A 57,671-nucleotide genomic window follows, 5' to 3' on the forward strand; every position below is an offset into this window, starting at 1 on the left:
TTCAGCTCGGCCAGGTGGACGCGGTGATCACCGACAACGCGCTGGCGGCCGGCCAGGCGGCCCAGGACCCCTCCGTCAAGCTGGTCGGCTCGCGATTCACCGATGAGTTCTACGGCGTGGCGATGAACAAGGACGACGACGACCTGGTACGCCGGGTCAACAAGGTTCTGGAGAACTACCGCCAGGGCGGGGCGGGCAGCCCTTGGATGCAGGCCTACCAGAAGTGGCTCGCCAAGGACTTCAGCACGACGCAGGAGAACCCGACGCCGCCCACCCCCGAATACAAGGACTAGCGCGGACAAGGACCAGCAAGGACGAGGGCCGGCGCGCACGAGCACGACGGACCCGGACACATCGGGCAAGAGCAAGGATCACGGACCGGCAAGGATTAGCACCCGCCCCACACGCGTAGGGATGACGCAGCAGACAGATCACATAACGGTTACGGACATGGAGAGGTGATCGATGGGGGTCCCGGGACCCTTCCCCAGTTTCGCGGGGGCACCCGACGGCCCGGTCATGGGCCGGGAGGAGGTGGACCGCGCACTGGCGAAGCTCGCCGCCGAACACGAGGCGATCGAGTCCTCGCTGCTCGCCCTCCAGGACCACGCGGGCAGAAGGCTTCTCGAGGGCGCCGAGCTCACGGGCGTCACCAAGGACCGCTGGTCCACCACCGAGCAGGCCATCTCTCTCCTGTGGAGCTACTTCGACGCGTACACCGAGGCCCTCACCCGGGCCCGTGAGGTGCGCTCCCGTCACCGCTGGCCGACACAGGACGAGTTGACCGAGCTCACCGAGCTGCTGTGCGGCACCGCGATCACCCTGCCCAGCAGCGCCACCCTCGGCGGTTCCCCGCTGCTCAGCGAGGAGTTGGGTCTTGACCGGCTGGTCGACCGGATGAACCGCTGGTACGCGGAGGCCCTCGACGTCATCGTCAGCGCCGACGCCGTATGGTCCGCGCTGCCCGCCCGGATCGACATGCTCTCCGCCGAGCTGCACCGCACCCGTTCGCTGGCCCACTCGGTGGGGGTGCGTCCCGGTGAGCACCCCTCGGGGGACGATCTGGAGCAGATCACCGCCGAGCTGACCGCGCTGCGCGCCGAAGTGGTCTCCGACCCGCTGGCCTTCTGGAAGCATGCCAGCGGCAGCTCGGCGCCCGGCGGCGGCAGCCCCGACACCGAGCGCTATGACCGCGCCGCCCGCGCCCTGGAGGATGTGCGCCGGGAGATCGAGGCGGTCCTGGATGTGCGGCAGGACGCCGAGCGGCGGCTGATGCGGCTGCGGGATGTGCTCTCCCGCGCCGATCGCACCCTGGCGGAGGCGCGTCAGGCGCGCGGTGAGGTGCTCGCGAAGATCGCGGCATCGGAGGTTCCGGCCGTCAGCGGCCCGCCGACCGCGCTGCACGAGCAGCTGGTCGCCGCCGCCGACTACCGCAGGCGTTCGCAGTGGCACCGGCTCTCACCGCTGCTGGAGAGCCTGGAGCAGCGCGCCGACGACGAGCTGCTGCGGGCCCGCGAGTCGTTGACCGCGGTCACCGCGCCGCTCGCCGTCCGCGCCGAGCTGCGCGGCCGGCTCGACGCGTACAAGGCGAAGGTCGCCCGCCATGGCATGGCGGAGGACCCGTTCCTGGTGGAGCGGTATGACGTGGCCCGCCGGATGCTGTGGAGCGCCCCGTGCGATCTGCGGGCGGCCGAGCAGGCCGTGCTGCGCTACCAGCAGGCGGCGGCCGAGGCCCTGGTGCCACGCCAGACGGGCCCGGCCGGGCAAGGCATCGAGGGAGGCACGGAATGAATGCGGCGGTCGTCGCCTGCCAGCGGCGTGACTGCGGCGGGTCCTACGAGGACGTGGGCGGAGGCGAGCTGTACTGCGATGTCTGCGGTATGGCCCCGGTCGTCTCACCGCAGGGGATGGTGGCCTCACCGCCCACCGGGATCACCGGCCAGCCCGGGCCGGGCGGGAGCTCCTCGTCCCGGAGCGAGGGCTCGTCGGCGCGGAGCGGGCATTCCTCGGCGACCGGCCGGGACTCCTCGTCCGGCACCTCGGGCCGGTCGCGTTCGGCTCGCTCCTCCTCGTCCCGGCGCTCGGTGTCCGGGCGGCTGTCCCGCTCCATGTCCGGGCGCACCTCGTCCCGTTCGGTCTCGGTGCGCAGCTCCCGCTCCGCCACCTCGGCCTCCTCGGGGCGGAACGCCCTGGGCGCCGGTCTGGTCAGCGTCCCCGATGTGCCGCGCCCCGATCCCCGGACGGCGGTGCTGGCGGACCCCGAGGTCCCCGAGCGCAAGCGGTTCTGTAGCCGCGGGGACTGCGGTGCCCCGGTGGGCCGCGCCCGCGGCGAACGGCCGGGCCGCACGGAGGGGTTCTGCACCAAGTGCGGCCATCCGTACTCGTTCGTACCGAAGTTGAACCCCGGTGACATCGTCCACGGCCAGTACGAGGTCGCGGGCTGCCTTGCGCACGGCGGGCTCGGCTGGATCTATCTGGCCATCGACCGCGCGGTGTCGGACCGCTGGGTGGTCCTCAAGGGCCTGCTGGACACGGGCGACGAGGAGGCCCTGGCCGCCGCCGTCTCCGAGCGCCGCTTCCTCGCCGAGATCGAGCACTCCAACATCGTCCGGATCTACAACTTCGTCGAACACCTCGACCAGCGCACCGGCAGCCTCGACGGCTACATCGTCATGGAGTACGTGGGCGGCAAGTCCCTCAAGGACATCGCCAACGCCCGCCGCACGAGCGACGGCCGCCGCAATCCGCTGCCGGTGGAGCAGGCGTGCGCCTACGGCATCGAGGCGCTGGAGGCGCTCGGCCATCTGCACAGCCGCAATCTGCTCTACTGCGACTTCAAGGTCGACAACGCCATTCAGCAGCAGGACCAGCTCAAGCTGATCGACATGGGCGCGGTCCGGCGGATGGACGACCACGACAGCCCCATCTACGGCACGGTCGGCTATCAGGCCCCCGAGATCTCCGAGTCCGGCCCGTCGATCTCCTCCGACCTCTACACGGTGGCGCGCACCCTGGCCGTGCTCACCTTCGACTTCCAGGGCTATACGAACGTCTACGTGGACAGCCTGCCGGACCCCGAGCACATCGAGGTCTTCCGGCGTTATGAATCCTTCTACCGGCTGCTGGTGCGGGCCACCGATCCCGACCCGGGGCGCCGCTTCGCCTCCGCGCGGGAGATGGCCGACCAGCTGACCGGGGTGCTGCGGGAGGTCGTGGCGCTACAGACCGGGCGGCCCCGGCCGGCCCTGTCCACGCTCTTCGGACCGGAACCGCGCGTGGTGGACACCGAGTTGTTCGCCGACGACGGAAAGGATCCGTCCCTGCTGGGCGCCCGGTCCGCCGGGGGCGCCACCGCGCCCCTCATCCCCGCGCAGCGCCCGCCGGGCCCGCTGGCCCTGCCGCTGCCCGCCGTCACCACGCTGGACGGACGGGCCACCGCGCTGGCGCTCCCGGTGCCGCTGGTGGACTCCGACGACCCCAACGCGGGGTTCCTGGCCGGTCTGCTGGCCGCCGACCCCGCCGAGGTGAGCGCCGCGCTGCGGACCGCGCCCGTGGACTCGGTCGAGCTGCGGCTGCGCCGGGTGCGCGCCCAACTGGAGCTGGCCCAGGAGCATGACGCGGGCGTCGCGCTCACCGGTCTCGAGGCCGCGTACAGCGACGACTGGCGGATCGTCTGGTACCGGGGGCTGCACGCGCTGGCCAGCGGCGACCGCGAGACGGCCGCGCTCTCCTTCGACGCCGTCTACGACGCGTTCCCCGGTGAGCCCGCGCCGAAGCTGGCGCTCGGCGTCTGCGCCGAGGTGCTCGGCCAGTTGGACAACGCGGCGGAGTACTACCGGCTGGTCTGGGCCTCCGACCCCAGCTTCGTGAGCGCCGCCTTCGGCCTCGCCCGGGTCCTGCTGTGCTCCGGGGACCGCCCGGGCGCGGTGCGGGCTCTGGAGTCGGTGCCGGAGTCCTCGATCCACTACACGGCGGCGCGGGTCGCCGCCGTACGGGCCCGGCTGCGCCAGCGCGCGCCGTACGACGCCCTGCTGAGCGATCTGACGGCCTCGGCGGCCCAGGTCGAGCGGCTGGGCGAGTTCGGTCTGGACGCGGTGCGGCGGGAGCGGCTGCGTACGGAGGTCCTGGGCAGCGCCCTGGATTGGGTACTGTCCGGCAGCAGCGGGGCGCCCCCGGGACACAACCGGCCCGCTCTGCTCGGCAGCAGCCTGGACGAGCGCGGGCTGCGCTTCGGATTGGAGCGCTCGTACCGTGTACTCGCCAGACTCGCCCAGCGAGGCGAGGAGAGGATCGAACTGGTGGAGCGGGCCAACCGCTTCCGCCCCAGGACGTGGGTGTGATCGATGTCGCAGATGCCGCAGCCGCCCCAGCTGTCAGCCTGCCCGGCCTGTGATGAGCCGCCGCAGGCAGGGGACAGATACTGCGATCGGTGCGGTGCCGATCTGACGGTGGCGGCCGCGCTGGCGGCCGAGGCCGCACTGTCGGCGGACGCGATCGCCGGCCGACCGGAGGCGCACGGCGACCTGCCGGAGGCGTACGGCGACCTGCCGGCGCCGCCGCGGGTGAACGGGGCGGCGCGGTCCACCCACCCGGAGCCGGAGCCGGACGACTACGAGCTGGCCGCCCCGACCTCCGGTGAGTACGGCCAGGTGGCCGACCCGCGGGCCGCGGCGGCGCTCGGCGCGCCCGAGGCACCCGTCGAGTCCGTCGAGCCCGGCATCCACCCGGAGACCAACGCGAGTACGTACACCAGCGCGGCGAGCAGCACGGGCAGCGGCACCGGCACCGGGGCGGACCCCCGGCTGCCCGGCGGCGAGCACCGCCCCCGGTGCGCCGCGTGCCAGGAGGGCACCATCGACCAGGACGGCTACTGCGAGCGCTGCGGACACGCCCAGGCACGGACCCGCGACCATATGGAGAGTGAGCTGGAGGGAGTCGCGGCGGCCAGCGACCGCGGGCTGCGCCACCACCGCAACGAGGACGCGTTCTCGGTGTCCACCGCCGCGCTGCCCGACGGCACACCGGCCATGGTCGCCGTGGTGTGCGACGGGGTCTCCTCGGCCACCCGCCCCGACGAAGCCTCGGCGGCCGCGGCCGACTCCGCGAACCAGGCGCTGCGGGCCTCGCTGCCCCGCGGCGCCCACCCCCAGCAGGCCATGAACGAGGCGATCATCGCCGCCGCCGACGCGGTCAACTCCCTGGCCCAGGACACCGGCGCGGCGGCTCCCCCTCATGAGGGGCAGCGCCATCAGAACGCACCGGCGTGCACCATCGTCAGCGCCGTCGTCACCAGCGACATCCTCACCATCGGCTGGGTCGGGGACAGCCGCGCCTACTGGGTCCCCGACGACCGTACGACCCCGCCCGCGCGGCTCACCGAGGACGACTCGTGGGCGGCCCAGATGGTGGCAGCGGGGCTGATGTCGGAGGCGGAGGCGTACGCGGACGAGCGCGCCCACGCCATCACCGGCTGGCTCGGGGCGGACGCCTATGAGCTGGAGCCCCACACCGCCTCGTACAAGCCGGACCGGCCGGGCGTCGTGGTGGTGTGCACCGACGGGCTGTGGAACTACGCCGAATCGGCGGAGCAGATGGCCCGCGCGGTGCCGCCGGACGCCCGTTCCCGGCCGCTCAACAGCGCGCAGGTCCTGGTCGGTTACGCCCTGGACGGCGGGGGCCACGACAACGTAACAGTGGCGGTCGTGCCGTTCCCCGCTGCCCCGGGCCGGGCAGGATCCGCCTGACGGTCGCCAAGGAGCGGATGACATGGCCCACTTCTCCACCCCCGACGCGCCGCGGTTCTCGGTCGAGGTCTACCAGAACGAGTACCTCCCCGAGGGAGGCCGCGAGGTGAACGCGATCATCACCGTCACCTCGACCGGCGGCGGGGCCACGGCAGGGCCGCCGATACCCGCGCCCGCCCATGGCGGGTTCGAGGACGCTCCGGGCGCGTACGACAGCGCGTCCGGCCGGAGCGGCGGCTCCCCCCACGCGGCCCGCGCGGCTGTGGTGATCATGGTGGACTGCTCCGGCTCGATGGACTATCCGCCGACGAAGATGCGCCACGCACGGGACGCGACCGCCGCCGCGATCGACACCGTGCGCGACGGCGTGGCCTTCTCCGTCGTGGCGGGCACCCACAAGGCCGTCGAGATCTTCCCCGGCAACGGGCGGTTGGCCATCGCCGATCCGCTCACCCGCGCCCAGGCCAAGGAGGCGCTGCGGAGCCTGAGTCCGGGCGGCGGTACCGCGATCGGCACCTGGCTGCTCCAGGCCGACCTGCTGTTCGACTCCACCGACGCCGCGATACGGCACGGCATCCTGCTCACCGACGGGCGGAACGAGCACGAGGAGCCGCAGCGGCTGCGGGCCGTGCTCGACGCCTGCGCGGGCCGGTTCACCTGCGACGCCCGCGGGGTGGGCACGGACTGGGAGGTCGAGGAGGTCACCGGGATCGCCGCCGCCCTGCTCGGAACGGCGGACATCGTGGCCGATCCCGCCGGGCTCGCCGCGGACTTCACGCGGATGATGGAGACGGCGATGGGCAAGGAGGTCGCCGACGTCAGCCTCCGGCTGTGGACTCCCAGGGGCGCCGAGGTGGCGTATGTGAAACAGGTCGCACCGACGGTCGAGGATCTGACCGCCCGGCGCGTCGAGGCCGGTCCGCGCGCCGGCGACTACCCCACCGGGTCCTGGGGCGATGAGTCCCGCGACTACCACCTCTGCGTGAGGGTTCCGGCGGCCGAGGTCGGCCAGGAGATGCTGGCGGCCAGGATTTCCCTGGTTCAGCCGGTGCCCGACGGGGTCGGCAGCCCGCCCAGTCCCCTGGCGCAGGGGCTGGTGCGCGCGGTGTGGACCGATGATCTGGTCGTCTCCACCGCGATGAATCCGCAGGTGGCGCACTATACGGGCCAGGCCGAACTGGCACAGGCCATCAAACAGGGCATGAATGCCCGCAAGTCCGGCGATGCCGAACAAGCGACCGCGAAGCTGGGGCGTGCCGTACAGCTGGCGGCCGCATCGGGGAACGAAGACACGGCGAAACTGCTTGCGAAGGTGGTGGACGTGCTCGATGTGGCGGCAGGTACTGTGCGACTGAAGGCGAAGGTCGCGGAAGCGGACGAGATGACACTCGAAACGCGCTCCACCAAGACAGTTCGCGTCAAGAAGTAGCACATAACCAGCACTCACGTAGCTCTTCTCGGCAGAAACGCCAAGAACGCCACAGAGGGGGATCCGACATGCCGACCTGTCCCAACGGCCACCAATCGGCGGCCGAAGACTGGTGCGAGGTGTGTGGCCACCGGATGTCGGGGACACCCATGCCCTCCGGCGCCGTCCCGCCGCCTCCGCCCATGCCCAACGGTCCCGGTGTTCCCGTGCCACCGGGTGGCTACGGGAGTCCGGGGCCGGGCGGCCCACCGCCGCCCGGCGGCGCGGGCGGCTACGGCTATCCGGCACAGCAGCAGGAGCTGTGCCCGCAGTGCCGTACGCCACGCGAGGCGCAGGCCCCGTTCTGTGAGGAGTGCCGCTTCAACTTCCAGACGCACACCCCGTCTCCGTACGGCCCGCCGCAGGGCGGTTACGCGCCGCCGCAGCATCCGGGCCCGCCACAGCCCGGGCCCGGGGGGCCGCAGGGCCCGCATCCGACGCAGGGCGGCGGTCAGCCCTCCGGCTTCGGCGGCGACAGCGACTGGACGCTTCCGCCGCCGCAGGGGGGCGCACCGCACCAGGGCACGCCCCCGCACGGCGCCCCGCAGCAGGGCGCCCCGGGCCACGGCGCGCCCCAGGCCCCGCAGTACGGCTATGGCTACCCCCAGGCCCCGGCGCCCCCGGCCCAGCCGTACGGGAACGAGGGGTACGCCCCGCCGCCCCAGCAGCAGGGGCCGGGGCACCAGCCGCCCCAGCAGCAGCACCCCGGCGCCCCACAGCAGCAGCACCCCGGCGCCGCCCAGTTCGGCCAGGGCGGCGCCCCGGCGCAGGCGCCCGGCAACTGGATAGCCGTCGTCGCCCCGGACCGTGAGTACTTCATGGCGATGATGAACCGCAGCGGCCCGGAGGCCGCCGGGCTGAACCTCCCGGCCTACTCCCCCGAGCAGCAGCTGCCGCTCAACGGCCACCAGATCACCATCGGCCGGCGCCGCCACAGCACCGGTGAGGCGCCCGACATCGACCTCGGGCGGCCGCCCGAGGATCCGGGCGTCTCGCACCAGCACGCGCTCCTCGTCCAGCAGCCCGACGGCGTCTGGGCGGTCGTCGACCAGGACTCGACCAACGGGACCACGATCAACGGCGGCGAGGAGCCGATCCAGCCGTTCGTGCCGGTCCCGCTCCAAGACGGGGACCGCGTCCACGTCGGCGCCTGGACGACGATCACGGTGCGCCGGGGCTGAGACCCTGGAAGGGCCCAAGACGGCCGGGAGGGCCCAGCGGCCAGCCGTAGGCGCCCTCCGGGTCGTCCAGCCAGGCCCATTGGCGCTCGCCGCGCACCGTCACCCCGTAGCGCTCCCGCCCCGGCCTGCCCTCGTGCTCCCACAGCGCGAGGGCCTCGACCGGCTCCAGATGGCCCGCGGCCACGTTCAGCAGGAAGCGGAAGGAGTCGTCCAGCAGCGGCCGGGACGGCAGCCCGTGGGTGGGCACCTGAGGCGGCGGACCGCTGCCGCGCAGCGGGACGAAGTACGCGGGGATGGCCAGGAAGTGCCCCTCGGCATGGCGGGCGTCGGCGACTCTCAGGGCGATCAGCCCGGTCGCGAGCGGCGTCAGGATCAGCGCGTCCGGCCGGCACTGGCCGAGCCATGCGGACGGGATGGACGCCACGGCGCAGGTGGCGATGATCCGGTCGTAGGGAGCGTGCAGCGGGCATCCGCGCGCCCCGTCGCCGGTGACGACCGCGGGGCGGAATCCGGCCGCGGCCAGATGGTTGCGGGCGGCCTCGGTGATCTCCGGGTCGAGATCGAGGGTGGCGACGTGGGCGTCGCCGAGCCGGTGGGCCAGCAGCGCGGCGTTGTAGCCGGTGCCCGCGCCGATCTCCAGCACCCGGTCCCCGTCCCGCACCTGGAGCGCCTGGAGCATCCGCGCCATCAGCGACGGCTGGCTGCTGGAGGTGATCAGCTCACCGTCGCGCACCCGGGTGGCGAGCGGGGCGTCCGCGTAGGCCCCGGCCAGCCAGCGGGCCCGGCGCAGCGGGTGGGGATCGTCGCGCCACAGCCGGGTGTAGCCGACCGTCCCGTGTGCCGTGCCCGCCTCTCCTGCCCGTGTTGTCCTGGTGTCCGGCGGCGCGGCCGCCGCGGCCGCGTCCCCCGCCTCGTAGTAGTAGGGCACGAAGAGATGGCGCGGCACCTCCTCGAAGGCCGCCCGCCAGGCGGGGTCGGTGAGTCCGCCGCCCGCCACGATCTCCCGGACCAGCCCGGTCCGCAGCGCCGCGGCCTCCTCGGCGTACCCGTCGGCCTCCCGGCCGGCAGGCTTCCGCCGCGCCACACGCTCCGCGGCGTCCGGCGCACTGCGTGTGCTCCCGCCCGTGCTGCCCATGCCTCCACTCTCCTGCGCCCGGCCCCCGGCCGCGACCCACGCCCCCTTTTCCAGACGGGGGCGTCTGAGAGCATGGAGGCGTGAAAGAGATTCCGCGAGGCACACTTCAGGAGCAGACCTTCTACGAGCAGGTCGGTGGCGAGCAGACCTTCCGGCGTCTGGTGCACCGCTTCTACCAGGGGGTCGCGGAGGACCCGCTGCTCCGGCCGATGTACCCCGAGGAGGACCTGGGTCCGGCCGAGGAGCGGCTCACACTCTTCCTGATGCAGTACTGGGGCGGCCCCCGCACCTACAGCGACAACCGCGGCCACCCCCGGCTCCGCATGCGCCACGCCCCCTTCACCGTGAACCGCGCCGCCCATGACGCCTGGCTGCGCCATATGCGCGACGCGGTGGACGAGCTGGAGCTGGCCCCGGAGCTCGAGCGCCAGCTGTGGCACTACCTCACCTACGCCGCCGCCTCCATGATCAACACCGAGGGCTGACCCGGCGGATCGACCTGGGGGCTGATCCGCGCCGGATCGACCTGGGCGGGCTGACCCGGCGGGTCGACTTGGGGGTCTGCCCCGGAGGGCTGCCCCGGCAGGCTCAGGCGGGCGTGACGGACAGCCCGGACAGACCGCCGGACAGGCCCTGCGTACGCACCGCGATCGAGCCGTACGGCGTGCGCAGCCGCAGCCAGCCGCCCGCGGCGAGCAGCGCCAGGGGCTCGGGCGCGGCGGTGGCCACGCCGCTCCCGTGGCCGGTGGCGGCCGGTGCCGCCGCCCGGACCGGGCGCAGAAAGCCCAGCGACTGCGCGGCGTGCACGGCGCGCAGTGGAAGCCCGGTGTCGCCGAGCGTGCGGGACCAGATCTCATGGCCGATCCGGTCGCGCTCGGCGCGCGTACGCCGCTCCTCGGGGAGCGCCGCGTCGCGGGCCCGGAACTCCGCGACGGCGGCGGCGACCGCCCCGCGCACCCCGTCCACGCCCGGCAGCCCGTTCACCCGGCGCCAGCCGCCGCGCGGCGGCAGCACCCCGGCCCATGGCGGACCGGTGACGGCCTGCGGCACGGTGACCACCAGGCCCCGGTCGCGGATTTCGGAACCGTCGGTGGTCCGCGCGGCCCGCGCCGTGTCCAGCGCGTCCGCGAACTCACCCGCCGAGACGGTCGTATCCAGGGCGCCAGCCCCGCCCGCCGCCCCGGCCGACGTGTGCGGTGTGTCCGGTGCGGCCTCGGTGCTGACGATCGCCTCGAGCCGCGCCGTACGGATCGCGAGGACCTCGAACGACGGCGGCCGGCCGAAGACGGCGAGCACACCGCCGCCCGCCTGTAGCCGCACCGCCGCCGCCCGGTCGTAGTGGATCAGCCGGGCCAGGAAGGCGGCGAGATCGGCCGCCTCCCCGGCGTCGGCGAAGTGGAGCTCCTGGCTGGGGGCCGTCATACCGAGACGGCCCCCTCCGCCCGCCCGGCGCCATCGGCGGCTCCGGCGGGCTTCGTGGACGCCGCGGACGCCTTCTTGGCGGCGCCCTTCTTCACCGGGTCCGGCTCCAGGTACTCGGTCAGGAACTTCTCCTCTTCCGGGGTGACCCGGCGCGGGCGGCCCTGGTCGAGGTCGTAGGGCACGATGCGGGTGGCGGCACGCACATACAGGGCGTCCTCGTCCTTGATCTCATAGCGCAGGGTGAGGTACGCGGCCTTGATCTCCGTCACCCAGGTCTCGATCGTCACCGGCCGGTGCCGGTGGACCAGGGGCTTCAGATAGTCGATCTCGTGCCGGGCCACGACCACGCCGCCGGTGAACGCGTCACTCCCGTTCCCCGGCGCCAGCCGCCACATGAAGTCGACCCGGGCCTCCTCCAGATAGCGGAGGAAGGTCACGTTGTTGACGTGGCCGAACGCGTCCATGTCGGACCAGCGCAGGGGACAGGGGTAGATATGGCGTGCCATCCACTCAGCCCCGGGTCAGCTTCTTGTAGGTGGCGCGGTGCGGACGGGCCGCGTCCGGGCCGAGCCGCTCGACCTTGTTCTTCTCGTACGACTCGAAGTTGCCCTCGAACCAGAACCACTTGGAGTCGCCCTCGTACGCCAGGATGTGGGTGGCGACGCGGTCGAGGAACCAACGGTCGTGGGAGACGACCACGGCGCAGCCGGGGAAGTCGAGCAGCGCGTTCTCCAGCGAGGAGAGCGTCTCCACGTCGAGGTCGTTGGTGGGCTCGTCCAGGAGCAGCAGATTGCCGCCCTGCTTGAGGGTGAGCGCGAGGTTGAGGCGGTTGCGCTCACCGCCCGAGAGCACCCCGGCCGGCTTCTGCTGGTCCGGGCCCTTGAAGCCGAAGGCGGAGACATAGGCGCGGGAGGGCATCTCGACCTGGCCGACGTTGATGTAGTCGAGCTCGTCGGAGACGACCGCCCACAGCGTCTTCTTGGGGTCGATGTTGGCGCGGCTCTGGTCGACGTAGGAGATCTTGACGGTCTCGCCGACCTTGATGCTGCCCGCGTCGGCGGTCTCCAGGCCCTGGATCATCTTGAAGAGCGTGGTCTTACCGGCGCCGTTGGGGCCGATGACACCGACGATGCCGTTCCGCGGCAGGGTGAAGGAGAGGTCGTCGATCAGGACCTTCTCGCCGAACGCCTTGGAGAGGTTCTCCACCTCGACCACGACATTGCCCAGGCGCGGGCCCGGCGGGATCTGGATCTCCTCGAAGTCCAGCTTCCGGGTCTTCTCGGCCTCGGCGGCCATCTCCTCGTAACGGGTCAGCCGGGCGCGGGACTTGGCCTGGCGGCCCTTGGCGTTGGAGCGGACCCAGTCCAGCTCCTCCTTGAGGCGCTTGGCGCGCTTGGCGTCCTTCTGGCCCTCGACCTTCAGACGGGCCTGCTTCTTCTCCAGGTAGGTGGAGTAGTTGCCCTCGTAGCCGATGGCGCGGCCGCGGTCGAGCTCCAGGATCCATTCGGCGACGTTGTCCAGGAAGTACCGGTCGTGGGTGATGGCCACGACGGTGCCCGCGTACTTGGCGAGGTGCTGCTCCAGCCAGTTGACGGACTCGGCGTCGAGGTGGTTGGTGGGCTCGTCGAGCAGCAGCAGGTCGGGGGCCTCCAGCAGCAGCTTGCAGAGCGCGACGCGGCGCTTCTCACCACCGGAGAGGGTGGTGACCGGCCAGTCGCCGGGCGGGCAGCCGAGGGCGTCCATGGCCTGCTCGAGCTGGGCATCCAGGTCCCAGGCATTGGAGTGGTCCAGGTCCTCCTGGAGCTTGCCCATCTCCTCCAGCAGCTCGTCGCTGTAGTCGGTCGCCATCTGCTCGGCGATCTCGTTGAAGCGGTCCAGCTTGCCCTTGGTGACCGCCACGCCGTCCTGGACGTTCTCCAGCACGGTCTTGGACTCGTCCAGCGGGGGCTCCTGGAGCAGGATGCCCACGCTGTAGCCGGGTGAGAGGAATGCGTCACCATTGGACGGCTGCTCCAGGCCGGCCATGATCTTCAGCACCGTCGACTTACCGGCGCCGTTGGGGCCCACGACGCCGATTTTCGCGCCGGGCAGAAAGCTCAGCGTGACATCGTCGAGGATCACCTTGTCGCCGTGCGCCTTGCGCGTCTTGCGCATGGTGTAGATGAACTCAGCCAAGAGAAACCGTCCGGCAATCTGGTAGGTATCGAGGTGCGGCTCCGCCGCGGGGTCCGTATCCGTGGCGGAGCCGCACCGCGTGAGGGCAGATACAGCCATCTTGCCGTACAGCCCGCCCGAGGCGGAAACCCGTTTGGTCCGGCGTGCGGCATGGGTCCGGCATTCGCCGTCCCCCGGTGACACGAAGGGCCGGAGCCTCCATGAGGCTCCGGCCCTCCATCACCGCGTTCTTCGATGGTCACCACATCCGGTGACCGTCGCTTCACTCAGCGATCACTGCTGCCCTGGCGTCGCCGCCCTGGCGTTCACTCGCCCGCGGTCGCCTTCTTCTTACGGACGAAGAAGATCGCGCCGCCGCCGACCACGACCAGCGCCACGGCGATGCCCGCGATCATCGGGGTGTTGCTGCTGCTACCGGTCTCGGCGAGGTCGCCACCGGAGGTGTCACCACCGGTGCTGCCACCGGCCGACGCGGGGCTCGGCTGCGAGGAGGGGGTGTCGCTGCTGCCGCCGCTGCTGGAGGTCTTGCAGTCGAGAACGCCGGAGAAGGTCTTCGTGAAGCCGTTCGGACCGGAGATGGTGAACTTGTAGCTCTGGTCCTCCTTCACCGGGGCGGTGACGGTCTTCGACTGACCCGCCTCGACGGTGTACTTCTGGCCCAGCAGCTCGAAGGTGAACGCCTCGTCGCCCTTGTTGCTGGCCGTGATGTCCACGCCGCCCTTGGCGCAGTCCTTCTCGGCGGAGACCGCCGGGACCGCGCCCTTCTTCGCCCAGTTCGCGGTGGCGGTGGCGGAGACGGTGCTCTCGCTCGAGCCGGCCAGGATCTGGGTCTGGCTCTTGGTGGCGCTGGCGAACGCGCGGCCCACCGGAACCTTGGTGGCGGCCTGGGCGGTCAGCGTGGCGGAGCCGTCCGCCGCGCCCTCCGGGACGTCGAAGTACACCTCGCCGCCGTCGGCGGCGCTGGTGATGGTCTTGCCGCTCTTGTCGACGAGCTTGACGCCGCCCGCGGACTCGGTGCCCGGGGCCAGGGTGACGCTGTCGGCGTTGGTGTGGACCTTGACCGGGCCGAGCCGCTCACCGGCCTTGCCGGAGACGGCCGGCGGGTCCAGGCTCAGCGACGCCTTGGGCTCCTGGAGGTTCTGGGCGTTCTTCTCCAGGTAGTCGGCCAGCTTCTCGGCCTGCGGGTCGGCCGCGTCCACCTTCGCGTTGTCGGAGAAGCGCCAGATGGCGACCTGCGTCCCCGCGGCGGCGGTCTTCTCGGTGAGGGGACCGGTGCCCGCCGTCTTCGCGAGCGCGCCGAGGTCGTTCACCTGCGGGTAGGAGTTCTGAAGAACCCAGTTGATCTTGCCCGCGTTGGGGTTGTTCGCCAGGGACGTCTCGGCCCAGGACTTCTCCTCGTACTTCGCCTTGCTCTGCGTCGGGTTGTGCAGATCAATGCAGTACGTCTGGATGGAACCGCCATTGTCGACCGACATCTCGAAGAGACCGGCGCCGACCTGCTGGTCCTTGCCGTTGTCGTGGATGATGGCCTTGTCGAACGTCTTGAGACCGCCCAGCGTGGCGGTCGCGCCGCCCTGGCTCGGGGGCGCGTCATCGGCGGCGGCGGTGCCGGCGGTGGCTATCGCACCCGCCGCGACCAGACCGGACGCCAGCACGGCGGCCGCAAGGCGGGCAGCGCCCCGCCTCCTTACAGAAATCATGGTTTCCCCTCCGGGCGAGCGCCAGTCAGTTGGTGCGCCTCGCCAGCGAACTCAAAACTCAGGAACCCCCGTTGGGCACGCAGGGATACTAGGGAGAAAGAAACCGATCGCTCCCCGGGAATACCTAGACCCAACCGATCCGAATCGGAATCGTTACCTAATCGCCAGATCCCGTATGACCTGGGATTATCGACAAATCTCCCGTGATCGCGACCGCTCACGGGGAAGTTGCCCCGGTCGGTGTGTTTAGAAGCGGTTTGGCCTGTGAAACCCGGCGAAATGCGGATGTACCCCGCGTGAGGTCGTGTCCGACCGCCACCGCGTCGATCTCCGCGGTGACCCAGCGCCTGGGCTGATGCGCCCCGCCACCGGAATCCCCACCCGGGGCCGGAGGCGTGGCCGCGCCTCCTCCCCATCCCCCTTCCCCTTCTCCCTGAAGCGGCCGGTCTCCCTGAAGGGGCCGATCCCTCTCCCGCTCTCGCTCCCGGTCCCATTCGCGCTCTCGCACCCGCAACGTCCCATGGACGACGAGGGGTTCACCGAGCGATACCGACCCCGCGACATTCGCGGCCAGCGACCGCCACGTCCAGACCGTGTAGAAACTCGTGTACGCGTCCGCCCACGCGTCCCGCCCCCGGTCCCAGCGCCGCACCGTCGCCGCCAGCCGAAATCGGGCCACCGCGACACCCGCCGCCGTCTCCCAGAAGTCCGGCCGCGTCGCGGCGTTCCCCACCACGGTCACCCAGCTCTCGTTCACCGGCTACGCCTCCCCCATTCACTTCGCGGCTCCGTCGTGCCGCTCGTGAACCATGCTGCCCGGCATCACGAAACCCCGCCGGGGCCTGTGCACGACCCCGGGATTGTGGACAACTCGGCCACCCGGACGAGTGAACGCCCGTCACGCCCCGCCCGCCGCGACCACGTACTGCGCCCGTACCTCCCCGTACCGCGCCAGCTCCGTCTCGACCGGCTCCAGCACCCGTCTGCGTCCGCACTCGGCCGCCGCCTCCCGCAGGCGGCCCTCCACCGACCGGCCGTGGCGCCGGGCGGGCCCCCGCGCGGCCGCCCGGGAGCCCCACGCCAGCGTCGGGCCGACCGCCGCGCCGCCCAGCACCAGCAGCGTGGGCATCCACCACTCCGGCCCGCCGAACACCCCGGCCATGGCCCCCAACAGCCACAGCACCCCGATCACTTGCGCCAGCAGCACGGTCACCTGAGCCGCCGCCACCATCGACCACCACACGGGCCGGACCGGCCGCCGGTGTGTCGTCTCGGCCGCCACCGCCTCGTCGACCGCCTCCGCCAACCCCCTGCCGCCCCACCCCGCCGCCTCCCGGACGGCCTGGGCCCATGGACCGGGCAGCCCGGCCGTCGCCTCGTCGCCGAGCGTGCGTACCGCCTCCTCCACCGCCGGGCGCGCCGTGACCGCCTCCACCGCCACCGTGCGCGCCCGCGCGCCCGGGATCTCCGTCCACTCCGTCCACTCCCCGGCCTCGGATGCTCGCGACCCCCGAGAGCCGCCGCCTCGAGAGCCGCCGCCCCGAGAGCTCCCCGAGGCGTGGCCCTTCCTCCCCCGCAGCCGCCCCCAGGGCGTTCCGCACGCCCACTCCGTGTCCCTCAGCCAGGCGCGCTCGGCCGCCTTCCCGGCCGCGCCCGCGCCCGCCGCCTCGGCCAGCCGGTCCTCGAACTCCGCCCGCGCCCGCTCGGTGAGCCCGACCGGCCCGCTGTCCGCCACATAGTGCGGCCGCAGCCGCGTCATCGTGCCGGCCACGTCCGCCGACAGCCGGCGCTCGGCCGCCCCGCACTCGGCCGTGAGCCGCGCGAGCATCTCCCGGAGCTCCCCGACGCCCTCGCCGGTCAGCGCGGACAGCGCGAGCACGGCGGCCCCCGGCTCCCCGTGCTCCCCGAGAGCGAGCCCGTCCTCGTCCAGCAGCCGCCGCAGATCGTCCAGCACCTGGTCCGCGGCCTCGCCCGGGAGCCGGTCCACCTGGTTGAGCACGACGAAGGTCACCTCGGCGTATCCGGCGAGTGGCCGCAGATAGCGCTCATGGAGGACGGCGTCCGCGTACTTCTCGGGGTCCACCACCCACACCACCGCGTCCACGAGACCCAGCAGCCGGTCCACCCGCTCGCGGTGGCCCGGGGCGGCCGAGTCGTGGTCGGGCAGGTCGAGCAGGACCAGGCCGCGCAGCGCGGGGTCGTACGGATAGCCCGGGTTGCGCCGGTCCACCGCCGGGATGCCGAGGCGGTCCAGCAGGCCGTCGGCGTGGTCGGTCCACGCGCAGGCGAGGGGCGTGGCGGTGGTCGGTCGGCGGACGCCGGTCTCGGAGAGGGGGGCTCCGGCAAGGGCGTTGAACAGTGTCGACTTACCGCTTCCGGTGGCCCCGGCGACGGCGACCACGGTGTGCCCGTAAGGATGCCGTCCCCGCGCGTCCGCCTCGTCGAGCACCCGCGCGGCCCCGGCGAGCGTGCGCCCCTCGAGCCGGGACCGGGACAGCCCGACGAGCTGGCGCAGGGCCTCCAGACGGGGCCGCAGGGTGCCCGTGGCGAAGCTGCGGACGCCGGCCTGGTAGACGGCGTACGGGGGGCCGCCGAAGGACCGCCGACCGGTCTCCTCCCCCGGGAAGTAGTCCGCCACGGCGCCGGGGATGTCCGGCGCGGCCTCCTCCGCCGCCTCCTGGTCCATCGCACGGGCCGGGCGGCCCGCGGCACGCCCGGCGGCCCGGCGGTGCGCCCGCCGGGCGATCAGGCCGTCGTCCCAGGTATGGCGGTCCCCCGCCGCCCGGCCTCCCCCGCCGCTCCCGCCGCCCTCGTTGCCGCCGTTGCCGCCGTTGCCCGCCATGGCCGTCACCTGCGGTCACCTCTCCTTCTGAAGCACGGACAGCGCGGCGATCAGCTCGACCTGGTGTTCCGGGGACATGTCCAGGGCGTCCAGAGGGGCGAGCCTGCGGTCGCGCTCCGCCCGCATGACCCGGGTGACACAGCCGTCGAGCAGCCGTCCGCCGCGGTCGCCCAGGCGCAGTGCCGCATGCGCGCCCAGGGTCTCGGCGAGCTTCTCGCCCGCCTTACGGGCTCGGCGGCCGCCCAGGAGGGACGCGGCGAGCAGGGCGGCGATCTCCTCGGGCACGCAGCTGCCCCCGCATTCGGCGATCCGGGCCCGGGCCTCTTCCTCGGCCAGCTCCTCGGCGCAGCGCCGCCAGTGCCGTACGGCCACGCCGATCCGCTCGGCGGCGCCCCGCGCGTCGCTCGGGGCGAGCCCGGCCCGCGCTGCCGGATCCTGCCTCCCGGCCTCCGCGACCCGTTCGTCGGCCGTGGCGGCCGCGCTGCGCAGCAGGGTGGCCAGGGAGTCGGTGAGAGCCGTAAGGAGCTCATCGGGGGCGCTGGCGTGCGGCAGGCCGTGCCAGTGGGTGAGCGCATCGCCCGCGAGCGGCGCGCCCTGCGCGATCTCGCGCCGCACCCGCTCCCCGGCCTCCCCGTACGCGCCCTCGACCCGCTGGATCAGCCGCATCGCGGCCGCGTGCTGCGCCGCCGCGGCCCCTGCCAGCGCGGGCATCCGGGCGCGCAGCGAGGCGAGGGTCCCGGCGGCCGTACGGGCGGCGGCGACCGTACGGGCGTACGGATCCTGTGCGTGCTGGGTGAGCCAGGTCCGCAGGGCGGCGACGGCGGTGGCCGGGAGCAGCCCGCTGCCGCCGCCCGCGGATTCCGGGAGCTCGGGGATGGTGAAGCGTGGGACATCGCCGAGTCCGGCCGCCGTAAGGAGCCCGGCGTACTGCCGGGAGACCTCGGCGGCCAGCTGGTGCGGCACCCGGTCGAGGACGGTGACGAGGGTGACGTCGTACTCCTTGGCGGTCCGCAGCAGATGCCAGGGGACGGCGTCGCCGTAGCGGGTGGCGGTGGTGACGAGCACCCAGATGTCGGCGGCGCAGATCAGTTCCGCGGCCAGATCGCGGTTCCGCGCGACCAGCGAGTCGATGTCGGGCGCGTCGAGCAGCGCGAGCCCCCGCGCCAGCCCCGGGTCGGTCTCCACCCGCAGCGCCGCCGGCCCCTCCTGCGCCCGCCCCTCCTCGTCGTACGCGCTCTCCGCCCGCTCCCCCTGCGCCGGCACCCAGACCCGGGTGAGCCGCGGCAGCACCCGCTGCCCGGCGAACCAGGGGTGGTCATCGGGGTGGCACACCAGCACCGGCGTACGCGTTGTGGGCCGCAACACACCGGCCTCGGTGACGCGTCGGCCGACCAGCGAATTGACCAGAGTGGACTTGCCCGCTCCCGTCGATCCCCCGATTACCGCCAGCAGGGGCGCTTCGGGGGCGCGCAACCGGGGCACGAGGTAGTCGTCCAGTTGAGCGAGCAGCTCGGCACGGCTACGGCGAGCGCGGTCGGCGCCGGGAAGGGGGAGCGGAAACCGAGCGGCGTCGACACGGTCACGCAGTGAGGTCAGCGCGTCGAGCAGCCGGGGCCGTACGTCCAAGATCGCCACGTGGTGAAGAATGCCCGCTTTTGGTGTCTTTTTGAAGCGTATGCTCACTCGTGCGCGTCAAAGAGACCCACCCGGATCACCCCAAAAGGAGCACGAGGCAGACGTGACGCCAGGGGCGCGGGCATAACGAGTGCACAACACCCGTTCCCTGAGGCGTGAAAAACGATGCGAGTTTCGGACCTGCCTGCGATTATCAGACCGCTTCACCGAACCTCCACAACGTGCCACGGAGGTGAAGCAACCGGGGCGAGGTGCAAGGAGCCCTATCCTTGTCCCGGCAAGGTCACGGTCCGTCGAGCCCGGCCACCCGCACCACGGCCGCCCCGTCGGCCCCGCAGGCACCGGGGGCTCACCCGCTCCATGACCACCACCGGCCCCCGTAGCTCAGTGGATAGAGCAGGCGCCTTCTAAGCGCTTGGCCGCAGGTTCGAGTCCTGCCGGGGGCGCACTGGACCCTCTCCTCTACGCACGTAGCGGAGGGGGTCTTCTCGCTGTTCACAGCGTGTACGGCCCCAAATGCACACTTGGCCGAGGAGGGCGTAGGGGGATGCGGTCCGGAACGCCCAGTACGGCTGGCTACGGGGAGGATGCCGAGGGGCTTGCCCGTCGGCATGAGGGTGTTGCGTTCGACATCGTGCACGAGGAATTCCTGCCGTGGTTGCCGCCGGGTCCGAGCAGGATTGTTGACATCGGGGCCGGCAGTGGCCGCGACGCTGCCGCGCTGGCCGCCCGTGGGCATCAGGTGGTGGCCGTAGAGCCCACGCCGGAGCTGCGGCGGATCGGGCAGCGCCTCCACGCGGATGCGGCGATCGACTGGACCGACGACGCCGTTCCTTCCCTGACCGGTCTCCGCGGACCCTTCGACTTCATGCTGCTCTCCGCGGTGTGGATGCACCTGGACGAGCAGGAGCGCGACGATGCCATGCGGCGGCTGGCCGAGTTGGTGGCCCCGGGAGGATGCGTTGCCCTCTCGCTGCGGCACGGCCCGGTTCCTGCCGGGCGGCGGATGTTCGCGGTGTCCGCGGCCGAGACCGTGGCGCTGGCGGGACGGTTCGGTCTGTCCACGGTGCACCGCAGCGACAAGGGGCCGGACTGTCTCAGCCGGGAAGGCGTGAGCTGGAGCGCCCTGGTCTTCCGCGCGGAGCGGCACGCCGCGCCGGGGGTGAGCCGATGACGGTGGACTTCTTCCGAAGCGAGCCGAACGCCCGTACGTCTTGGCGGCTGGCCGTCTTGATGGGCGCCAACGCCCGAACGTACAAGTTCGCCTTCGGGGCCGCGCTGCTGGAGTACGCCGCGCAGGACAGAGCCGAGGTGACTCTGAACGAGCTCGCCGTGCCCTACGCCATGGGCCTGGTGGCGCACCTCGCCGAAGCACCCCAAGCCCCGTCAGGGCCGCCGGCCGGAGAGTCGGATTTCCTGGCAGTGGCTGAACGTGAGGCCGAGGCGTCCACTGCGCTCGGCCGCCCTACCGACCGGCTTCTGCGTTCCGCGGTGCAGTCGATGCCGAGGATGGTGATGCGGAAGTTCCACAACCTGCGCGGCGACACCCCAGACGGCGCACCGGTTCTACGAACTGACCGGCAGTGGCACAGCGGCAGTTCCCAAGGGCAGTGGCCGCATTTCCTGCGCCAGGTCCAAGCCGCTTGCGGGTAGTTCTCGAATCCTGACGGGACGGGGTGTCTCGTCCCATCAGTCCCGGACGATCGTCCAGGGGCGCATCAGGTCATCGTCTTCGTGTTCGAGGATGTGGCAGTGGTGGACGTACGTCGCCGGGAACTCGGCGCCGCTGCCGGGGATCGACGCGATCGTGGCCGTCGGTGGGGTGAATTCCTGGATGATGATTCTGGTCACCGTCTCCGGATAGGATTTGACCGTGTCCTTGTTGGATCGCGCTTCGTCCGGGTCCGGCGGGATCGGTGGGCCGGTGAGGTAGTTTGCCAGCACCGGGCGGTCTTCCGGTTTGCGGCCGCCGTCGAGCCACTTTTCGTAATCTGCCTGGTAGCCGGCCGCGTCCATGGGTTGTCTGTTCAGCACCTGGAAGTTGACTAGGTGGACATGCATCGGGTGGGCGTCGTGGTTGGGGTTGATGTACTCCCAGATCTCGGTCGAGCCCGCCTTGATGAAGTCCTGGGACGGTTCCATGAATGGCACCGCGTTGAACGTCATGGTGCCGAAGAGCTTGTGCTGGTACAGGATCCATTGGCGCCGACGGGTGTGCGGTTTCGGCTCGATGGGTGCGACCGTCGGTAGCTTGAGACTCTTGGGCGGCGTCGTCTGGTCCGCGTCTCCGGACAGTCGTTTGGTGACCTGGAATTGCATGATTTCCGAGATTTCCGGTCCGCCGCCGCCGGGGAAGTGGACCGGGGCGTTGTAGTTCGTCACTGTGACGTTCGTGCCCATGGGCAGCCCGCTGAAGTCGACGATCAGGTCGTACCGCTCGGCCGGCGCGATCAGGAAGTTCAACATGGGCAGTGGAGTTCGGAGTCCGCCGTCGGTGCCGATCAGCCAGAACGGCAGTTGGGGTTGGAGCAGGACATCCCTGGGAACGTCGAACCTCAGCCGCCAGAAACGCTCGTTGGAGGCGTTGAGAATGCGCAACCGGTAGCGTCGCGGCTCGACGGCGAGGAAGGGGTACGCCTTGCCGTTGACGACCGGGGTGTCCTCGCCTTCCCGCTGGGTCATGGTGTAGGCGAGCGAGCCGTCCTGGTGGAAGGTCCGGTCCTGGAGGACGAGGGGGACCTCGAATTCGCCTCGTGGTAGTCCCAGCCGCTCGTCGGCGGGGTCGCGGATGAGGTAGAGACCGGCAAGGCCCGCATAGACGTTGACGCTGGTCATTCCCATGCCGTGATCGTGATACCAGAGCATGGACGAACGTTCGTGGTTGGTGTAGCCGCAGATCGCCTCATTGCGTTTGACCCGGCTCGGGTCCAGGGTCGAGTAGGACTCGGCATGGATGCCGTCCGGGCTGAACGACTGGAGCGGCATGCCGTCGGACTGCGGCGCCGTGAAACCGCCGTGCTGGTGCACGACATTCCACACATTGACGTTCGGGGGAAAGGGCGGGTGGCTCGTGTAGGGAGGCGGGGCGATCGGGGTGAGTTGGGGGTCCCCGTTGCGAATGGCGTCGATCACGAACTGGAACAGGTGGGTGGTCGGCAGATGGTTGCGGTACTTGACGACCGTCGGATGGTCCTTGTTCACGCTGATGGTCGGCCCGAGATAGCCCATCCCGATCGGCTTACGAGGATGGTGCGGGTTTGTGGCCCAGTAACCCCACGTCTTCGCCGGTCCGAGATCCCGGTGGAAGCGCCATGAGCCCTGCCGCATGGTGATCTCGTAGTAGTCGGCGCCCGGATAGAGGGAGGAATCCGGGATGGCCGTCATCGGCCTGGGCAGCGGGTCGACGTACTTCTCCAGCGGAGGGGTCTGCGGCACCGAGGTGTCCGTGGGATCTGTTCCGTGCGCCGGCGACGCATACGCCTGCGCTCCCGGAACACCCTGCGGAAGCATGCCCGCGCCCCCCATGGCGCCGGCCATGAGGAATTTCCTTCGCCCGACCATCGCGTCCAGCCTTTCATCGCCTCGCGTAACGCTCAAGGGATACAGGGCTGGCTCGGAACATTGCCGCAGCACGCCGGTCCGGTCCGGGAAATGCCATTCATTGAGCCGATCTCAGCAGCAATTCGGCCGGCGCGGGAATGGGAACCTCATTATCGGGAATTGGAAACTCATTACTAGTACAACCAACGGGGGTCAGCCCTCGCGGCCTCCGGTGTCGTCGCCCGTTTCCGGGCCCGGCCCGCCGCCGGTGCGGTCGTCCTCGGTGCCGAGGTCGACCGGGGCGCCCATGGCCCCGGAGAGGGGCAGCCGGCTGGTGGTGGGGACCTCGTGGGGGACGACCTCGGGGTGGTGGAGGTCGAAGGCGGGGGATTCGGAGCGGATCTTCGGCAGGGTGAGGAAGTTGTGCCGGGGCGGGGGGCAGGAGGTGGCCCATTCCAGGGAACGGCCCCATCCCCAGGGGTCGTCGAGCGCGACCCGCTTCCCGTACTTCCCGGTTTTCCACACGTTGTAGATGAACGGCAGCGTGGACAGGCCCAGGAGGAACGAGCCGATGGTGGAGACCGTGTTCAGCGTGGTGAAGCCGTCGGCGGCCAGATAGTCGACATAGCGACGCGGCATGCCGATGACGCCGAGCCAGTGGTGGACCAGGAAGGTGGTGTGGAAGCCGATGAACAGGGTCCAGAAGTGGATCTTGCCGAGTCGTTCGTCGAGCATCCTGCCGGTGAACTTGGGCCACCAGAAATAGAATCCGGCGAACATCGCGTAGACCACCGTGCCGAAGACCACGTAGTGGAAGTGGGCGACGACGAAATAGCTGTCGTGGACCTCGAAATCCAGCGGGGGCGAGGCCAGGATCACCCCGGTCAGCCCGCCGAAGAGGAAGGTGACCAGGAAGCCGATGGCCCACAGCATCGGCGTCTCGAAGGAGAGGGAGCCACGCCACATGGTTCCGATCCAGTTGAAGAACTTCACCCCGGTCGGCACCGCGATGAGGAACGTCATAAAGGAGAAGAACGGCAGGAGTACGGCTCCGGTGGCGAACATGTGGTGGGCCCACACCGTCGCGGAGAGGCCGGTGATGCCGATGGTGGCGCCCACCAGACCCATATAGCCGAAGACCACCTTGCGGGAGAACACCGGAATGATCTCGGTGATGATGCCGAAGAACGGCAGGGCGATGATGTAGACCTCGGGGTGGCCGAAGAACCAGAAGAGATGCTGCCACAGCACCGGCCCGCCGTTGGCCCCCTCGAAGACGACCGCGCCGAATTTGCGGTCCGCCTCCAGCACCAGCAGGGCCGCCGCCAGGACGGGAAAGGCGAGCAGCACCAGGATCGAGGTGAAGAGGATGTTCCAGGTGAAGATGGGCAGCCGGAACATCGTCATTCCGGGGGCGCGCATGCACACGACGGTCGTGATGAAGTTGACGGCGCCCAGGATCGTCCCGAAGCCGGAGAGGGCGAGGCCCATCACCCACATGTCGCCGCCCACGCCCGGTGTCCGCACCTTGCTGCTGAGCGGCGTATAGGCCGTCCAGCCGAAGTCCGCCGCGCCGCCGGGGGTCAGCAGACTGCCGATCACGATCAGCCCGCCGAAGAGGAAGAGCCAGTACGAGAACATGTTCAGCCGGGGGAAGGCGACATCCGGGGCGCCGATCTGGAGCGGCATGATCTCGTTGGCGAATCCGGCGAAGACCGGTGTGGCGAAGAACAGCAGCATCAGCGTGCCGTGCAGGGTGAAAGCCTGGTTGTACTGCTCCGGGCTGATCAATTGCAGTCCGGGCCGGGCGAGTTCGGCCCGCATGACCATGGCCAGAAGACCGCCGATCAGAAAGAATCCGAACGCGGTCACCAAGTACAGGTGTCCGATTTTCTTGTGGTCCGTGGTGGTGAGCCAGTCGACCACGACGGTGCCGAGTTTGGTGGGTTCGGCGGGAGCTTCATATTCGGGCTTGGTTGTCGTCGCCATGTCCGTGTCCGCTCCTCGGCCGTCTGCATGGGTGGGCGGCCGGCGGCACCGGCCGACGAATTCGTTGTATCGATTCGCCCACCATTACCCGAAGCGGAATGGCGATTCGGACCCGACTCGCCGTAGAGGCCGGGTCATTCACCGGCTTCCTGGGCTCGGCTCGCGGGCCGGCCTGCGCCGCCATCGCCGGATTCCCGCGCTCACGACGATTGCCACGGCGCTCAGCAGCGCCGATCTCATCCGCCGCACACGTGACATCGGTTTCTCCCGTCCTCTGGGATGAGCCGCACCGGATTCCGCGGGCCCGACCCGAGTTACCCATGGCCGGAGGGCCCATTCAGGATAGCTCTCCGTGAGCGGATGAACACCGAGCCGGACCGTCGGGCACGTCGTCGGCCGGGACCGCACCGCCTCTGGCCGGTTTTGCCGCACCAGGACACGTACATGGGAATCCCTTTACCTTCTCGTTCGTTCCACGCATGCCCCCCACGGAACTCAGGAACGAACGCCCCCCACGGAACAGAGAACGATCACAGGGACAGTGAAGGAGTGAACGCCGCGATGGTGTTCAAACGAGTGCTCGGCTCGCTCGGGGTCGGTGGGCCCGTCGTGGACACGGCCCTGGACCGGGAGCCGGTGCGCCCCGGTGGGGTGGTGCGGGGGCATGTGCGGCTCCGGGGCGGAGACGGCGCCTGCGACCTCGAGCACCTCGCGCTGGAGCTGGTCGCCGGGGTCGAGGCCGGGTACGGCGGCGAGGAGCACGAGGGCGGTGTGGTCTTCGACCGTCTCCGGCTCGGCGGCGGGTTCCGGCTCGACGCGAGAGAGCACAGAGAGATTCCGTTCACCATTCACATACCGTGGGAAACACCGCTCACCGAGGTGTCCGGACAGCCGCTGGGTGTCGTCCTGGGCGTCCGGGTCGAGCTCGCGGCGGCGGGCGCGAAGGACCACGGCGATCCGGAGCCGCTGATCGTGCGCCCGCTGCCGGTCCAGGAGGCCGTGCTGGGGGCCCTTGGGCGGCTCGGCTTCGGCCTCGTCGCCGCCGATCTGCGGCTCGCCCATATCGCGGGCACCGGGCAGCGGCTCCCCTTCCACCAGGAGATCGAGCTCACCCCCGCCCCTCAGTACCTCCACGCCGTGAACGAGATCGCGCTGACCCTTCTCACCGGCCCCGACGGGATGGAGGTCGTCCTGGAGGCCGACAAGCGCGGCAGAGGCTCTGGCGCCCTGGGCCGCCACACCGTGCGCCATGAGGACCTCGAGCGGAGCGACTGGACCGGTGAGGTCGACTCCTGGATCCGGGCGCTCATCGAATCCCGCGCGAGGCATACCGCCCGCGATGGCCGCACCAGCACCAGTGCGGCCATCGCGGGCGTCACGGGCGGTACAGGCGTCACAGGCGTCACGGCCGGTACGGCGGCGGGTGGGGCCGTGGGCGGCGGTATGGTCACGGCCGGGCTCGGCGACGCGTTAGGGAATTTAGCGGGCTTAGGCGACTTAGGCGACTTAGGCGACTTAGGGGGCTTGGAGGGCTCAGGGGGCGCAAGAGCCTTAAGGGACTCGGGGCCCGAGGAGGAGGACCGGGGCTGAGCCACGGAGCGACGCGGAGGGCCGCGGAGCGTCCCGCGGCCCTCCTCGTACGCATCGACCTGTACGCATCGACCCGTACGTACCGACCTGTACGTACCGACCTGTACGTACCGATCCGTACGCATCGGCCCGTACGCATCGGCCCGTACGCATCGGCCCGTACGCATCGACGAGCGGCTATGAACGACGCCCCACGGCGTCCGGGTCGTCCACCACCTCTCGCGGCTCCTCCGCCACACCATCGCCCCCGCTATCGACCGCCGCGGCGCCAGCGGGCTCGCGGCGCGCCGCCAGCCGGGCCGTGACCCGCCGGGCGACGGGCTCGGTCCAGCGGGCGGTGAGCGGCCCGAGGACGACCAGGATCAGGACGTACGCCGTGGCCAGCGGGCCGAGCGACGGTTCGATACCCGCCGTGACGGCGAGCCCCGCGATGACGATCGAGAACTCGCCCCGGGCCACCAGCGTGCCGCCCGCCCGCCAGCGGCCCCGGGCCGAGATCCCGGCCCGCCGTGCCGCCCAGTAACCGGTGGCGATCTTCGTACCGGCGGTGAGGAGGGCCAGCGTCATGGCGGGCAGCAGCACAGGGGGAATGCTGGCCGGATCCGTGTGCAGACCGAAGAAGACGAAGAACACGGCGGCGAACAGATCCCGCAGCGGGCTGAGCAGATGGTGGGTGCCCTCGGCGACCTCCCCGGACAGGGCGATGCCCACCAGGAACGCGCCGACGGCCGCCGACACCTGGAGCTGCTGCGCGATCCCCGCCACCAGCAGCGTCAGCCCGAGCACCACCAGCAGCAGCTTCTCGGGGTCGTCGCTGGAGACGAAGCGGGAGATGTGCCGTCCGTAGCGGACGGCCAGGAACAGCACCAGACCGGCCACGCCGAGGGCGATGGCCAGGGTGACACTGCCCGCCGCCAGGCCCGCACCGGCCAGCAGGGCGGTGACAATCGGCAGATAGACGGCCATCGCCAGGTCCTCGAGGACGAGGATGCTGAGGATCACCGGGGTCTCGCGGTTGCCGAGCCGGCCCAGATCGCCGAGCACCTTGGCGATGACGCCGGAGGAGGAGATCCAGGTCACCCCGGCGAGCACCACGGCGGCCACCGGCCCCCACCCCAGCAGCAGGGCCATGACGGCGCCGGGCAGGGCGTTGAGCACCGCGTCGACCAGACCGGCCGGGTACTGGGTCTTGAGATTGCTGACCAGGTCGCTGGCGGTGTACTCCAGCCCGAGCATCAGCAGCAGCAGGATGACGCCGATCTCGGCGCCGGTCGCGACGAACTCCTCGCTCGCTCCCAGCGGCAGCAGCCCACCCTCGCCGAAGGCCAGTCCGGCCAGCAGATACAGCGGGATCGGGGAGAACTGGAGCCGCCCGGCGAGCCGCCCCAGCAGCCCGAGGCCCAGGATGACCGCGCCGAATTCGATCAGAAAGACAGCAGACGCATGCATGGGCTCACTCCCGCCCGAGTATCGCCGCGGCCGTCTCCACACCCTCGCGGGTGCCGATCACGATCAGCTCGTCCCCACCGGCCAGCCGGAAGTCGGGGGTCGGGGAGGGGATCGCCTCCGCCCTGCGCAGCACGGCCACGATCGAGGCGCCGGTCTCCGTCCGCATCCGCGTCTCGCCCAGCACCCTCCCGTTCCAGTGCGACGTGGACGACAGCTCGATCCGCTCGGCCACCAGCCCCAGCTCGGTGGTGGACAGCAGATTCGGGCTGTGATGACTTGGCATCAGCACCCCGACAAGCGCCTCCGCTTCCCCTGGGGTCAGCCTGGTGGACAGGGCACATTCATCGGGATCCTCCTTCCGGTACGCGCTCAGCGTCCGTCCGCCGTCGCGATGTGCGATGACCGAAAGCCGCCTGCTCTCTCGTGTCGTCAGGTCGTAGCGAACCCCGATCCCGGGCAATGGCGTACTGCTCATGCGCGGAGCGCCCACAGTCATCCCTCTCGTCGCTCGATTCCTGTGCCACCCTAACGAATGGCAAAGAATTGGTAATGACGGCAGGTGTACGAGGGTGCGATGGGACGATGCCGACCGCGTATGGGTGGGGTGGCCATCGATCTACGCATGAGGATGGCGCCCAGAGGAGGGGTGGTACCCATGATCGAGTGGAGGCGGCTCAACACCGGGATCAGGCCAGTTCCCGATCCTGTCGCCACTCCCGTCATCTGGGGCGGGGCCTCCCTGGGCGCGCTGGTGCTGGTGGCGACCCTGAACTTCCTCGGCGGCCATGGCCGCCCGATGTTCGCCCTGGTCGCGCTCTCGCTGCTGGCCGCTCTGCTGGGGCTGTGCGCGCGCTTTGTCGCGGCGCCCGGTACGGCGGGGCTGTGCTGGCTGTTCCTCAACGGCTTCGCCATTCCGCCCGCGGGACAGCTCTCCTGGGCGGGCGACCGGGACGCCCGCTGGCTCGCCTGTCTCCTGGCGGCGGCCGTCGCGGGCACGGCGCTCGCCCGCATCGTCAACGCCCGGGCGGGATACCGCCGCATCAGCCCGCTCGGCCGCCGTCCAGGGGCGCCGGAGTGAGGTGATCGGTCCGCGAGGTGATGTGACCGGTTCGCGAGGCGATGTGACCGGTTCGCGAGTGAGGTGACCGGTTCGCGAGGCGATGTGGCCGGTTCGCGAGTGAGGTGACTGGTCCGCGGTCGTAGGTCGCATGGCCGGGGGAAGGCCCGGCGAGCGGCCGATGCCCCGGGGCGGGCCCGTCCCTAGGCTCGGGGCGCGGCCCGGCGATCACGGGGCCGTCGATGCGTTCCCCATGACGAAGTCGATATGACGAAGTCGATGCGTTCCCCTACGACGAAGGAGGCGCCCATGCCCGCCGACGGTCAGAGCCACATCCGCATCGCCCGCCCCTCGCGTGACCTCGCGGCGGCGGAGCGCTTCTGGTGTGCGGGGCTGGGGTTGAGCGTGGTGCACCGGGTCGAGGGCGGTGACCGGGCCGGGGAGCACGATCTGCTGATGGTGGGTTGGCCGGACGCCTCCTGGCATCTGGAGCTCGTCCACGAGGCGGCCCACCCCGTCGAGCCTCGGCCGACCGAGGAGGATCTGCTGGTGGTCTACCTCGACGAGCCGGTCCCCGAGGAGCTCGTGGACCGGCTCATCCGGCACGGTGGCACTCGCGTCGCCTCGCCCAATCCGTACTGGAACGAATGGGGCGTCACCATCGAGGATCCGGACGGCTACCGCCTGGTGCTGTGCCGCCGCGGCTGGTCGAATTCCTGAGGCGCCGGGGTTTCCCAGGGTCAGGCCCAGGGCCCATGACCCAGGGCCATCGCGCTGCGGGGTGTCCGGCGGACCGCTCGGCGGAGCCGCGTATCGAGGCTTTCCCCTCCCCGCCCCTTCCCGATACCAGGGGCTCCGCCCCTGGACCCCGGGGCCGGTGGGCCGACCGTCGCCGCGGCCGGCCCACCGGCCGGGGCGCCGGCCGTGCCGCCTGCGGCGCGGCCGGGGCCCAGGGCGGAGCCCCGCCACGCGGCGGCGCCGCATATCGATGCCGTGGGAAGGGGCGAGGCCCCGGTTTCGGGGTCTGGGGCAGAGCCCCGGGGCCAGGGTCCAGGGCGAAGCCCCGGTCCGGAGCCTGAGGCAAAGCCCCCCGAGCCAGGGTCTGAGACGAAGCCCCGGGTCCGGAACCTGAGGCAAAGCCCCTGGGGCCGGGGTCCAGGGCGGAGCCCCGGACCGGGGTCCGGGACAAAGCCCCCCGAGGGCCAGGGGCCAGGGCAAAGCCCCGGCCCGGAACCTGAGGCAAAGCCCCCCGAGCCAGGGTCTGAGACGAAGCCCCGGGTCCGGAACCTGAGGCAAAGCCCCTGGGGCCGGGGTCCAGGGCGGAGCCCCGGACCGGGGTCCGGGACAAAGCCCCCCGAGGGCCAGGGGCCAGGGCAAAGCCCCGGCCCGGAACCTGAGGCAAAGCCCCCGAGCCAGGGTCTGAGACGAAGCCCCGGGTCCGGAACCTGAGGCAAAGCCCCTGGGGCCGGGGTCCAGGGCGGAGCCCCGGACCGGGGTCCGGGACAAAGCCCCCCGAGGGCCAGGATCCGGGACAAAGCCCCGGACCGAGGTCCGGGGCAAAGCCCCCGGGCCAGGGTCTGGGACGAAGCCCCGGCCCGGAGTCTGCGGCAAAGCCCCGGGCCAGGGTCTGGGACGAAGCCCCGGTTTCGGGGTCTGGGGCGGAGCCCCGGTTTCGGGGTCTGGGGCGGAGCCCCAGTTGAGGGAAGGGGCGGGGAGGGGAGCAGCTCGCCGCAGGCGTCACGATCCGTCGGACAGGGCACCCCCCTGGTGCGGCATCGTCAGGACCGCCACACCGTTGACGCGGTCGGCGGCGAGGTCGTCCAGGGCGGCGTTCGCCCGGTCGAAGGGGTACGGCGTGACCGTGGCGCTGATGCGGTGCTCGGCGGCCGCGGCGAGGAATTCGCGGCCGTCCTCGCGGGTGTTGGCGGTGACGCTGCGGACGGTGCGTTCCCGGAAGAGGTGCCGCTCGTAGTCGAGTGACGGGATGTCGGTGAGGTAGATCCCGGCGATGCTCAGCGTGCCGCCCGCGTCCAGAGACTCCAGGGCGACCGGGACCAGGTCGCCCACCGGGGCGAAGAGGATGGCGGCGTCGAGCGGCTCGGGCGGACGGTCGTAGGCGTCGTTCGCGGAGGCGGCGCCGAGGTCCAGGGCGAGTGCGCGGGCGGCGGGTGAGCGGGTCAGGACGTGGACGGCGGCGCCCCGCGCGATGGCCACCTGGGCGGTGAGGTGTGCCGAGCCGCCGAAGCCGTAGATGCCGAGCCGGCCGCCCGGCGGGGGGTCGGCCCGGCGCAGCGCGCGGTAGCCGATGATCCCGGCGCACAGCAGTGGGGCGAGCTCCTCGTCGCGGTATCCGGAGGGCAACTCATAGGCGTAGGCCGCCGGTACGGTGACGTACTCGGCGTAGCCGCCATCCGCGTCCCAGCCGGTGTACTCCGAGAGCGGGCACAGGTTCTCCTGGCCCCGGAGGCAGGAGCGGCAGCGACCGCAGGTGCGCCGCAGCCAGGGGACGCCGATCCGGATTCCGGGGCCGGGGCCATGCGCCCGCGAGCCCGCCGCGACGACCTCGCCGACCGCCTCGTGACCGGGGACGACGGGGCTGCGGTGCGGGGGCAGATCGCCGTCGCGGACATGCAGATCGGTACGGCAGACCCCACAGGCTCGGACCCTGATCAGCAGCTCGTCCTCCGCCGGGCGCGGAACCGGCAGCTCCACCTGCTCGATCCGGCCCGGGGCGGGGACCACCCATGCCCGCATGGTCGCCGGAAGGTCGACGTTCGCGTCCGTCACCTCGCCAACGTAACGCCGTGAGCACCGTGTCGACCGTAAGGCACGCGTTACGGCCATGCGGCGCCAAAAAGCGAAGAGATATGACCGGAAACTGCCAACCGCGTGCGGACGCGATCAGACCGAGGTGCGGTCCATGGCGTTGATCAGGCCGAGGTGCCGTCCATCGCGGCGATCAGGCTCGTGGGACGCATATCGGTCCAGTGCTTGTTGACGTAGTCCAGGCACGCCTGGCGGTCGTCCTCGCCGTGGGCGACCGTCCAGCCCGCGGGGACCTCGGCGAAGGCGGGCCACAGCGAGTGCTGCCCCTCCTCGTTGACGAGCACGAGATAGCGGCCGTCGGGGTTCTCGAAGGGGTTGCTCATCGCTGGTCTCCTCGCTCACGGTCGGCGTCGACGAGCTTGACGGTACCGGCAGGGGCCGGGCACCCGCCGAGGGGTTCCCGAGGGCCTGGGGAAAGGCCTGGGATACGGAAAATGGCACCTTCCTGACGGAATTCGGGGTTCCGGGGTGGCCCTCGCCTACGGTCCGCGGCATGGTCGCGTCCGCCAGAACCGAGCCCAGGGGCTCCATGGCCATGGAGCTCACCTTCGGCGACCCCGCGCTCACGGCCCGGCTGGAACGCGGAATGGACGCCTCGGAGGAGTGGCTGCGCGCTCTCGCCGCCGGGGCCCAGGACCCTTGTGTCGCCGAGGTCGTCGGACATCTCTTCGGCCCCGGCGGCAAACGGCTGCGCCCGCTCCTGGCGCTTGTGGGCGCGGAGTTCGGCGAGCGCGACCCGTCCAGCACCGACCCGTACGCGACCGATCCGTACGCCACCGATCCGTCCAGCACCGACCCGTACGCCACCACCCCGTACGCCACCGACCCGTCCCGCGCCGTGGAAGCCGCTGCCCCGTCCCGCGCCGTGGAGGCCGCCGCCCTGGCCGAGCTGGTGCATGTCGCCTCGCTCTACCACGACGACGTCATGGACCAGGCCCACACCCGTCGCGGAGTCCCCAGCGTCAACGCCCGCTGGGGCAACACCACCGCCGTCCTCGCGGGCAATTGGCTGCTGTCGAAGGCGGCCCAGCTCGCCGCCGAACTCGGCCCGGAGACCATACAGTTGCAGTCCAAGGTCACCAATCGGCTGATCATGGGCCAGATACGGGAACTCGTCGGCCCCTCGGACGAGGACGATCCGCTCTCCCACTACTTCACCGTGGTGGCCGGGAAGTCGGCCGCGCTCATCTCCATGGCGCTACAGCTGGGAGCGGTCCGGACGGGCGCCCCGGAACATGTCGTCCAGACGCTCGCCGAATACGGAGAACATCTGGGCATCGCGTTCCAGATATCCGACGACATCCTCGACATCACCTCCACCTCCGAGGTCTCCGGCAAGGAGCAGGGCAAGGACCTCGCGATCGGGGTGGCCAGCCTCCCGGTGCTGCTGGCGCTGGCCGACGAGCGGCCGGAGGCGGGTGAGTTGCGCACCCTGCTGACCGCCGCCACCGCGGGCCCGGAGGGCGCCGGGCTGCCGAGGGCCGTCGCGCTGCTGCACCGCTGCGGTGCGCTGACGGAGGCGCGCACGGTGATGCACGCCCGGCTGCTGCGCGCCAGGACCGCGGCGAACGGGCTGCCGGACGGCCCGGCGACCCGGGTGCTGCACGCGCTGTGCGACTTCGTGGCGCGCCGGGATCACTGACGGACGTCCTCCGTAAGGCACCCATACATCCGTAGGGCGCCCATACATCCGTAAGGCGCTCATACGTTCCCACCGACCTCCCCGGCCCGCTTCCCGTCTGCCCCGGTCGGCCGGTGTCCGCGTCACGACGTAATCTGAGCCCTATGGGCAGCTCACGGTCTGATGTGGTGGACGAGCCCATCGACCCCGATACCGGCCCGGCCCCGCCCGCCCGGCACGGACCGTGGCGAGGGCAGGGGCCCGTGGTGGGTGTGGTGGCGGTGGGCGGCGCGCTCGGGGCGACGGCCCGCTACGGCGCGTCGCTGCTGTGGCCGACCCCGTCCAGCGCCTTCCCCTGGACGATCCTGCTGGTCAACGCCGTCGGCTGCGCGGTCATCGGCGTCTTCCTGGTGCTGATCACCGAGATGTGGACGGCCCACCGGCTGGTGCGGCCCTTCTTCGGCACCGGTGTGCTCGGCGGCTTCACCACCTTCTCGACGTACGCCGTGGATTTCACCCGGCTGATCCAGGACGGCCGTATCGCGATCGCCTTCGGCTATCTGCTGGGCACGCTCGTGATGGCGATGGCGGCCGTATGGGCGGCCGTGGTGGCGACCCGGCGCGTCCTCGGCGGGTACAGCGGCACCGGCAGGTACGGCGGCACCGGCAGGTACGGCGGCACCGGCGGGTACGGCGGCGGCACCGGCGGGAGGGCGGCCCGGTGACCGGCGAGCCCGCGCTGCGGCTGACCGTCTTCATCGGCGAGAACGACACCTGGCACCGCAAACCGCTGTCCGCCGAGATCGTCCACCGCGCCCATCGCGCGGGGCTCGCGGGGGCGAGCGTGTTCCGCGGTGTCGAGGGGTACGGCTCCTCGTCCCTGATCCACACCTCGCGGCTGCTGTCGCTCGGCGAGGATCTGCCCATGGCCGTCGTGATCATCGATACGGAGGAGCGAGTGCGGTCCTTCCTGCCCGAGCTGGAGGAGATCGTGGGTGACGGCCTCGTGGTGGTCGACCCGGTCGAGATCGTGCGCCCCCGGAGGCAGGCCCGGTGAACTGGCTGCTGGTGATCGCGGGCGGGATGGTCGGCGCCCCGCTGCGCTATCTGACCGACCGCGCGGTGCAGACACGGCACGACTCGGTGTTCCCGTGGGGCACGTTCCTGGTCAATGTGGTGGGCTGCCTGGTGCTGGGCCTGCTGACCGGCGCGGCGGCGGAGGGCGCGGCGTCCCAGCGGCTGCAACTGCTGCTGGGCACGGGGCTGTGCGGGGCGTTGACGACGTATTCGACGTTCTCGTTCGAGACCGTGCGGCTGGCCGAGGAGGGCGCCCGGCTCTTCGCCGTGGCGAATGTGGTGCTGAGCCTGGTGGTCGGGGTGGGCGCCGCCTTCGCGGGTGTGGGGCTGGCCCACGCGATCTGGGGCTGATCACCAACCGCCCCCAGCGGCCTTACCGCTCGCTCGCCCCTCCCCCGCCCCGCTACGGCAGCAGTCGCGTCGTGGTCGGCGGCAGGCCGAACTCCCCCGCGGCCGCCGTCCGCAGATGCTCCAGCATCACCCGGCGCAGCTCCCGCGCGGCCCGGGGCGGCGCGACGTCCTTACGGTGGGCGACGGCAATGGTGCGCTGCATGTCGTGGCCCGCGAACGGCGTGATCCGCAGCCCGGACCTGGCCGCCACCATCCCCGGCAGTACGGCGATGCCGAGCCCGGCCCGTACGAAGCCCAGCACCGCGTCCATCTCACCGCCCTCCACCGTGAAGGACGGCTCGAAACCGGCCGCCCGGCAGGCCGCCGTGGTGAATTCCCGGAGGTCGTAGCCGCGCCGGAACATCACCATCGGGCGGTCCCGGAGATCCTCGACCTGGATCCGCCGGCGCCGGGTGGGCGGTGGGGACGCGGGTGAGGAGGCCACCACCAGCTCCTCCCGCAGCAGCTCGGTGGCGGCGAGGGCGGGGGCCTGCCCGAGCACCGGGGTGATGATCAGCGCGAGGTCCAGCTCGCCCGCGGAGAGCGTGCGGACCAGATCCTGGGAACCGCCCTCGTCCACGATCAGCTCGATGCCCGGGAACTCGTCGTGGAAGCGGCGCAGCACATCGGGGACGAAGCTGGCGCACAGGCTCGGCGTGGCCCCCAGCCGCACCCGGCCGCGCCGCAGCTGGGCGACCTCCTGGACCTCGCGGTGCGCGGTCTCGGTGTCGGCGAGGATCTGGCGGGCCAGTGGCAGCAGGGCCTCTCCCGCGTCGGTGAGGGCGATATTGCCGCGCGCCCGGTGGAAGAGATCGGCTCCCAGCTCCCGCTCGAGGGCGCGGATCTGCTGGGACAGCGAGGGCTGGGCGACATGCAGGAGCTCCGCGGCGCGGGTGAAGTGCCGGGTCTCCGCGACGGTGGCGAAATATCGCAGCTGATGCAACTGCACACCACGATGATAGGTACCGGCTATGGCCGTCCCGCCACAGCGTGCCCAGGACGTATGGGCCCCTCTCGGGGGAGCTCCCCCGGGGCGGGGGGCTCAGCAACCTGGGAGGGAAGCGGGGCGCCACCCGGCGACCGGCCTCCAGGAGGGCGGCCGCCGCCGGGTGACGACGTGCGCCCTACTGGTGGGCGGCCAGCGCCCGCGTCCCCGGGCTACAGGACTCCAGCAGCGAGGTGAGCTCCTCCTCGGCCAGCTTGCTCGCCGCGCCCGGCCGGCCACCGTCGAGGTGGGCGATGGACGCGTCCAGCCAGTCGCGGTGCGGTTCCACCCCGATGAACTCGGCGAGCCGGATCAGCTCCTTCTCCGGCTCCTCCAGCAGGGTCTCGTACGACAGCGCGGTGCGCTGCTCCGCCGGGACCTCGTCCAGCTTCCGCAGACCGTCGACGATCGTCTCGGACCACAGAGTGCCGAACGCGTCGATCGGGATGGGACGGTCCCACACCAGCGCCGGGTCATAGCGGTCGCTCAGCAGCGGGGCCAGGTCGGGCGGGAGCTGGGCCGCGTGCTGCGGCGTCAGATGCATCGGGGTCTCGAGACCGCAGTGGGTGGCCATCTCCCACAGCATCGGGATCATCCGGAAGCTGAAGTGGCGGCTCATCGAGACGGCACAGTCGGGGCCCTGGCGGTAGAGGTGCACAAAGCGGGCCTCGGGGAAGGCGCGGTGCATCTCGGGTACGCGGCCGATGGACAGGCCGGTGCGCTCGACGACGGCTCCGGGGTTGCCGAACCGTGCGCCGAGGGTGGCGAAGAGGGCCGTCCAGTGGTCCGCCGGACGGCGGGTGGGCCAGGTGGTGACCTCGGCCGCCAACTCGTCGAAGAGCGCGTCGGGGTCGTCGGTCAGATGGGGCAGCACCATGACGCTGATGGCCGGGATACCGGTGGTCTCCGCGTCGAACCGCCGCTTGGGCATCCGGTGGTAGAGGAACTCGGGCGGGATGGCGCCATTTTTGATCATGCTATTGGTGACCACATTGGGCCGGGACAGAAATCCCCAGAAATCCGAACCGCTCAGCGGAGTCTCGTCCAGTACCTCCGTGTCCGGAATACTGGCGAACAATTCATTGATACTGAGAACATCCGGATGAATATTGATGATCTGAGACAGAGCCGTCGAACCGCACCGACCGGTGCCGACGACAAATGTCAACTTCTGGTTGACCACGCGCACTTCCTCCCGTTTCTCGCTCGGACAACTAGTTGCTTCCCTAGTGCCGTCCCCATAGTGGCCCATGACACACCGCGGTCGATTCGGTGGCCGCGGCGATGCTAATGGATGCCCGGGGCGACGATGACTCCGACCATCGAACAGGGGAAACACACACAACGGGATGCGGGGGAGCGAACTCGAGGTTCAGTAGTTTCCTACACTTTTGCGCAACTTTCACAACCGACAGGGGGGTTACCTTCGGGTACCCCCCAACTACCAGCCACGGAGCAGGATCTGAGAGTCGGCTCCGGATTTCACAACTCGACCCTGGGGACGAAACCGTAATCGAACAGTTTCTCCCGTGACGAGACGGTCATCTTTTCGTACCAACGGCACTGCTAGAGTGCGCATCCACCCCATACCCGTGATCCTGGGCTGGCATGCCCAACCGGACCGGGTGGGGCGGGGACCACGCGACATAACGCAGAGCAGCGATGCCGCCGCACAGGGTGCAGTAACGGAAGGGACAGGGGGCCCGAACAGCGGCACGGTAATTTCAACTCGGGGGACGATGCATTACCAGGTGCGCCATGCACGGTGATTCGCTTTCAAAACCCCTGCGCACACGGAAAATCGGGGAAGGTGTTTCGTACGTGTTGGTGGAGCGCGATCAGGAGATAGCCCGGCTCAATCGGCTCCTCTTCGAGGGCGCCCGCGAGGGAAGCCGGCTCGCCGTTATCAGCGGCGCCGTGACATCGGGAAAGACCGCACTTCTGCACACCATGACGGATACGGCGGGCGGACGCGGCGTCCGGGTGCTGCCCGCGGTCGCCTCCGCCTCGGAGCAGAAGTTCCCCTACGCCGTGCTCGAGCAGCTCTACCAGGGCATGCCGACCCATTTGCAGCGCTCCCGGCCGCGCCCCGGCCTCGACGCGCTCCGCGACCCGAACGGCCCGGACCAGGCCGAGCTCTCGCTGCTCCAGAACTTCCACCGCACCCTCGACGAACTGACCGACGACGCCCCCCTGTTGATCGCCATCGACGATGTCCAGTTCGCCGATCTGCCGTCGCTGCGCTGCCTGGCGTACGGCATCCGCCGCTGCCGCTCGGAGGCGCTGTCCGTCGTGGTGAGCCGCGGGTCGCTGACCGGACCCGCCGCCACCGCCCTGGACGAGCTGCTGCACGAGCCGAAGGTGTGCCACGTCCGGCTCGCCCCGCTCACCGTCGCGGGCGTCTCCACGCTGCTGACCGAGGAGTTGGGCACCGAGGAGGCCGGGCGGCACGCCGCCGCGTACCACGAGATGACCGGCGGCAATCTGCTGCTGCTGCGCGGTCTGCTGGACGACCGGTTCTCCCGCCTCACCCGCGGCCCGCTCGACCCCGCGCCCGGCACGGACGCCCCGGTGGCCGGGGAGCTGTTCCGGCAGGCGGCGCTGTCCTGCGTCTACCGCGGCGGCCCGGCCCACCGCCGGGTGGCCCACGGGGTCGCGCTGCTGGGTGACGCCACGTCCGTTCCCCTGCTGAGCAGGCTGATCGAGGTCGAGGAGCGGCTGGTACGGCAGTCCGTCGCGCTGCTCACCGAGGTCGGGATCCTGCACGGCGGACGGTTCCGCAGCGACGCGGTGCGCACCGTGCTCCTGGACGACCTGGAGCTGCACGAGCTCGGCCCGCTGCACCACCGGGCCGCCCGGCTGCTGTACGAGGAGGGCGCCGACCCCATCGACGTGGCCCGCCATCTGCTCAGCCACGAGGCGCCCGAGCCGGTCGAGGAGTGGATCACGCAGGCGCTGTGCGACGCGGCCGTGCACGCCATCGCCGCGGACCGCAGGGAACTGGCGATGAACTGCCTCCAGATGGCCGACCGTTACACCACCGACGAGCGCGAGGCGCTTCAGCTCCAGGCCACGATGGTGCAGGCCATGTGGCCGTTCAACCCGCTGTCCCAGATGCGGCGCCTTCAGTCGCTGGCCGGTCCGGCGGGCAGCGGGCTGCTGCCCGCGCCGGAGACCATCCCGGTCGTCATCGGGCTGCTGGGTCTTGGCCGGATGGACGAGGCGGCCGCCGCGCTCGAGCAGGTCAGCCGGGCCGCCGCCGAGCACCCGGGCTCCGAGCTGGACACCGGTCTTCGCGCCATCCGGCTCGCGCTGTCCTCCACCTACCCCGACCACCCCGAACTGCGGCCCTTCCTGGACCAGGAGGAGGACGACGGCCCGTGGGACGTCCCGCTGCCGCCGGACCAGACCCCGGAGTCGCCCCATGTGACCGCGTTCCGCGCGCTGCTGACGGTACTGAGCCGCGGGGTGGACGAGCGCGCCGTACGGGCCGCGGAGCGGGTGCTGGAGACCGTGCGGCTCTCGGACCGGACGATGCTGACGGTGCACGCCGCGCTCCAGACGCTGGTGTACGCCGACCGCCACGCCACCGCCACCACCTGGTGCGACCGGCTGATCGAGGAGACCTCCGAGCGCGGTGCCAAGGCGCTGCTGGCCTACTTCTGCGTGCTGCGGGCCCAGATCGCGCTGCGCGTGGGACGGCTGCGGGACACGGTCCGGTACGCGGAGCGGGCGCTGGAGGAGCTTCCGGCGCGCGGCTGGGGCGTCACCGTCGGCATGCCGCTGGGGATGCTGATCAACGCCCACACCGCGATGGGCAACCATGACGCGGCGGCCGAACTGCTCGCCCGCCCGGTGCCGGACGAGATGTACCGCAACCGCTTCGGGCTGCACTACCTCTACGCCCGGGCCCGGCACCAGCTGGCCACCGGCCGCCAGCACGCGGCCCTCACCGACTTCCGCGCCTGCGGCGAGAAGATGGCCGACTGGGGCCTTGACTCCCACGCCACCCTGACCTGGCGGCTCGGCGCCGCCGAGACCTGGCTGACGCTGGGCGGCCAGGAGCGGGCGGCGCGGCTGGCGGAGGAGCAGCTGGAGCTGGCCGGGGAGTCCTCCTCGCGCACCCGGGGCGCCGCGCTGCGGGTCCTGGCCGCCACCCGGCCGCGACAGGAGCGCATCGCGCTGCTCCAGCAGGCGGTGGGGGTGCTCCAGGCGAGCGGCGGCTGGTACGAGATGGCGCGGGCGCTGGCGGACCTGGCGGAGGCGCACAAGCAGCTCGGCGATCTGGACACCAGCCGGCTGATGACGCGTCGGGCCCTGCGGCTCGCGGACAGCTGCGGCGCCGACGAGCTGTCCCGCTCATTGCAGCGCACTCCGGCCCGTTCGGCCCTGTCGGAGGCGGCCCGTACCGGAGAGGATACCGCCGCCTTTTCCGAACTCTCCGATGCAGAAAGTCGAGTGGCAGCACTAGCAGCTTCCGGCTACACCAACCGCGAGATCGCCGCTAAGCTTTTCATCACGATCTCCACGGTGGAACAACACCTGACCCGTGTCTACCGGAAGATCAACATCAGCCAGCGCCGAGAACTGCCCGCGAGCCTGGATTTCGATGTCGCTTACACCGCCTGAATCTCCCCGCGAAGCCGCTCGGCCCCAACGAGGTTGATGCCATGACGTGCGCCACCGCGTCCGCCACGACGATGCTCGTGCCGGATTTCCCGTTTTCCTACGACAGATGGCTGTCCCATCCAGCAGGTCTGGGCGCCCTGCCTGCTGCGATGCACGGAACCGAGGTCGCCGTCATCGGCGGCGGGATGTCCGGACTGACCGCGGCCTATGAGCTTCTACGACTAGGGCTTTCCCCAGTTCTTTATGAAGCCGAGCAACTGGGCGGCCGGATGCGTTCCACGCCCTTCCCCGGTAATCCGGAATACAAGGCGGAGATGGGCGCCATGCGCTTTCCCATCGCCGCCCGATCGCTGTTCCATTACATCGATCTGCTGGGCCTGTCCACTCGTCCTTTCCCTAATCCTTTGGCACCGGCCACCGCGAGCACGCTGATCGACCTGAACGGCGGTCAGGACCGGGCGCGCACCGCCGGTGAGCTCCCGGAGGTCTACCAGGAGGTCGCCGACGCCTGGGACAAGGCGCTCCAGGAGCGGGCCGACCTGGCCACGCTGCGGGACGCCATCCAGCGGCGGGACGTCGGCACGCTGAAGACCGTATGGAACTCGCTGGTCAAGGAGTTCGACGACCAGTCCTTCTACGGCTTCCTCGCCACCTCCTCCACCTTCCAGTCGTTCCGCCACCGGGAGATCTTCGGCCAGGTGGGCTTCGGCACCGGCGGCTGGGACACCGACTTCCCCAACTCGGTGCTGGAGATCCTGCGTGTCGTGGTCACCGAGGCCGACGACAACCAAGTGGGCATAGTCGGCGGCTCCTCCCAGGTGCCGAACGGACTGTGGGAGCACCGGCCCGAGACGCTCGCACACTGGCCGCGGGGCACCTCGCTGGCCTCGCTGCACGGCGGCCGGCCCCGGCCCGCGGTCACCCGGCTGCGGCGGACCGCCGACGGCATCCGGGTGACGGACGAGAGCGGCGAGGAGCGCGAGTTCCCCGCGGTGGTCTTCAGCCCGCATGTGTGGACGCTGCTGAACCGGGTCGACTGCGATCCGACGCTGCTGTCCACTCCGCAGTGGACGGCGGTGGAGCGCACCCACTACATGGGCGCGTCCAAGCTGTTCGTCCTGGTCGACCGGCCGTTCTGGCGGGACACCGACCCGGCGACCGGCCAGGACGCGATGAGCATGACGCTCACCGACCGGATGCCGCGCGGGGTCTATCTGTTCGACGACGGGCCCGACCGGCCCGGGGTGATGTGCCTGTCGTACACCTGGAACGACGACTCGCTGAAGGTCGCCACGCTCTCGGCCGAGGAGCGGCTGGAGACGCTGCTGACCAAGCTGGCCGCGATCTATCCGGGTGTGGACATCCGGTCGCACATCATCGCGGGGCCGCTGACCGTCACCTGGGAGACCGAGCCCCGCTTCATGGGGGCCTTCAAGAACAATCTACCCGGCCACTACCGCTATCAGCGGCGGCTATTCACCCAGTTCATGCAGGACGGGACGGATCCGGCGCAGCAGGGGTTCTTCCTGTGCGGGGACGATGTCTCCTGGACGGCCGGTTTCGCCGAGGGCGCGGTGACCACGGCGCTGAACGCGGTGTGGGGCGTGCTCCGCCACCTCGGCGGCACCACCCATCCGGACAACCCCGGCCCCGGTGATCTCTTCGACACCTTCGCGCCGCTGGAGCTTCCGTACGACTGACGGCCGCGGCGTCACGCACAGGGGGAGCCGTCGCGCGCCGTCGGCTCCCCCCGTCATGTCTCGATCCCGGGCGAGCAGGTCTCAGCCCCGGGCGAGCTGCTCGAGGCGGCGCTTGTCCGGCTTGCCGTTCCGGTTGAGCGGGAAGTTCTCCAGCACTTCGACCCGGTTGGGCTGTTCGTAGACCGGGAGCACCTGGCAGAGCCGCTCCCGCCAGTGCTTGGCGTCCCGCAGCTCCTCGTCCTCCACGAAGAAGACCAGCTGCTCGTCACCGGCGCGGCGCTCGTCGGGGAGCGGCACGATCCGGGTGGAGATCTCGGCGAGTGCCGCCTTCCGCTCGATCAGCTCGGGGTAGAGCGTGTAGCCGGAGCGGTGCACCGCGAACTTCCGCCCCAGGACGAAGAGGTTGTCGTCCCCGTCGAGGTAGCCGAGGTCGCCGGTGGACTGCCAGCCGGTGGGCACGGCCTCGATGGTGCCGTCCGCGGCGAGGTGGCCCTCGAGCGCGTCCGGGGTGTCGACCTCGATCTCACCGGCCTCGCCGGGGGCGGCCGGGTGGCCGTCCTCGTCGATGACCCGCAGCTTGATGCCGTCCATGGCCCGGCCGCAGGAGACCGGGTTCTCCAGGGTGGCGAAGGCGATGTTGCCCAGCTCGGTGCTGCCGTAGCTGTCCAGCAGCGGCAGTCCGAATTCGGCCACATAGCGCTCGGAGAGCGCCCCGTCCAGCGGCGCGGCGCCCGAGCAGAACATCCGGACGCCCGCCAACTGGGCCCGCAGCGACGGCTTCCGGCCGACCAGGTTGAGCATGGTGCGGTAGCTGGACGGGGTGGCGTCGATCACCGTGGCGCCGGTCCGTCCGGCCATCTGGACGGCCCGGTCCAGGCGCTTGTACGGGGCGATCACCAGCGAGCAGCGGGTGAGCCAGGCGATGAGCACCATGGACAGCCCGTACTGGTGGGCGAAGGGCAGCAGCGGCAGCAGCACATCGTCCGGCCGGTGCCCGACCTGGGCGGCGTTGCGCTCCAGGTTGGTGAGGAATTTACGGCCGGACTTGACGGCGCCCTTGGGTTCGCCGGTGGAGCCGGAGGTCCACATGATCAGGCCGTCGCGCCGGCCGGCCCAGGCGTCGAAGTCCAGCTCCCGGGTGGTCAGCGGGCGCCCGGCGGCCGGGGCGATCAGCTCGTAGAGGTTCACCGTACGGATGTCGTCGTGGATCGGGGCGTCGTCGTCCACGAAGGCGATCGCGGCGCCGGTGCGCCCCGCTATCCGCCGGGTCTCGTCCGGGTGCTCCTGCTGGTCGATCAGGACGATGGAGGCTCCCACATGCATGAGCGCGAACAGCACGCTCACGTAGGCGGCGGAGTTGCCCGCCTTGAAGATGACGCGGTCGCCGTGGGTCACCCCGTGCTCGCGGATCACATCGGCGACGCGCAGCGCGTCCAGCTCGAAGTCGGCCAGGGTCTGCACCGAGTCGAGCGCGTAGATCTTCGCGGTCATCGAACGTACTCTTTTCCTTTTCGCTCAGGAGTACGGGCAGCCCTGGGCGGGTCCCCCCTAGGCTCCCTGGTCTTCGGCGCCGGCTTCCCACTCGGCGTCGACGGGGACTTGGGAGAGCAGCTGGTCGTGCACCAGGTTGACGACCTCTCTCCGACTCGAGTCGAGGTAGTAGCGGGAACCGGGAAACACCTCGAGGTCGAATCGTCCGCTCGTCCGCCGCCGCCAGGCCCGTACGCCGCGCAGCGGGGTCCTGGGGTCGCCCTCACCGGCGAGGGCGACGATCCGGCAGCCGAGCGCCGGGGGCCCCAGGGTCATGCCCCAGTGCGCGGTCCGGCCGGAGACGAACAGGGTCAGCAGCGGCGTCCCGGTCTCCCGTTCCAGGCGCTCGGCGACGCGGTAGGCGAGGTCGGCGCCGGCCCGGTGGCCGAAGAAGGCCAGCGGGCGGTCCATCCACTCCCCCAGCGCACCGAAAATCCGGTCCGCGAGGTCGGCGGAGTCGGTCAGCCGGTCATCGTCCTCGAGCCCGGCACACAGGGGGTACTGGATCGCCAGCACCTCCACCGTGGGCAGCAGAAGCTCGGACAGGGAGAGGTAGTACGCGGTGGAGTGGGCGGATTCCGGGAAACAGATCAGCCGGAAACTACTCGGAGTTTCGGTTTGCAATATCCGAATAAGGCCCACATCATCGGGCTTGATCTGGCTCAAGGAGTACATCCCCGCGATTGCACTGAGGGGCCGGGCACGAGTGCACGGTGGGGCGCGTCGACCACGCTCGTCCGAGATGCTGACTCCGTGAGGCTATGAGCCCTTCTCCTGGGCCACAACCCCTAGTAACCGCTATTCGAGGTACGCGCTATATGCGGGTACCGCGCCCGTCCCGGCGTGGCGCGGGACACAGGTGGGCGCCCCCTAAGGCCCCCTCACCGGTGCCACTACCCCCTAATCTGGGGGCAGTTAGGGGCCAGGAGTCAAGCTGTCGTGTTAAACATGTGCAAAGTAATGGTCTCCTCAAGCCAATTAAATCGGTGCGACGACAGCGATGAACACAACACGTCCTATTGATTTCGCCGTCGTTGTCGACGGCTTGGTCAAGAAGTACCCCGGCCGGCCCGTTCCGGCTGTCGACAATCTCAGCTTCACCGTCAGGCACGGTGAGGTCTTCGGCTTCCTCGGGCCCAACGGAGCGGGTAAGACCACCACCATCGGCATCCTGACCACCCGTGTCGCCCCCAGCGGTGGGCGTGCCTTCGTCCAGGGCGTCGACGTGGTGCGCAGGCCGGCGGTGGCCCGGCAGTCCTTCGCCATCGTGCCGCAGCGCAACAACCTGGACCGGTCACTGACGATCCGCCAGAACCTGACCTTCCACGCCGGCTACCACGGTCTCTCGCGCTCCGAGCGCAACCGCCTCGCGGACGAGAGCCTGGAGTGGGTGGGCCTCGGCGACCACGCCAAGGCCCGGGCGGACCAGGTCTCCGGCGGTCAGGCACAGCGCGTGATGATCGCGCGGGCCCTGATGCACCGCCCCCGAGTGCTGTTCCTGGACGAGCCGGCCACCGGCCTCGACCCGCAGTCCCAGATCTTCGTCCGCGACCGGGTCGCCGAACTCAAGACCCGTGGCGTCACGGTGGTGATCACCACCCACGACATGGAGGAAGCGTCCAAGCTCTGTGACCGGATCGGCATCGTCGACCACGGCAAGCTGCTGGCTCTGGACACCCCCGAGGCGCTGACCAGCCGGATGAGCAACACCGCGCTGACCGTCACGGTGCGCCCGCCGCACAGCGGGATGAACGGCGTGGTCCACATGGTGCAGGGCCTCGGGGTCGCCGAGCGGGTCGAGGTGCTCCAGGCCGAGGACGACATGGCCGCCGCCATGCAGGGCGGGGCCCCGGCCTTCAACGACGGCACGTTCCGGATGAAGGTCTACAGCAACGCGCCGTCCTCCGTGCTGCTGCCCACGGTCATCAAGGCCCTGACCGACACCGAGTGCGAAATCAAGGACCTGAATGTGAGCAAGGCGAGCCTGGAAGACGTCTTTGTCGACCTGACGGGGAAGGAGATGCGATGAGCTCCTCACGACCCACGTCATCGACGGACGGGACCCCCGGCGGCAAGGCCGCCGAGGAGAAGCCCGCCACCGGCACGCCCCCGCACCAGGGCGGCGGCCAGGGTTCCGCCGGCCGGGGCGGTGAGCGCTCCGCCGCCGACCGCAGGCCCGCCGACCCCAGGACCCCCGGCGTCGGGCCGGAGGGGTCCGGGCCCGCCGATCCGCGGAACGTCGAGGCCAAGTCCGCCGAGGACGACGGCTTCGAGGACACCCGAACCGTGCTCGTACGGTCCAAGCCGTCCGCCCCGCGTCCCGGTCCGGAGGCCCAGACCCCGCGTCCCGGGGCCCAGGCCCCGCGTCCGGGCGCCGAGGTCCAGAGGGCCACCCCGAACGCGCCGCACGCGCCGAACGCCCCGGTCAAGCACGAGAACCGGCCGCACGACCCCCGACACCACGAGAGCCGGCCGCACGACCCCCGGCACCACGAGAGCCGGCCGCAGGAGCACCGGCACCACGACGCCAGGGGCATGGGCGCCCCGCACGGCGGCGGGGACGTCGGGGACACCATGACGCTGGTCATCAAGCCCATACCGGCCCCGTCGGCGACCCAGGCCGCACAGGACGCCAAGGCCGCGCTGAACGCCATCATCGCGGCGGCGGACGCCCGTTCGGGGCTCGTGGAGCCCGAGCCCGAGCCGGAGCCCGAACTCGAGCTCGAGCTGCCCGACTCCAAGCGCCGCGGCGGGCGCCACCGGCGGCGCGCCAACCGGTGGCGGACGTTCTTCTTCATCCTGTGGCGCGACATCTTCGTCACCGGCCGCGAGATGGGCCCCTTCCTGGGCCAGGTCATCGTGGAACCGTTCTTCATGCTGTTCGTGTTCGGCAAGGTGCTCGGCGAGATCGGCTTCACCCAGCCGGGCTTCCAGCAGGTGCTGCTGCCCGGTGTGGTGGCGCTCAACAGCTTCCTGGTCGCCCTCCAGAACACCGCGCTGCCACTGGCCATCGACTTCTCCTGGACCAAGGAGATCGAGGACCGATTGCTCGCGCCCATCCCGGTCTCCCTGGTGGCGGTGGAGAAGGCGGTCTTCGGCGCGATGCGCGGTCTGATCGGCTCCCTGGTCATGATCCCGATCGGTCTGGCGCTGCTGGACGACGTCTCCTGGCCGCTGGACAAGATGCCGGTGACGTTGGGCATCCTCAGCCTCGGCGGACTCGTCGGCGGCTGCGTCGGCCTCACCTTGGGCACCCTGGCGCCCGCGCGTCACATCTCCATCGTCTTCGCCATGACGCTGACCCCGATCATGTTCACCGGGGCCACGCAGTTCCCGTGGCGGAGCCTGGAGACCGTCCGCTGGTTCCAGGTGCTGTGCACCTTCAACCCGCTGACCTACGTCACCGAGGCGATGCGCGGACTGCTGCTGACCCCCGGCCCCAAGACGCCGGAGTCGATCCCGCTGTGGATCTGCTTCTCGGCCATCGGGGCGGCCATCCTGGTCTTCGGGACGATCGGTATCCGGGGCTTCAACCGCCGGGCGCAGGACTGAGCCACGGCAGGACTTGAGAGTAAGGCACCACACCATGACGGCATCCGAGCAGACGAAGACAGCCATCGTTTTCCCGGGCATGGGACCCTCCGGCTTCTCCGAGGTGGGCAGGTTCCTCACGCTCGACCCGTTCGCCCGGAAGCGGCTCGCCGAGGCCGACGAGGCGCTGGGCTACTCGGTCTTCGACCGGCTCCGCGACTCCGAGGACGACTATTCCGAGGCCACCCAGATCGCCTTCCTGGTGAACTCGATGGCCTCGGCGGACCGGGCGGAGCAGGAGCACGGACTCGTCCCCGACCTGTGCGTGGGCCCCAGCTTCGGGCAGAAGGCGGCCGCGGCCTACGTCAGTTCACTGCCGTTCCCCGAGGTGGTACGGCTCACCGCGGAGCTGGCCCGCTGTGAGCACGCGTACTTCGCCGAGGAGTACCAGGACGCGGTCACCCACACCTTCGTCCGCACTCCGCAGGAGAAGCTGACGGAGATCCTCACCGAGCTCGGCGAGCGCGGTGAGTGGTACGACTACTCCGGCTATCTCGACGACGGCTTCTTCATGGTGTCGCTGCGCGAGCCGGAGCTGGAGTGGTTCAAGAAGGCGATCAGCCAGGCCGGCGGCTACTCCATGTACAGCATGGTCCCGGCGGTGCACGCGCCCGCGTTCGCGGAGCTGCGGCGCCGGGCCGCCGAGGAGATCCTGCCCAGGTACGACATCCTCGACCCCAAGCTGCCCGTGGTCACCGACCAGGACGGCACCATCGTGACCACGGCCGACGAGCTGCGCACGATGCTGCTGGACACCTTCGATCTGCCGATCCACTGGCCGAAGGTGGTGGACACGCTGAAGGGCGCCGGGGTGTCGAAGATGTACATCACCGGGCCGGACAACCTCTTCCACCGGCTGGACCGCACCAAGTCCAACTTCGAGGTGGTGACGGTGGGCCCGGGCAAGCGCTCGCGGCCCGCGCGCAAGCGCTGATGACGGCGTGACACGCCGCTGCGGCGGTACTCCGCTCAACGCCCCGTCTTCGCCTGGTTGACGGGGCGTTGGCGTGAGCGGGATGTTCGAGGTGCGCCGTTCGCCCCCGCACCTCAGGGGTGGTTGCCGGTTTCCCCGAAGATGGTGAGCGCCTTCGTTCGGGCGTCGATGGCCTTCTTGAATCGCCGCCTCGCCAGCAGAGCGTTGCTGAGGTTGTGCAAGGCCAGACCCTCACGGTGGCGGTCGCCGGTTTCCCGGAAGATGGCGAGCGCCTTCGTCTGGACGTCGACGGCTTCCTTGAATCGCCCCGCCTTCATCAGAGTGGCGCCGAGGTTGTGCAACGCCAATCCTTCACGGTGGTGGTCGCCGAGTTCGCGGTAGATGGCCGCGGCCTGGGTGTGAGCCTCGACAGCCTCGCTCAACCGCCCCATCTCGCCCAGAGGTCGACCGAGATTGTTCAGCGCTTGGCTTTCACCATGGCGATCACTGGTCTCACGGAAAACGGCGGCGGCCCGGGTGTGCGCATCGATGGCCTCGCCGAACCGTCCCACCTCGACCAGGGCCAGGCCATGGTTGTTCAGCGCGATGCCTTCACGGTGGCGATCGCCGACCTCACCGTAGATCGCGGCGGCCTTGGCGTGAGCATTGATGGCCTGGTCGAACCGTCGCAGCCCGACCAGAGCCCGGCCGAGGTTGTTGAACGCCAGTGCTTCACCGTGGCGGTCACCGAAGGTGCGAAAGATGGTGGCAGCCACCACATGGTAGTCGCTGGCGCTTTCGAACTGCCGCAGCTCGGTCAGGACGCCGCCGGCATTGTTCAGCGCATGGGCGGCATCCTGGCGGTTGCCGGTCTCACGGAAAATGGTGGCCGCCTGGGTGTAGGCGATGAGAGCATCGTCGAACCGCCGTAGCTCATTCAGAGTGGTGCCGAGGTTGCTGAGCGCATGACCTTCCCTCTGGCCGTCGCCGGTTTCATGGAAAATGGTGACCGCCTGGGTATGCGCGGTGATGGCGTCGTCGAACCGCCGCAGCTCAGTCAGCGCGCTGCCGAGATTCGTCAGCGCCCCCGCTTCACCGTCGCGGTCCCCGAGGTCGCGATAGACGATTGCGGCCTTGTCGTGGGCGTCGATGGCCTCGTCGAACCGCCGCAGCCCGGCAAAGGCAAGACCGAGCTGGTTCAGCGCCGCTGCTTCACCGCAGCGGTCCTCAAACTCACGGCAGATGGCCAGGGCCGTCGTCGTGACGGTCACCCAGTCATCAAAGACATAGCGGTCGTGGAGGTATCGGGTAAGAGCGTCCGCAAGGTCGAAGCTGGTTTTCTGGAGGCCGAATCGCGGAGCCGCGGTGACGGTGGCGACGAGGTTGGGGCGTTCGGCGTCCAGCCAGGCCAGCGCGCCGTCGCGGTCGGGGAAACGGGACGAGGGGGCGCCGCGTCGCGTGTCCAGATGGGAGTCGGCGGCCTCCGCGGTGGTCTGGTAGTAGGCGAAGAGACGGGAGCGGGCCACATCACGTTCGTCGCTGTCGGCGTGGAGGCGGCCCTTCTCGTCGGCATACAGGCGCACGAGGTCGTGAAACCGCCAGCGGCCCCAGACGTGTGCGGGTTCGAGCAGGTGAGCCCGGGCCAGGTCTTGCAGGAGTCCCTCCACCTCGTACAGGTCGTCGTCGGCAAGGTTGGCAGCGCTCTCGGTGGAAAGGTCGTCGCCGGGGTTGAGCGACAGCAACCGGAACAAGCGGGCCTGTTGGTGGCCCAGGTGCTGGTGGGAGAGATCGAAGGCAGCGCGTACCGCGCGCTCCTCGCGGCGGAGCCGGTCCAGCCGGCGGTGCTCCGCTTCAAGGGCCAGAGCCAGGGAGACCAGCGGCCGCTGAGGAGCATCAGCCAGTAGGGCGGTTGCGATACGCAGGGCCAGCGGCAGGCCGGCACAAAGCCGGGCGATGGCTTTCGCGTGCTCTGGCTCGTCCCGCACACGGGTGTCGCCAGGGCCAAGGGCGTTGTGCAGGGCTTGGTTCAGCAACTCGATGGAGAATCGCTCGTCAAGAACGTCGAGGTCGTGCAGACGAGCGTCGACGTCCAGAGTGTGACGGGAGGTGAGCAGAGCAGCGGTGGTGCCATCGGTGGGCAGTAGCGGCCGAGCTTGCTCCTCGTCGGAGGCGTTGTCGATGACGACCAGTATCCGCCGTCCCTGTTCCGCGAAGGCGGCCAGCACACTGCGATACAGCCGCGTGCGGTCCTGTAGACCGTCGGGGATGTGCTCGCCGGGCATTCCCAGAGCCCGTAACAGACCGTCCAGAGCGTGTTCTGGAGGCAGTCGGCGTTCCCTGTCGTAGCCGAACATGTCGACGAACAGTACGCCGCCGGGAAACCAGCCCGGCTCCTTCAACGCTCGAGTGGCTGTCTGCACAACCAGTTCGGTCTTGCCGACTCCGGCCATCCCCGCCACCGCCGCCATCAGCGGTGCTTTCCGCTGCTCCCTGCCGGGAGCGAGGCCCTCGAGTAACCGCTCCACCTGCTCGTCACGACCGGTGAAAGTGCCGGACGCTGGAGGGAGCGCGGACAGCGCCGGGGTGACCTGCGGCGGCAACTGTACGGTGATGTCCCGGCCCTGGATCACGGCGTGGAAGAACACACCACCATTGATTGTGTTCGACGCCGCCCCGCTCGCGCCGTCCCGCCCGATGGCATTTGCCTCGGCCATGCCACTCAGCCCTGTGGCGACGGGCTCAGCCCCGTCCACGTCATCGGATCCATCTCGCACCCCCGTTGGCACATCGGTTGCTCACCGACGGTAAACACAATAGGGGGACCGGCACCCGGGTTGGAACAGGTTGACAGACCGTGTAACGCCTGCGTCGACCAGCTGGGCACCCCATGACGACGGCCCCCGGGCCGGGGGCCGATCGCTTCGGTGGCTGGTTGCCGACTGGGTCAGGGGGCGGGGAACTCCCCGTGCCTGACGGCGGAGACGAACGACGACCAGGCGGTCGGCTCGAACATGAGCGCCGGGCCGTGCGGGTCCTTGCTGTCACGGACGGGGACCACGCCGCGCGAGGCGACGAGGTTGGCGGCGATCTCTATGCAGGCGCCGCCGTTGTCGCTGTACGACGACCTGTATCAACGCGGGGATTCGGTCGTCACGGGATGCCCTTTCGCAACTGGCTGACCACGGCCACAGACTCCGTCCGAGAAGGCGCTTCGGCCTGCAGCTGATGGTAGGCCGTCAGCATGCGGCGTGGCGCCGGTGGCGGCTCCCCCGGCCGAGGGCTGGGGCGGTGCCGGACAGCGGGAGGGGTTGGGGGTACCCCTCTCCAAAACCTTTGCCCAATTAGTTGCTTCAGATCAAGCGTTTTATCGAGGGGTGCTCGGAGGGGCCGTCAGTCCGGTATCGGCCCCAGCTCCCGGGCGCAGGTGCCGCCACCGGCGCTCGCATCCACCGGCCCGGCGCCCGGCGACGCGGCGCGAGCCCCCCGCCCCCGCCGCCGCTGCTCAATTGCGCCGAAGGCGCGAGACGAAACCCGCACCCGACCGAGCCGAGAAGCCCATACCGACCTGAACCGAGACCCGATCCTGAACCGAGACCCGCACGGCTGAGGTGCTTTCCCGTTCAAATTGGCCCCGCTGGGCGGACTCCGCGTATGACATGAGCGAACGGTCCGACATCGTCGGGATATAGAGCGGCAGGTCGAACGGGCGGCACGCCCCCATGTCGAACAGAGCGACTTGGATCACAGTGTTCGGCAACTCGGCGAACTCGACCAGCCGTGCGAACTGGGCGTCCCTGACGACGGGTTCGCCGATTGGCCGACGGACACAGGCTTTCGTCCAGCATCACGAAGAGCAGCGGCGGGTCATCCGGACCAGTGCGGCTTGCCGCTCCGCGACAAGCGTCACCCGCTCCGGCGTCTGGAGCAGACCGGGAATGACGCCCCTTCGTACTGCCGGATCTCCGCTGCCCGGCCCTCGTGCCCCACGTACTCGGGGAAGGCCCTCCAACAGGCCGTCGTATTCGTCGCCGGACAGACCCTCACGGGAGCCGAAACCCTCGACCTGTCCAGCGCCACACCCGAAGAACTGACCTACCACCTCGGCGCGGTGAGACGAAGCCTGCGCAGCCTGCTCCAACTCCTCGCCCCCGTAGCGGGAGAAGAGGACCGCTGATGTCCGACGACCGGCCTGACCGGAACGAACGGCCGAAGATGACGATGCGCGTCTACACCATGGCGCACAACGGCATCGTCACCACCCGGCGCGCGATGGTGACCGTCCTCGACGGGAAGCAGAGCGACGCCTACTCGTTGGGGCAGGCGTGGCCACCGTGCCAGTGCCCCCGCCATCGCGACCACAACAACCCCGGCCGATTCAGGCTCCTCTGAACACGACGACGGCCTGTTGGCACCCCTGTGGGGTGGCAACAGGCCGTCCGTCCGTCAGGACAGCCAGTCCGCCACGGCGCGGGCCGTCGTCGCGGCGTGCTCCTCCATCATCGTGAAGTGGTTCCCCGGCACATCGAGCGCGGTGTGCGGGAGCTGCCAGTACGACCGCCAGTCGCCGTCGCGGGACCAGTCGAAGAGCCGGTCGCCGGCCCGGACCAGCAGGGTCGGCGTCTTGACCTCCTTGGGCCGCCACTTCCCGAACAGCCGGAAGTACGCGCCCATGGCCAGCAGCCGGGTGTCGTCCACCGGCACCTGGCCCGCGCTCCGCTCGTCCATCCCGGCGCTCAGCCCGGGCTGGAGGGCGACGGCCGCGTCCCGGTCGTGGGAGTAGATGTCGAGCAGGACGACCGCGTCCGGGAAGACCCCCGTGCTCTCCAGCCGCGCGGCCACCTCATGGGCGAGCAGCCCGCCCGAGGAGTGGCCCAGCAGCACGAACGGCGCGCCGTCGGTCTCCCGCAGCACCGCTTCGGCCTGCGCCTCGACCACCGCCTCCGGGTTGGCCGGGAGCCGCTCCCCGGCGACGAAACCGGGGTTGCCCAGCGCCCAGACGTCCCGGTGGCCGCGGAATCCGGCGGCGAACCTGGCGTACTGGTGCGGGCCGCCGATCGACAGGATCGAGGAGAAGCACACCAGCGCGGGCCCGGTCTCACCGCGCGAGAGCCGTACCATCGGGGGCGCCTTGTCCAGCTCGGCGGCGGATCCGAACGAGGGCCGGAACCGCGAGACGTCCATCAGCAGGCGGGTGAACTCCTCCTGCTCACCGCGCTGTCCGGCCTCCCGCATCATCGCGCCGAACACGGCCGACGGCTCCGCGCCCGCCGCCTCGTCCCGCGCCGCGTCCGACACCGTGCCGCCCTCGGCGGCCACCGCACCGGCCAGCCGCTCGAGCAGCTGCCGGGCGACCAGCTCGGGCGTCGGGTGGTCGAACAGCAGCGTCGGGGGCAGCCGCAGCCCGCTCGCGGCGCCCAGCCGGTTGCGCAGTTCGACGGCGGTCAGCGAGTCGAAGCCCTGCTCCAGGAAGCCCCGTGCGGCCCCCACCGCCTCCGCGTCCGCGAAGCCGAGGACCGCGGCGGCCTGGCCGCGGACCAGGTCCAGCACGGCCTGCTCGCGCTCCGCCTCGGCCAGCCCGGCCAGCCGCCGCGCCAGCGAGGGGCCGCCGGTGTCGGCCGCCCCGGCGGAGACCGTACGGCGCCGGGCCGGGGCCCGGACCAGCCCGCGGAACACGGATGGCAGCGCGCCCTCGGCGGCCTGCTCGCGCAGCGGCGCGATGTCCAGGTGCAGCGGTACGAGCACCGCCTCACCGGCCACCGAGCACGCCGTGTCGAACAGCTCCAGACCGTCCCGCGAGGTCAGCGGCGCCATCCCGGAGCGCTCCATACGGGCCACATCCGCGTCCGCCATGCCGCCGGTCATCGCGCTGCGCTGCTCCCACAGGCCCCAGGCCAGCGAGAGGGCGGGCAGCCCGGCGGAGCGGCGGTGCGCGGCGAAGGCGTCCAGGAAGGTGTTGGCCGCCGCGTAGTTGGCCTGGCCCGGCGCGCCGAAGGTCCCGGCGGCGGACGAGAACACGACGAAGGCGGAAAGGTCCAGATCGCGGGTCAGCTCGTGCAGATTGAGCGCCGCGTCCACCTTCGGCCGGAAGACCGTGTCGATCCGCTCCGGGGTGAGCGCGGGCAGCAGCCCGTCGTCCAGCACCCCGGCGGTGTGTACGACGGCGGCGAGCGGATGCGCCGGGTCCACCTCGGCCAGCAGCAGCGACAGCGCCTCGCGGTCGGCCACATCGCAGGCCGCGACGCTCACCTCGGCGCCCAGCGCGGTCAGTTCGCCGACCAGCTCGGGGATCCCCTGGGCACGCTGGCCGCGGCGGCTGTTGAGCAGCAGATGCCGCACACCGCGCTCGGCCACCAGATGGCGGGCGAGCTGTCCGCCGAGGACACCGGTGGCGCCGGTGATCAGAACCGTGCCGTCCGGGTCGAACTCCGGCAGCCCCTCCGGCGTCCGGTCCCCCTCCTGAGTGGCGACCTCCTGAGCGGCGGCCTCCTGAGCCGCGACCCGGGCCAGCCGGGGCGCGTGGAGGGCGCCCGCGCGGACCGCGAGCTGCGGTTCACCACCGGCCGCGGCCGCCATGAGCGCGTCGGCCGAGGCCCCCTCGCGGTCCAGGTCGAGCAGCAGGAAGCGGTCCGGGTTCTCGGTCTGCGCGGTGCGGATCAGCCCCCATACGGGCGCATGCGGCAGGTCGTGCACCTCGGCGTCCGGGGAGGTGGCGACCGCCCCGCGGGTCACGAACGCCAGCCGCGCCCCGGCGAGGCCCTCCTCGGCGAGCCACGACTGCGCGGTGTCCAGCGCCGCGTGGGTGGCCAGCCGCGCGCCCTCCGCCAGATGGCCGCCACCGCCACCGCCGGGACCGGTGAGCGGGAGCAGCACGACATCCGGCCGGGGGCTGCCCGAGGCCACCACGGCCGCGAGCTCGGTCAGATCGGGGAAGACGGCGCACTCGGCGCCGATGGACTCCAGGGCGTCGACCAGCCCGAAGGCGTCCCTGCCGGTCGCGGCGGCCTGCTCGCCGACCAGGGCCCAGCGAACGGCCGCGGGGGCCGCCGAGGGCGCCGGCACCGGCGCCCACTCCAGCCGGAACAGCGAGTCGTGGTAGGTCACCTGGGCCGCACGCAGCTGCTCCGGGGCGATGCGCCGCAGCACCAGGGAGTCCACCGACGCGACCGCGTCGCCGTTCTCGTCCGCGACGGTCAGCGCCACCGCTTCCGGCCCGGCCGGAGCGATCCGTACGCGCAGCGCCGTGGCACCCGCCGCGTGGAGGGTGACCCCGCTCCAGGAGAACGGCAGCCGGATGCCATCGGCCCCGGCGCCCAGGAAGTCGCCGAGCGCGACCCCGTGCAGCGCGGCGTCCAGCAGCGCCGGATGCAGCCCGAACAGCGCCGCGTCGCGGTGCTGCCGCTGGTCAAGGCGCAGTTCGGCGAAGACCTCCGCGCCGCGCCGCCAGGCGGCCGTCAGGCCCTGGAACGCCGGGCCGTAGCCGAAGCCGCCCGCCGCGAACCGCTCGTAGAGGTCGTCCACATCGAGGGCGACGGCCTCCGCGGGCGGCCATACGGACAGGTCCGTCCCGCTGTCGGCGGCGGCGCCGGAGGCCAGCACACCGCCGGCGTGGCGGATCCAGGGCCCCTCCGAGGCGGCGCCCCGGTCCGCGTCCGGCTCCGGGCGGGAGTAAACCTCCAGCGCCCGGCGGCCGCTCGCGTCGGGCGCGCCCACGGTCAGCCGCAGCTGGATCCCGCCCCGGGCGGGCAGGATCAGCGGCGCCTCCAGGGTCAGCTCGTCCAGCAGATCGCAGCCGACCTGGTCACCGGCGCGGATCGCCAGCTCCACGAAGGCCGTACCCGGCAGCAGCACGGTGCCGGACACGGCGTGGTCGGCGAGCCAGGGGTGGGTCTGGAGGGAGAGCCGCCCGGTGAGCAGGAAGCCGTCGGAGTCCGGCAGTTCGACGGCGGCGCCCAGCAGCGGATGCCCGGCGGCGCCGAGACCGGCGGAGGCGACATCGCCCACCGAGAGCGGCACCTCGATCCAGTAGCGCTCGTGCTGGAAGGCGTACGTGGGCAGCTCGACGCGGACCGCGCCCGTCCCCTCGTACACCGCCTCCCAGTCCACGGCCACACCGCGCGTCCACGCCTCGCCCAGCGAGAGGTGGAAGCGGTCAAGACCGCCCTCGTCGCGGCGCAGCGAGCCGATCGCGGCGGCCTCGCGACCCGCGTCCTCGGCGGTCTCCTGCACCCCCATCGTCAGGACGGGGTGGGCACTGGACTCGATGAAGGCTCCGAAGCCCTCGTCCAGCAGGCGGCGGACGGCGCTCTCCAGCTCGACGGTGCGGCGGAGGTTGGTGAACCAGTACTCGGCGTCCAGCTCGGAGCCGTCGACCCACTCCCCCGTGACGGTGGAGAGGAACGGCACCTGGGCGTTCTTCGGCTGTACGGGCGCGAGCAACTCCAGGAGCTCCTCGCGGAGGAGTTCGACCTGGGCCGAGTGCGAGGCGTAGTCCACCGGCACCCGGCGCGCCCGCACCTCATCGGCCTCGCAGGACGCCAGCAGCTCCTCCAGCGCCTCGGGCTCACCCGAAACCACCACCGACGACGGGCCGTTGACGGCCGCCACCGAGATCCGCTCCTCGCCCCAGGGCGCGATCCGCTCCCGTACATCCGCCACGGGAAGCGCCACCGAGACCATGCCGCCCTTGCCCGCCAGCACCCGGCCGATCGCCTGGCTGCGCAGCGCCACCACACGCGCCGCGTCCTTCAGCGACAGAATCCCCGCCACACACGCCGCCGCGATCTCTCCCTGGGAGTGGCCGACGACGGCGGACGGGACGACGCCCAGCGAACGCCACAGCTCCGCGAGCGACACCATCACCGCGAACAGCACCGGCTGGACCACATCCACCCGGTCCAGCGACGGCGCGCCCTCGGCACCCCGCAACACATCGACCAACGACCAGTCGGTGAACTCCGCGAGCGCGGCGGCGCATTCGTGGATACGGGACGCGAAGACGGGCGAGGCGTCCATCAGCCCCACCGCCATCCCGGCCCACTGCGACCCCTGCCCGGGGAAGACGAACGCCGTCTTGCCGGCCGTCCCGGTGCCCTGGACCAGCTGGGCCACCGCCTCGCCCCGGGCGAGTGCCGTCAGGGCGCGGACGAAGTCCTCGCGGTCCGTGCCGACCAGCACCGCGCGCTGGTCGTGGACGGCGCGGGTGGTGGCCAGGGAGTAGCCGACGTCGGCCGGGCGCGGGCCCGGGTGGGCGTCGCGGTGAGCGTCGTGGCGGGCGTCGAGGTCGGCGTCGCGGCAGGCGTCGCGGTGAGCGTCGAGGTGGGCCAGCAGCCGCTCGGCCTGGGCGCTCAGCGCCGTCTCGCTCCTGCCGGACAGGATCCACGGCAGCGGACCCGGCTCGGGTGCGGCCGCTTCGGTGGCCGTGGGCCGCTCGGCAGGTGCCTGCTCGATGATGGTGTGCGCGTTGGTGCCGCTGATGCCGAACG

Annotated in this window: 43 protein-coding genes, 1 tRNA gene and 2 pseudogenes (2 of these 46 running past the window's edge); 23 read left to right on the forward strand and 23 right to left on the reverse strand. The window is 71.0% G+C overall.

Translation table 11 applies throughout. The annotated features are described in order from the left end of the window. Nucleotides 1–293, forward strand: partial view of a glutamate ABC transporter substrate-binding protein gene (locus tag KHP12_RS20640; RefSeq protein ID WP_086882336.1) — the end only. Its footprint begins 748 nt before the window's first position; the window shows 293 of its 1,041 coding nt (coding positions 749–1,041); its start codon lies beyond the left edge, outside the window; the stop codon is at nucleotides 291–293. Between the two features lie 172 nt (nucleotides 294–465). After that, nucleotides 466–1,791 (forward strand): coiled-coil domain-containing protein, encoded by a 1,326-nt coding sequence (locus tag KHP12_RS20645; protein ID WP_086882337.1) that lies wholly within the window; start codon nucleotides 466–468, stop codon nucleotides 1,789–1,791. 43 nt (nucleotides 1,792–1,834) lie between these two features. Here the strand turns inward: KHP12_RS20645 and KHP12_RS53820 are convergent, their stop codons facing one another. After that, nucleotides 1,835–2,164 (reverse strand): hypothetical protein, encoded by a 330-nt coding sequence (locus KHP12_RS53820; RefSeq protein WP_425574568.1) that lies wholly within the window; start codon nucleotides 2,162–2,164, stop codon nucleotides 1,835–1,837. Between KHP12_RS53820 and KHP12_RS20650 the strand changes: the two genes are divergently transcribed. The 4 genes from KHP12_RS20650 to KHP12_RS20665 all read left to right on the forward strand — a co-directional run bounded on the left by KHP12_RS20650 (nucleotide 2,142) and on the right by KHP12_RS20665 (nucleotide 8,393). Then, complete coding sequence (locus tag KHP12_RS20650; RefSeq protein WP_425574567.1) at nucleotides 2,142–4,340, forward strand: serine/threonine-protein kinase; 2,199 nt, start codon at nucleotides 2,142–2,144, stop codon at nucleotides 4,338–4,340. The two genes, KHP12_RS53820 and KHP12_RS20650, sit on opposite strands and share 23 nt — an antisense overlap. A 3-nt stretch (nucleotides 4,341–4,343) precedes the next feature. Continuing rightward, nucleotides 4,344–5,744 carry a PP2C family protein-serine/threonine phosphatase gene (locus KHP12_RS20655; protein ID WP_086882339.1) on the forward strand — a complete coding sequence of 467 codons (1,401 nt, stop codon included), beginning with the start codon at nucleotides 4,344–4,346 and terminating at the stop codon, nucleotides 5,742–5,744. Nucleotides 5,745–5,766: 22 nt separating this feature from the next. After that, entirely contained in the window at nucleotides 5,767–7,173 is a 1,407-nt protein-coding gene (locus tag KHP12_RS20660; RefSeq protein WP_086882340.1) for a vWA domain-containing protein, read from the forward strand. 68 nt (nucleotides 7,174–7,241) lie between these two features. Further along, complete coding sequence (locus KHP12_RS20665; protein ID WP_086882341.1) at nucleotides 7,242–8,393, forward strand: FHA domain-containing protein; 1,152 nt, start codon at nucleotides 7,242–7,244, stop codon at nucleotides 8,391–8,393. Here the strand turns inward: KHP12_RS20665 and KHP12_RS20670 are convergent. After that, nucleotides 8,374–9,528, reverse strand: a complete 1,155-nt coding sequence (locus KHP12_RS20670; protein WP_086882342.1) for a methyltransferase domain-containing protein — start codon at nucleotides 9,526–9,528, stop codon at nucleotides 8,374–8,376. The two genes, KHP12_RS20665 and KHP12_RS20670, sit on opposite strands and share 20 nt — an antisense overlap. Before the next feature lie 80 nt (nucleotides 9,529–9,608). Between KHP12_RS20670 and KHP12_RS20675 the strand changes: the two genes are divergently transcribed. Next, the gene (locus KHP12_RS20675) at nucleotides 9,609–10,013 is read left to right on the forward strand and encodes a globin (RefSeq protein ID WP_037945843.1); all 405 of its coding nucleotides are present in this window, start codon (nucleotides 9,609–9,611) and stop codon (nucleotides 10,011–10,013) included. Nucleotides 10,014–10,116: 103 nt separating this feature from the next. Here KHP12_RS20675 and KHP12_RS20680 read toward each other — a convergent pair whose 3' ends face one another. The 7 genes from KHP12_RS20680 to KHP12_RS20710 all read right to left on the reverse strand — a co-directional run bounded on the left by KHP12_RS20680 (nucleotide 10,117) and on the right by KHP12_RS20710 (nucleotide 19,293). After that, the gene (locus tag KHP12_RS20680) at nucleotides 10,117–10,950 is read right to left on the reverse strand and encodes a DUF8185 domain-containing protein (RefSeq protein ID WP_086882343.1); all 834 of its coding nucleotides are present in this window, start codon (nucleotides 10,948–10,950) and stop codon (nucleotides 10,117–10,119) included. Then, nucleotides 10,947–11,456, reverse strand: coding sequence for an acyl-CoA thioesterase (locus tag KHP12_RS20685; RefSeq protein WP_086882344.1), 510 nt, complete (start codon nucleotides 11,454–11,456; stop codon nucleotides 10,947–10,949). Before KHP12_RS20685 ends, KHP12_RS20680 begins: the two co-directional genes overlap by 4 nt. Nucleotides 11,457–11,460: 4 nt before the next feature. Beyond that, the gene (ettA, locus tag KHP12_RS20690; RefSeq protein ID WP_037946229.1) at nucleotides 11,461–13,125 is read right to left on the reverse strand and encodes an energy-dependent translational throttle protein EttA; all 1,665 of its coding nucleotides are present in this window, start codon (nucleotides 13,123–13,125) and stop codon (nucleotides 11,461–11,463) included. Nucleotides 13,126–13,430: 305 nt separating this feature from the next. Further along, entirely contained in the window at nucleotides 13,431–14,825 is a 1,395-nt protein-coding gene (locus KHP12_RS20695; protein ID WP_086882345.1) for a Cys-Gln thioester bond-forming surface protein, read from the reverse strand. A 217-nt stretch (nucleotides 14,826–15,042) separates the two neighbouring features. Beyond that, nucleotides 15,043–15,582, reverse strand: coding sequence for a single-stranded DNA-binding protein (locus KHP12_RS20700; protein ID WP_086882346.1), 540 nt, complete (start codon nucleotides 15,580–15,582; stop codon nucleotides 15,043–15,045). A 141-nt stretch (nucleotides 15,583–15,723) separates the two neighbouring features. Further along, entirely contained in the window at nucleotides 15,724–17,667 is a 1,944-nt protein-coding gene (locus KHP12_RS20705) for a YfjP family GTPase (protein ID WP_210610409.1), read from the reverse strand. A 15-nt stretch (nucleotides 17,668–17,682) separates the two neighbouring features. Further along, nucleotides 17,683–19,293 carry a dynamin family protein gene (locus KHP12_RS20710; protein ID WP_210610407.1) on the reverse strand — a complete coding sequence of 537 codons (1,611 nt, stop codon included), beginning with the start codon at nucleotides 19,291–19,293 and terminating at the stop codon, nucleotides 17,683–17,685. Between the two features lie 382 nt (nucleotides 19,294–19,675). Here KHP12_RS20710 and KHP12_RS20715 point away from each other — a divergent pair. The 3 genes from KHP12_RS20715 (at nucleotide 19,676) to KHP12_RS20725 (ending at nucleotide 20,955) form a co-directional block, all read left to right on the forward strand. After that, nucleotides 19,676–19,748, forward strand: a tRNA-Arg gene (locus KHP12_RS20715). A gap of 101 nt (nucleotides 19,749–19,849) precedes the next feature. Next, a complete protein-coding gene (locus KHP12_RS20720; RefSeq protein WP_086885564.1) occupies nucleotides 19,850–20,476 on the forward strand; it encodes a class I SAM-dependent methyltransferase in 627 nt (208 codons plus the stop codon). After that, nucleotides 20,473–20,955, forward strand: a complete 483-nt coding sequence (locus tag KHP12_RS20725; protein ID WP_086885563.1) for a hypothetical protein — start codon at nucleotides 20,473–20,475, stop codon at nucleotides 20,953–20,955. The genes KHP12_RS20720 and KHP12_RS20725 overlap by 4 nt, the downstream gene beginning before the upstream one ends. Before the next feature lie 36 nt (nucleotides 20,956–20,991). On the opposite strand, the gene KHP12_RS20730 is transcribed toward KHP12_RS20725, so the two are convergent. Both KHP12_RS20730 and ctaD read right to left on the reverse strand, forming a co-directional pair. Further along, nucleotides 20,992–22,935, reverse strand: a complete 1,944-nt coding sequence (locus KHP12_RS20730; protein WP_308016960.1) for a multicopper oxidase family protein — start codon at nucleotides 22,933–22,935, stop codon at nucleotides 20,992–20,994. Between the two features lie 120 nt (nucleotides 22,936–23,055). Continuing rightward, nucleotides 23,056–24,831 (reverse strand): aa3-type cytochrome oxidase subunit I, encoded by a 1,776-nt coding sequence (gene ctaD / locus KHP12_RS20735; RefSeq protein ID WP_210609284.1) that lies wholly within the window; start codon nucleotides 24,829–24,831, stop codon nucleotides 23,056–23,058. A gap of 561 nt (nucleotides 24,832–25,392) precedes the next feature. Between ctaD and KHP12_RS20740 the strand changes: the two genes are divergently transcribed. Further along, complete coding sequence (locus tag KHP12_RS20740; protein WP_086885495.1) at nucleotides 25,393–26,421, forward strand: sporulation protein; 1,029 nt, start codon at nucleotides 25,393–25,395, stop codon at nucleotides 26,419–26,421. Between the two features lie 177 nt (nucleotides 26,422–26,598). Here the strand turns inward: KHP12_RS20740 and KHP12_RS20745 are convergent, their stop codons facing one another. Beyond that, nucleotides 26,599–27,870, reverse strand: coding sequence for a cation:proton antiporter (locus KHP12_RS20745; protein WP_086885494.1), 1,272 nt, complete (start codon nucleotides 27,868–27,870; stop codon nucleotides 26,599–26,601). A gap of 4 nt (nucleotides 27,871–27,874) precedes the next feature. After that, nucleotides 27,875–28,345: a cation:proton antiporter regulatory subunit gene (locus KHP12_RS20750; RefSeq protein ID WP_086885493.1), complete on the reverse strand. Its 471-nt coding sequence runs from the start codon at nucleotides 28,343–28,345 to the stop codon at nucleotides 27,875–27,877. 180 nt (nucleotides 28,346–28,525) lie between these two features. On the opposite strand from KHP12_RS20750, the gene KHP12_RS20755 reads away from it, so the two are divergent. Beyond that, nucleotides 28,526–28,948 (forward strand): hypothetical protein, encoded by a 423-nt coding sequence (locus tag KHP12_RS20755; RefSeq protein WP_086885492.1) that lies wholly within the window; start codon nucleotides 28,526–28,528, stop codon nucleotides 28,946–28,948. Between the two features lie 288 nt (nucleotides 28,949–29,236). Beyond that, on the forward strand, nucleotides 29,237–29,647 hold the full coding sequence (locus tag KHP12_RS20760; protein WP_211833393.1) for a VOC family protein: 411 nt from the start codon (nucleotides 29,237–29,239) through the stop codon (nucleotides 29,645–29,647). A 1,017-nt stretch (nucleotides 29,648–30,664) separates the two neighbouring features. Here the strand turns inward: KHP12_RS20760 and KHP12_RS20765 are convergent. Then, complete coding sequence (locus KHP12_RS20765) at nucleotides 30,665–31,681, reverse strand: zinc-binding alcohol dehydrogenase family protein (protein WP_086885415.1); 1,017 nt, start codon at nucleotides 31,679–31,681, stop codon at nucleotides 30,665–30,667. A gap of 176 nt (nucleotides 31,682–31,857) precedes the next feature. Beyond that, entirely contained in the window at nucleotides 31,858–32,076 is a 219-nt protein-coding gene (locus KHP12_RS20770) for an MbtH family protein (protein ID WP_086885413.1), read from the reverse strand. 170 nt (nucleotides 32,077–32,246) lie between these two features. Between KHP12_RS20770 and KHP12_RS20775 the strand changes: the two genes are divergently transcribed. The 4 genes from KHP12_RS20775 to crcB (KHP12_RS20790) all read left to right on the forward strand — a co-directional run bounded on the left by KHP12_RS20775 (nucleotide 32,247) and on the right by crcB (KHP12_RS20790) (nucleotide 34,802). Further along, nucleotides 32,247–33,395 carry a polyprenyl synthetase family protein gene (locus KHP12_RS20775; RefSeq protein ID WP_107471893.1) on the forward strand — a complete coding sequence of 383 codons (1,149 nt, stop codon included), beginning with the start codon at nucleotides 32,247–32,249 and terminating at the stop codon, nucleotides 33,393–33,395. Nucleotides 33,396–33,538: 143 nt separating this feature from the next. After that, nucleotides 33,539–34,099: a fluoride efflux transporter CrcB gene (crcB, locus tag KHP12_RS20780; RefSeq protein WP_211833396.1), complete on the forward strand. Its 561-nt coding sequence runs from the start codon at nucleotides 33,539–33,541 to the stop codon at nucleotides 34,097–34,099. Next, nucleotides 34,096–34,431, forward strand: a complete 336-nt coding sequence (locus tag KHP12_RS20785) for a DUF190 domain-containing protein (protein ID WP_211835030.1) — start codon at nucleotides 34,096–34,098, stop codon at nucleotides 34,429–34,431. Before crcB (KHP12_RS20780) ends, KHP12_RS20785 begins: the two co-directional genes overlap by 4 nt. After that, a complete protein-coding gene (gene crcB / locus KHP12_RS20790; RefSeq protein WP_211833404.1) occupies nucleotides 34,428–34,802 on the forward strand; it encodes a fluoride efflux transporter CrcB in 375 nt (124 codons plus the stop codon). Before KHP12_RS20785 ends, crcB (KHP12_RS20790) begins: the two co-directional genes overlap by 4 nt. A gap of 52 nt (nucleotides 34,803–34,854) precedes the next feature. Here the strand turns inward: crcB (KHP12_RS20790) and KHP12_RS20795 are convergent, their stop codons facing one another. Together KHP12_RS20795 and KHP12_RS20800 are read right to left on the reverse strand one after the other, a co-directional pair. Then, entirely contained in the window at nucleotides 34,855–35,790 is a 936-nt protein-coding gene (locus tag KHP12_RS20795; protein WP_086879318.1) for a LysR family transcriptional regulator, read from the reverse strand. A 175-nt stretch (nucleotides 35,791–35,965) separates the two neighbouring features. Then, nucleotides 35,966–37,015: a sulfotransferase gene (locus KHP12_RS20800; protein ID WP_308289475.1), complete on the reverse strand. Its 1,050-nt coding sequence runs from the start codon at nucleotides 37,013–37,015 to the stop codon at nucleotides 35,966–35,968. Nucleotides 37,016–37,647: 632 nt separating this feature from the next. Between KHP12_RS20800 and KHP12_RS20805 the strand changes: the two genes are divergently transcribed. Together KHP12_RS20805 and KHP12_RS20810 are read left to right on the forward strand one after the other, a co-directional pair. Continuing rightward, nucleotides 37,648–40,455 (forward strand): helix-turn-helix transcriptional regulator, encoded by a 2,808-nt coding sequence (locus tag KHP12_RS20805; RefSeq protein ID WP_211833406.1) that lies wholly within the window; start codon nucleotides 37,648–37,650, stop codon nucleotides 40,453–40,455. Between the two features lie 41 nt (nucleotides 40,456–40,496). Beyond that, nucleotides 40,497–42,155 (forward strand): flavin monoamine oxidase family protein, encoded by a 1,659-nt coding sequence (locus KHP12_RS20810; RefSeq protein WP_086879315.1) that lies wholly within the window; start codon nucleotides 40,497–40,499, stop codon nucleotides 42,153–42,155. Between the two features lie 81 nt (nucleotides 42,156–42,236). Here KHP12_RS20810 and KHP12_RS20815 read toward each other — a convergent pair whose 3' ends face one another. Both KHP12_RS20815 and KHP12_RS20820 read right to left on the reverse strand, forming a co-directional pair. Then, on the reverse strand, nucleotides 42,237–43,646 hold the full coding sequence (locus KHP12_RS20815) for a class I adenylate-forming enzyme family protein (protein WP_211833408.1): 1,410 nt from the start codon (nucleotides 43,644–43,646) through the stop codon (nucleotides 42,237–42,239). Nucleotides 43,647–43,703: 57 nt separating this feature from the next. Continuing rightward, complete coding sequence (locus KHP12_RS20820) at nucleotides 43,704–44,309, reverse strand: thioesterase II family protein (protein ID WP_241787501.1); 606 nt, start codon at nucleotides 44,307–44,309, stop codon at nucleotides 43,704–43,706. A gap of 376 nt (nucleotides 44,310–44,685) precedes the next feature. On the opposite strand from KHP12_RS20820, the gene KHP12_RS20825 reads away from it, so the two are divergent. Genes KHP12_RS20825 through KHP12_RS20835 form a run of 3 tightly spaced genes read left to right on the forward strand, consistent with a single transcriptional unit; the run spans nucleotide 44,686 to nucleotide 48,210 of the window. Next, nucleotides 44,686–45,714, forward strand: coding sequence for an ABC transporter ATP-binding protein (locus tag KHP12_RS20825; RefSeq protein WP_078558948.1), 1,029 nt, complete (start codon nucleotides 44,686–44,688; stop codon nucleotides 45,712–45,714). Then, the gene (locus KHP12_RS51155; RefSeq protein WP_246648679.1) at nucleotides 45,711–47,237 is read left to right on the forward strand and encodes an ABC transporter permease; all 1,527 of its coding nucleotides are present in this window, start codon (nucleotides 45,711–45,713) and stop codon (nucleotides 47,235–47,237) included. The genes KHP12_RS20825 and KHP12_RS51155 overlap by 4 nt, the downstream gene beginning before the upstream one ends. A 34-nt stretch (nucleotides 47,238–47,271) precedes the next feature. Then, the gene (locus KHP12_RS20835; protein ID WP_086879312.1) at nucleotides 47,272–48,210 is read left to right on the forward strand and encodes an ACP S-malonyltransferase; all 939 of its coding nucleotides are present in this window, start codon (nucleotides 47,272–47,274) and stop codon (nucleotides 48,208–48,210) included. Between the two features lie 113 nt (nucleotides 48,211–48,323). On the opposite strand, the gene KHP12_RS20840 is transcribed toward KHP12_RS20835, so the two are convergent. The 3 genes and pseudogenes from KHP12_RS20840 to KHP12_RS51165 all read right to left on the reverse strand — a co-directional run bounded on the left by KHP12_RS20840 (nucleotide 48,324) and on the right by KHP12_RS51165 (nucleotide 52,233). Beyond that, complete coding sequence (locus KHP12_RS20840; protein ID WP_211833410.1) at nucleotides 48,324–50,903, reverse strand: ATP-binding protein; 2,580 nt, start codon at nucleotides 50,901–50,903, stop codon at nucleotides 48,324–48,326. A gap of 230 nt (nucleotides 50,904–51,133) precedes the next feature. Next, nucleotides 51,134–51,343: pseudogene (locus KHP12_RS20845) on the reverse strand (DUF397 domain-containing protein). 348 nt (nucleotides 51,344–51,691) lie between these two features. Then, nucleotides 51,692–52,233 (reverse strand): annotated as a pseudogene (locus tag KHP12_RS51165) (DUF5753 domain-containing protein). A 129-nt stretch (nucleotides 52,234–52,362) separates the two neighbouring features. Between KHP12_RS51165 and KHP12_RS20855 the strand changes: the two are divergent. Further along, complete coding sequence (locus KHP12_RS20855; RefSeq protein WP_086879305.1) at nucleotides 52,363–52,578, forward strand: hypothetical protein; 216 nt, start codon at nucleotides 52,363–52,365, stop codon at nucleotides 52,576–52,578. Between the two features lie 54 nt (nucleotides 52,579–52,632). Here KHP12_RS20855 and KHP12_RS20860 read toward each other — a convergent pair whose 3' ends face one another. Then, on the reverse strand, nucleotides 52,633–57,671 hold the end of the coding sequence (locus KHP12_RS20860) for a type I polyketide synthase (RefSeq protein WP_211833425.1). It continues 6,754 nt past the right edge of the window; 5,039 of the gene's 11,793 nt are visible here — the last part of the coding sequence; the start codon falls outside the window, past its right edge; its stop codon occupies nucleotides 52,633–52,635.

The organism is Streptomyces asiaticus, assembly GCF_018138715.1.
Lineage (GTDB): Bacteria > Actinomycetota > Actinomycetes > Streptomycetales > Streptomycetaceae > Streptomyces > Streptomyces asiaticus.

Coding starts and splice junctions, on each gene's coding strand:
- KHP12_RS20645 (WP_086882337.1), top strand. CDS start 466: ATGGGGGTCCCGGGACCCTTCCCCAGTTTCGCGGGGGCACCCGACGGC.
- KHP12_RS20655 (WP_086882339.1), top strand. CDS start 4,344: ATGTCGCAGATGCCGCAGCCGCCCCAGCTGTCAGCCTGCCCGGCCTGT.
- KHP12_RS20660 (WP_086882340.1), top strand. CDS start 5,767: ATGGCCCACTTCTCCACCCCCGACGCGCCGCGGTTCTCGGTCGAGGTC.
- KHP12_RS20665 (WP_086882341.1), top strand. CDS start 7,242: ATGCCGACCTGTCCCAACGGCCACCAATCGGCGGCCGAAGACTGGTGC.
- KHP12_RS20670 (WP_086882342.1), bottom strand. CDS start 9,528: ATGGGCAGCACGGGCGGGAGCACACGCAGTGCGCCGGACGCCGCGGAG.
- KHP12_RS20680 (WP_086882343.1), bottom strand. CDS start 10,950: ATGACGGCCCCCAGCCAGGAGCTCCACTTCGCCGACGCCGGGGAGGCG.
- KHP12_RS20685 (WP_086882344.1), bottom strand. CDS start 11,456: ATGGCACGCCATATCTACCCCTGTCCCCTGCGCTGGTCCGACATGGAC.
- KHP12_RS20695 (WP_086882345.1), bottom strand. CDS start 14,825: ATGATTTCTGTAAGGAGGCGGGGCGCTGCCCGCCTTGCGGCCGCCGTG.
- KHP12_RS20705 (WP_210610409.1), bottom strand. CDS start 17,667: ATGGCGGGCAACGGCGGCAACGGCGGCAACGAGGGCGGCGGGAGCGGC.
- KHP12_RS20720 (WP_086885564.1), top strand. CDS start 19,850: ATGCGGTCCGGAACGCCCAGTACGGCTGGCTACGGGGAGGATGCCGAG.
- KHP12_RS20725 (WP_086885563.1), top strand. CDS start 20,473: ATGACGGTGGACTTCTTCCGAAGCGAGCCGAACGCCCGTACGTCTTGG.
- ctaD (WP_210609284.1), bottom strand. CDS start 24,831: ATGGCGACGACAACCAAGCCCGAATATGAAGCTCCCGCCGAACCCACC.
- KHP12_RS20740 (WP_086885495.1), top strand. CDS start 25,393: ATGGTGTTCAAACGAGTGCTCGGCTCGCTCGGGGTCGGTGGGCCCGTC.
- KHP12_RS20745 (WP_086885494.1), bottom strand. CDS start 27,870: ATGCATGCGTCTGCTGTCTTTCTGATCGAATTCGGCGCGGTCATCCTG.
- KHP12_RS20750 (WP_086885493.1), bottom strand. CDS start 28,345: ATGAGCAGTACGCCATTGCCCGGGATCGGGGTTCGCTACGACCTGACG.
- KHP12_RS20755 (WP_086885492.1), top strand. CDS start 28,526: ATGATCGAGTGGAGGCGGCTCAACACCGGGATCAGGCCAGTTCCCGAT.
- KHP12_RS20760 (WP_211833393.1), top strand. CDS start 29,237: ATGCCCGCCGACGGTCAGAGCCACATCCGCATCGCCCGCCCCTCGCGT.
- KHP12_RS20765 (WP_086885415.1), bottom strand. CDS start 31,681: ATGCGGGCATGGGTGGTCCCCGCCCCGGGCCGGATCGAGCAGGTGGAG.
- KHP12_RS20770 (WP_086885413.1), bottom strand. CDS start 32,076: ATGAGCAACCCCTTCGAGAACCCCGACGGCCGCTATCTCGTGCTCGTC.
- KHP12_RS20775 (WP_107471893.1), top strand. CDS start 32,247: ATGGTCGCGTCCGCCAGAACCGAGCCCAGGGGCTCCATGGCCATGGAG.
- crcB (WP_211833396.1), top strand. CDS start 33,539: ATGGGCAGCTCACGGTCTGATGTGGTGGACGAGCCCATCGACCCCGAT.
- KHP12_RS20810 (WP_086879315.1), top strand. CDS start 40,497: ATGACGTGCGCCACCGCGTCCGCCACGACGATGCTCGTGCCGGATTTC.
- KHP12_RS20815 (WP_211833408.1), bottom strand. CDS start 43,646: ATGACCGCGAAGATCTACGCGCTCGACTCGGTGCAGACCCTGGCCGAC.
- KHP12_RS20825 (WP_078558948.1), top strand. CDS start 44,686: ATGAACACAACACGTCCTATTGATTTCGCCGTCGTTGTCGACGGCTTG.
- KHP12_RS51155 (WP_246648679.1), top strand. CDS start 45,711: ATGAGCTCCTCACGACCCACGTCATCGACGGACGGGACCCCCGGCGGC.
- KHP12_RS20835 (WP_086879312.1), top strand. CDS start 47,272: ATGACGGCATCCGAGCAGACGAAGACAGCCATCGTTTTCCCGGGCATG.
- KHP12_RS20840 (WP_211833410.1), bottom strand. CDS start 50,903: ATGGCCGAGGCAAATGCCATCGGGCGGGACGGCGCGAGCGGGGCGGCG.
- KHP12_RS20855 (WP_086879305.1), top strand. CDS start 52,363: ATGTCCGACGACCGGCCTGACCGGAACGAACGGCCGAAGATGACGATG.